The 57671-nt window shown below is 73.4% G+C and carries 45 protein-coding genes (2 of these 45 cut by a window edge); 18 read left to right on the plus strand and 27 right to left on the minus strand.

What is annotated here, in order from left to right; all coding sequences use genetic code 11:
* Both AC067A_RS01445 and AC067A_RS01450 read right to left on the minus strand, forming a co-directional pair.
* Positions 1-830 carry the 5' portion of an amino acid ABC transporter permease gene (locus AC067A_RS01445; protein WP_478612912.1) on the minus strand. The gene continues 127 nt to the left of window position 1, outside the view, so only the first 830 of its 957 coding nucleotides appear in the window; the start codon lies at positions 828-830; its stop codon lies off the left edge, out of view.
* Positions 831-859: 29 nt separating this feature from the next.
* Entirely contained in the window at positions 860-1837 is a 978-nt protein-coding gene (locus tag AC067A_RS01450; protein WP_478612915.1) for an ABC transporter substrate-binding protein, read from the minus strand.
* A gap of 536 nt (positions 1838-2373) precedes the next feature.
* Between AC067A_RS01450 and AC067A_RS01455 the strand changes: the two genes are divergently transcribed.
* The 3 genes from AC067A_RS01455 (at position 2374) to AC067A_RS01465 (ending at position 6227) form a co-directional block, all read left to right on the plus strand.
* Positions 2374-3582, plus strand: a complete 1209-nt coding sequence (locus AC067A_RS01455; protein ID WP_478612918.1) for an NAD(P)-dependent malic enzyme — start codon at positions 2374-2376, stop codon at positions 3580-3582.
* Between the two features lie 131 nt (positions 3583-3713).
* Positions 3714-4679, plus strand: coding sequence for a zinc-binding dehydrogenase (locus tag AC067A_RS01460; RefSeq protein WP_478612920.1), 966 nt, complete (start codon positions 3714-3716; stop codon positions 4677-4679).
* A gap of 78 nt (positions 4680-4757) precedes the next feature.
* Complete coding sequence (locus AC067A_RS01465; protein ID WP_478612922.1) at positions 4758-6227, plus strand: cellulase family glycosylhydrolase; 1470 nt, start codon at positions 4758-4760, stop codon at positions 6225-6227.
* Between the two features lie 27 nt (positions 6228-6254).
* Here the strand turns inward: AC067A_RS01465 and AC067A_RS01470 are convergent, their stop codons facing one another.
* Both AC067A_RS01470 and AC067A_RS01475 read right to left on the minus strand, forming a co-directional pair.
* Positions 6255-7154 (minus strand): PadR family transcriptional regulator, encoded by a 900-nt coding sequence (locus tag AC067A_RS01470; protein ID WP_478612924.1) that lies wholly within the window; start codon positions 7152-7154, stop codon positions 6255-6257.
* A 1-nt stretch (position 7155) separates the two neighbouring features.
* The gene (locus AC067A_RS01475) at positions 7156-8022 is read right to left on the minus strand and encodes a DUF4097 family beta strand repeat-containing protein (protein ID WP_478612927.1); all 867 of its coding nucleotides are present in this window, start codon (positions 8020-8022) and stop codon (positions 7156-7158) included.
* A 149-nt stretch (positions 8023-8171) separates the two neighbouring features.
* Between AC067A_RS01475 and AC067A_RS01480 the strand changes: the two genes are divergently transcribed.
* Positions 8172-9026, plus strand: a complete 855-nt coding sequence (locus tag AC067A_RS01480) for a hypothetical protein (protein ID WP_478612930.1) — start codon at positions 8172-8174, stop codon at positions 9024-9026.
* A 204-nt stretch (positions 9027-9230) separates the two neighbouring features.
* Here the strand turns inward: AC067A_RS01480 and AC067A_RS01485 are convergent, their stop codons facing one another.
* From AC067A_RS01485 to AC067A_RS01515, 7 genes are all read right to left on the minus strand, one after another.
* Positions 9231-9416, minus strand: coding sequence for a DUF6104 family protein (locus tag AC067A_RS01485; RefSeq protein ID WP_024761804.1), 186 nt, complete (start codon positions 9414-9416; stop codon positions 9231-9233).
* An 87-nt stretch (positions 9417-9503) separates the two neighbouring features.
* Positions 9504-13286, minus strand: coding sequence for a multifunctional oxoglutarate decarboxylase/oxoglutarate dehydrogenase thiamine pyrophosphate-binding subunit/dihydrolipoyllysine-residue succinyltransferase subunit (locus AC067A_RS01490; RefSeq protein ID WP_478612933.1), 3783 nt, complete (start codon positions 13284-13286; stop codon positions 9504-9506).
* Positions 13287-13617: 331 nt separating this feature from the next.
* Positions 13618-14670 carry a HAMP domain-containing sensor histidine kinase gene (locus AC067A_RS01495; protein ID WP_478613497.1) on the minus strand — a complete coding sequence of 351 codons (1053 nt, stop codon included), beginning with the start codon at positions 14668-14670 and terminating at the stop codon, positions 13618-13620.
* A 65-nt stretch (positions 14671-14735) separates the two neighbouring features.
* Positions 14736-15473, minus strand: a complete 738-nt coding sequence (locus AC067A_RS01500; protein ID WP_017236227.1) for a response regulator transcription factor — start codon at positions 15471-15473, stop codon at positions 14736-14738.
* An 85-nt stretch (positions 15474-15558) separates the two neighbouring features.
* On the minus strand, positions 15559-16227 hold the full coding sequence (locus tag AC067A_RS01505) for a spermidine synthase family protein (RefSeq protein WP_478612937.1): 669 nt from the start codon (positions 16225-16227) through the stop codon (positions 15559-15561).
* A 138-nt stretch (positions 16228-16365) separates the two neighbouring features.
* Complete coding sequence (gene surE / locus AC067A_RS01510; protein WP_478612940.1) at positions 16366-17436, minus strand: 5'/3'-nucleotidase SurE; 1071 nt, start codon at positions 17434-17436, stop codon at positions 16366-16368.
* Between the two features lie 327 nt (positions 17437-17763).
* A complete protein-coding gene (locus AC067A_RS01515; RefSeq protein WP_478612942.1) occupies positions 17764-19545 on the minus strand; it encodes a glycoside hydrolase family 3 protein in 1782 nt (593 codons plus the stop codon).
* A gap of 149 nt (positions 19546-19694) precedes the next feature.
* On the opposite strand from AC067A_RS01515, the gene AC067A_RS01520 reads away from it, so the two are divergent.
* On the plus strand, positions 19695-20336 hold the full coding sequence (locus AC067A_RS01520) for a TetR/AcrR family transcriptional regulator (RefSeq protein WP_478612944.1): 642 nt from the start codon (positions 19695-19697) through the stop codon (positions 20334-20336).
* Between the two features lie 33 nt (positions 20337-20369).
* On the opposite strand, the gene AC067A_RS01525 is transcribed toward AC067A_RS01520, so the two are convergent.
* Together AC067A_RS01525 and AC067A_RS01530 are read right to left on the minus strand one after the other, a co-directional pair.
* Positions 20370-20951: a hypothetical protein gene (locus AC067A_RS01525; protein ID WP_478612946.1), complete on the minus strand. Its 582-nt coding sequence runs from the start codon at positions 20949-20951 to the stop codon at positions 20370-20372.
* Positions 20952-21254: 303 nt separating this feature from the next.
* Positions 21255-21893 carry a GNAT family N-acetyltransferase gene (locus AC067A_RS01530; protein ID WP_478612949.1) on the minus strand — a complete coding sequence of 213 codons (639 nt, stop codon included), beginning with the start codon at positions 21891-21893 and terminating at the stop codon, positions 21255-21257.
* A gap of 130 nt (positions 21894-22023) precedes the next feature.
* Here AC067A_RS01530 and lon point away from each other — a divergent pair, with 130 nt between their 5' ends.
* Entirely contained in the window at positions 22024-24435 is a 2412-nt protein-coding gene (gene lon / locus AC067A_RS01535) for an endopeptidase La (RefSeq protein ID WP_478612952.1), read from the plus strand.
* A gap of 81 nt (positions 24436-24516) precedes the next feature.
* The gene (locus AC067A_RS01540) at positions 24517-25098 is read left to right on the plus strand and encodes a DUF4240 domain-containing protein (protein WP_478612954.1); all 582 of its coding nucleotides are present in this window, start codon (positions 24517-24519) and stop codon (positions 25096-25098) included.
* Between the two features lie 106 nt (positions 25099-25204).
* Here the strand turns inward: AC067A_RS01540 and AC067A_RS01545 are convergent, their stop codons facing one another.
* The gene (locus AC067A_RS01545) at positions 25205-26092 is read right to left on the minus strand and encodes a lytic polysaccharide monooxygenase auxiliary activity family 9 protein (RefSeq protein WP_478612957.1); all 888 of its coding nucleotides are present in this window, start codon (positions 26090-26092) and stop codon (positions 25205-25207) included.
* A 205-nt stretch (positions 26093-26297) separates the two neighbouring features.
* Positions 26298-27128 (minus strand): lysozyme, encoded by an 831-nt coding sequence (locus AC067A_RS01550; RefSeq protein WP_478612960.1) that lies wholly within the window; start codon positions 27126-27128, stop codon positions 26298-26300.
* Positions 27129-27405: 277 nt separating this feature from the next.
* On the opposite strand from AC067A_RS01550, the gene AC067A_RS01555 reads away from it, so the two are divergent.
* Positions 27406-27915 carry a MarR family winged helix-turn-helix transcriptional regulator gene (locus AC067A_RS01555; protein WP_478612963.1) on the plus strand — a complete coding sequence of 170 codons (510 nt, stop codon included), beginning with the start codon at positions 27406-27408 and terminating at the stop codon, positions 27913-27915.
* A gap of 227 nt (positions 27916-28142) precedes the next feature.
* Here the strand turns inward: AC067A_RS01555 and AC067A_RS01560 are convergent, their stop codons facing one another.
* A complete protein-coding gene (locus tag AC067A_RS01560; protein WP_478612966.1) occupies positions 28143-28952 on the minus strand; it encodes a hypothetical protein in 810 nt (269 codons plus the stop codon).
* Between the two features lie 371 nt (positions 28953-29323).
* Between AC067A_RS01560 and AC067A_RS01565 the strand changes: the two genes are divergently transcribed.
* The 6 genes from AC067A_RS01565 to AC067A_RS01590 all read left to right on the plus strand — a co-directional run bounded on the left by AC067A_RS01565 (position 29324) and on the right by AC067A_RS01590 (position 35781).
* Complete coding sequence (locus tag AC067A_RS01565; RefSeq protein WP_478612968.1) at positions 29324-32281, plus strand: sensor histidine kinase; 2958 nt, start codon at positions 29324-29326, stop codon at positions 32279-32281.
* Complete coding sequence (locus tag AC067A_RS01570; RefSeq protein ID WP_478612971.1) at positions 32278-32769, plus strand: roadblock/LC7 domain-containing protein; 492 nt, start codon at positions 32278-32280, stop codon at positions 32767-32769. Before AC067A_RS01565 ends, AC067A_RS01570 begins: the two co-directional genes overlap by 4 nt.
* Before the next feature lie 5 nt (positions 32770-32774).
* Entirely contained in the window at positions 32775-33188 is a 414-nt protein-coding gene (locus AC067A_RS01575) for a DUF742 domain-containing protein (protein WP_478613500.1), read from the plus strand.
* Positions 33169-33882: a GTP-binding protein gene (locus AC067A_RS01580; RefSeq protein ID WP_478612974.1), complete on the plus strand. Its 714-nt coding sequence runs from the start codon at positions 33169-33171 to the stop codon at positions 33880-33882. Before AC067A_RS01575 ends, AC067A_RS01580 begins: the two co-directional genes overlap by 20 nt.
* 37 nt (positions 33883-33919) lie before the next feature.
* A complete protein-coding gene (locus AC067A_RS01585; protein ID WP_478612976.1) occupies positions 33920-35152 on the plus strand; it encodes a styrene monooxygenase/indole monooxygenase family protein in 1233 nt (410 codons plus the stop codon).
* A 101-nt stretch (positions 35153-35253) separates the two neighbouring features.
* Positions 35254-35781, plus strand: coding sequence for a DUF6584 family protein (locus AC067A_RS01590; protein WP_478612979.1), 528 nt, complete (start codon positions 35254-35256; stop codon positions 35779-35781).
* A 190-nt stretch (positions 35782-35971) separates the two neighbouring features.
* Here the strand turns inward: AC067A_RS01590 and AC067A_RS01595 are convergent, their stop codons facing one another.
* The 4 genes from AC067A_RS01595 to AC067A_RS01610 form a co-directional block, all read right to left on the minus strand.
* A complete protein-coding gene (locus AC067A_RS01595; protein ID WP_478612982.1) occupies positions 35972-37435 on the minus strand; it encodes a C40 family peptidase in 1464 nt (487 codons plus the stop codon).
* A gap of 74 nt (positions 37436-37509) precedes the next feature.
* The gene (locus AC067A_RS01600; RefSeq protein WP_478612984.1) at positions 37510-37818 is read right to left on the minus strand and encodes a hypothetical protein; all 309 of its coding nucleotides are present in this window, start codon (positions 37816-37818) and stop codon (positions 37510-37512) included.
* A 34-nt stretch (positions 37819-37852) separates the two neighbouring features.
* Entirely contained in the window at positions 37853-38575 is a 723-nt protein-coding gene (locus AC067A_RS01605) for a TetR/AcrR family transcriptional regulator (protein ID WP_478612987.1), read from the minus strand.
* A gap of 221 nt (positions 38576-38796) precedes the next feature.
* Positions 38797-39732, minus strand: coding sequence for an AurF N-oxygenase family protein (locus AC067A_RS01610; RefSeq protein ID WP_478612990.1), 936 nt, complete (start codon positions 39730-39732; stop codon positions 38797-38799).
* A gap of 154 nt (positions 39733-39886) precedes the next feature.
* Here AC067A_RS01610 and AC067A_RS01615 point away from each other — a divergent pair, with 154 nt between their 5' ends.
* Positions 39887-40996 (plus strand): ferritin-like domain-containing protein, encoded by a 1110-nt coding sequence (locus tag AC067A_RS01615; RefSeq protein WP_478612993.1) that lies wholly within the window; start codon positions 39887-39889, stop codon positions 40994-40996.
* Positions 40997-41048: 52 nt separating this feature from the next.
* Here AC067A_RS01615 and AC067A_RS01620 read toward each other — a convergent pair whose 3' ends face one another.
* From AC067A_RS01620 to AC067A_RS01645, 6 genes are all read right to left on the minus strand, one after another.
* Entirely contained in the window at positions 41049-42524 is a 1476-nt protein-coding gene (locus AC067A_RS01620; RefSeq protein WP_478612995.1) for a penicillin-binding transpeptidase domain-containing protein, read from the minus strand.
* Positions 42521-43900: an FtsW/RodA/SpoVE family cell cycle protein gene (locus AC067A_RS01625; protein ID WP_478612998.1), complete on the minus strand. Its 1380-nt coding sequence runs from the start codon at positions 43898-43900 to the stop codon at positions 42521-42523. Before AC067A_RS01625 ends, AC067A_RS01620 begins: the two co-directional genes overlap by 4 nt.
* Positions 43901-43966: 66 nt before the next feature.
* Positions 43967-45241: an ATP-binding protein gene (locus AC067A_RS01630; protein ID WP_478613001.1), complete on the minus strand. Its 1275-nt coding sequence runs from the start codon at positions 45239-45241 to the stop codon at positions 43967-43969.
* Complete coding sequence (locus tag AC067A_RS01635; protein WP_478613004.1) at positions 45238-46047, minus strand: hypothetical protein; 810 nt, start codon at positions 46045-46047, stop codon at positions 45238-45240. The genes AC067A_RS01630 and AC067A_RS01635 overlap by 4 nt, the downstream gene beginning before the upstream one ends.
* A 146-nt stretch (positions 46048-46193) precedes the next feature.
* Entirely contained in the window at positions 46194-48389 is a 2196-nt protein-coding gene (locus AC067A_RS01640) for a PBS lyase (RefSeq protein WP_478613007.1), read from the minus strand.
* 193 nt (positions 48390-48582) lie between these two features.
* The gene (locus AC067A_RS01645; RefSeq protein WP_478613010.1) at positions 48583-49494 is read right to left on the minus strand and encodes a DNA ligase-like domain-containing protein; all 912 of its coding nucleotides are present in this window, start codon (positions 49492-49494) and stop codon (positions 48583-48585) included.
* 647 nt (positions 49495-50141) lie between these two features.
* Here AC067A_RS01645 and AC067A_RS01650 point away from each other — a divergent pair.
* Positions 50142-51752, plus strand: coding sequence for a M4 family metallopeptidase (locus AC067A_RS01650; RefSeq protein WP_478613012.1), 1611 nt, complete (start codon positions 50142-50144; stop codon positions 51750-51752).
* Positions 51753-51842: 90 nt separating this feature from the next.
* Here the strand turns inward: AC067A_RS01650 and AC067A_RS01655 are convergent, their stop codons facing one another.
* Positions 51843-53087: an ATP-binding protein gene (locus AC067A_RS01655; RefSeq protein WP_478613015.1), complete on the minus strand. Its 1245-nt coding sequence runs from the start codon at positions 53085-53087 to the stop codon at positions 51843-51845.
* Between the two features lie 385 nt (positions 53088-53472).
* Between AC067A_RS01655 and AC067A_RS01660 the strand changes: the two genes are divergently transcribed.
* Positions 53473-56661, plus strand: a complete 3189-nt coding sequence (locus AC067A_RS01660) for an amino acid adenylation domain-containing protein (RefSeq protein WP_478613018.1) — start codon at positions 53473-53475, stop codon at positions 56659-56661.
* Positions 56662-56768: 107 nt separating this feature from the next.
* On the plus strand, positions 56769-57671 hold the start of the coding sequence (locus AC067A_RS01665; protein ID WP_478613021.1) for a non-ribosomal peptide synthetase. 927 nt of this gene lie beyond the right edge of the window; 903 of the gene's 1830 nt are visible here — the first part of the coding sequence; its start codon is at positions 56769-56771; its stop codon lies beyond the right edge, outside the window.

Genomic DNA, 57671 nt, shown 5'->3' on the forward strand with positions numbered 1-57671 from the left:
CTGAACACCGAGGTGAGGATCAGGTACCAGATCGAGGCGACGAAGAACATCTCCATCACCGCGAACGAGGTCGAGGCGATGTCCTGCGCGGCCCGCAGGAGGTCGGGGTACTGCACGGCCACGACCAGGGACGAGGTCTTCAGCATGTTGATGAACTCGTTGCCCGTCGGCGGGATGATCACCCGCATCGACTGGGGGAGCACCACGCGGCGCATCGTCTTCGCCTGGCTCATGCCCAGCGCGTGCGACGCCTCCGTCTGGCCCTCGTCGACCGACTGGATGCCGGCCCGGACGATCTCCGCCATGTACGCGCCCTCGTTGAGGCCGAGACCCAGCAGGGCGGCCAGGAAGGGGGTCATGACATCGGTCATCTCGTCCTTGTAGAACCCGATGTTGAAGATCGGGAAGATCAGGGCGAGGTTGAACCAGATCAGCAGCTGCACGTAGACCGGGGTGCCGCGGAAGATCCAGATGTAGAGCCAGGCGACGGTGCTCGTCACCGGGTTCTTGGACAGGCGCATGACGGCGAACAGCACGCCGAGCACCAGACCCAGCGCCATCGAGGCGACGCTGATCAGGACCGTGTTGCCCAGGCCCTCGAGGATGCTGGGGTCGAACAGCTTCTCGGGGACGGTCGCCCAGCGGACGTCGCCCTGGGAGAACGCCACGGCCAGCAGCACCAGCAGTGCCGCCACGACGACACCGGCGACCCAGCGGCCGTAGTGGCGGACCGGAATGGCCTTGATGGCCTCCGGCGGGATCGCCGTCGGGGCGGGGGACGCCCCGGCGGGAACCTTGTCGACCTTGTCTTTGTCGAACTTGTCAGTCACAACGACTGCCCTTCAGTGGTGCCGGGAAGTCAGGAGCCGCCGTTGATCTTGGCCGCGGGGATGGCACCGTCGCCGGCGTTCCACTTGTCGAGGGCGGCCTTGTAGGAGCCGTCCTTGATGGCCGCGTCCAGGGCTTCCTTGAGCGCGTCGCGGAGCTGGGTGTTCTTCTTGTCGACGGCGATGCCGAAGAGACCGGCGTCCGTCTTGTTGGCGATGGCCTCGAAGTCGTTGCCGCCGCCCGCGGTCTGCGCGATGTACGCGGCGACCGGGGAGTCGTTCAGGTCGGCGACGGCGCCGCCCGCCTTGACGCGGGTCTGGGCCTCGGCGTCGGTCGGGAAGGACTCGAAGGTGAGGGCCGGCTTGCCGTCCTTCTTGCACTTCTCGGCCTGGTCCTTGGCGGCCTGCTCGTACGTGGTGCCGCGCTGGACCGCGAGCTTCTTGCCGCACAGGTCGTCGAGCGACTTGATGTTCTGGGGGTTGCCCTTCTTCACCAGGATGCCGGTGGAGGCGGTGAAGTAGTCGACGAAGTCGACACCGGTGCCGGTCTTCTGGCCCTTGTCGTCCAGACCCTCCTGGCGGGCCTTGGTGTCGGTCATCGAGGACATGACGACGTCGGTGCGCCCGGTCGGCAGGGCGGTGAGCAGCGTGTCGAACGTGCCGCTCTCGAACTGGAACTTCACGCCGAGCTGCTTGGAGAGCGCCGCGGCGATGTCGGGGTCGACGCCCACGATCGTCGCGCCCTGCTTGAACTCCATCGGGGCGTAGGTGGCGTCCGTGCCGACCTTGATGACGCCGGCCTTCTGGATGTCCGCGGGCAGCTTGGAGAAGAGCGGCGCCGTGGAGACCGCGCCGGACTTCGTGCCGCCCTCGGGCGTCGAGCCGCCCTCGGTCTGGTCGCCGCAGGCGGTCAGCAGCATGGAGCCGGCGACCGCGATGGCGGCGACCGCGGCAAGACGGGAGGTGCGGGTCTTGGCGACGGTCGTACAGCGCGTGGAGCGTGCGGTCATGGTCGGGTTCCTCCGGCGTTGAGGGAGCTGCCAGTAGGTCGCGTACGCGTCTTCGAGTGCCGCGACCTCGTGTGATTACGGCATCTTGCCATTCGGACCGCCTCAAACCGACGGCCAGTGATGTCAAAATCGGGTAACGGGTGACCCCCGAATCGATACAGGCCGGTACATCAAGGCCGGACCTTCTGCGGGATCCCTTCCCGTTCTCCGGAAAATCTGCGGTTGATCTCGCCATTCGGACGAGCCGAAGTCGGCCATTCGGGTGCGGTGGACATCTATCGGGACATCGGGTGACGTGTCGTTCTCCGTCCGTGTCCGGACGCACTCGGTATGAGTCGTGTCACCGAGAGGTTATGGACTCGTCTGCGGTGCCGTCTGTCCGGTAAGAAGGATCCTTACACCCCTCATCCGGGGCTCAGGGCGCGTTGTGCGGCGCGCCCGAGCGGCTGCCCGACAAGGCGGCCGCGGTGCCTCCCCACCCCTCCTCAACCAGGAGCGGCCACCCTCAAATGAAACAGACTTAAGGGGTCAACCCAATGGCAGCGGAGATCGTCAATCCTCGCAATGACAGCGGTACCGAAGCTCCCGAGGAGCCTTTCGACCCTGTCTTCGCGCTCCACCGGGGCGGCAAGATGGCCGTGCAGGCCACCGTGCCGCTCCGGGACAAGGACGACCTGTCCCTCGCTTACACGCCCGGCGTCGCGAAGGTGTGCACCGCGATCGCCGAGCACCCCGAGCTGGTCAACGACTACACCTGGAAGTCCCAGGTCGTCGCGGTCGTGACCGACGGCACGGCCGTGCTCGGCCTCGGCGACATCGGCCCGGAGGCCTCCCTCCCGGTCATGGAGGGGAAGGCCATCCTCTTCAAGCAGTTCGGCGGCGTGGACGCGGTCCCGATCGCCCTCGCCACCACCGACACCGACGAGATCGTCGAGACCGTCGTCCGGCTCGCCCCGTCCTTCGGCGGCGTCAACCTGGAGGACATCTCGGCGCCGCGGTGCTTCGAGATCGAGCGCAAGCTCCAGGAGCGCCTCGACATCCCGGTCTTCCACGACGACCAGCACGGCACCGCGATCGTCACCCTCGCGGCCCTGCGCAACGCGGCCAAGCTGACCGGCCGCACCCTCGGCGACCTCCGCGGCGTCATCTCCGGCGCGGGCGCGGCCGGCGTGGCCATCGCCAAGTTCCTCCTGGAGGCCGGCCTCGGCGACGTGGCCGTCGCCGACCGCAAGGGCATCGTCAGCCGGGACCGCGAGGACCTGACCGACGTCAAGCGCGAGATCGCCGAGCTCACCAACAAGGCGGGCCTGAGCGGCTCCCTGGAGACCGCCCTCGCCGGCGCCGACGTCTTCATCGGCGTGTCCGGCGGTACGGTCCCCGAGGCGGCCGTCGCGGCCATGGCTCCGAACGCGTTCGTGTTCGCCATGGCCAACCCGAACCCCGAGGTCCACCCCGACGTCGCGCACAAGTACGCGGCCGTCGTGGCGACCGGCCGTTCGGACTACCCGAACCAGATCAACAACGTCCTCGCGTTCCCCGGCATCTTCGCCGGCGCGCTCCAGGTCCGGGCCTCCCGGATCACCGAGGGCATGAAGATCGCCGCGGCCAACGCCATCGCGGACGTCGTCGGCGACCAGCTCGCCGCCGACTGCGTCATCCCGTCGCCGTTCGACGAGCGGGTCGCCCCGGCCGTCGCGGCCGCGGTCGCCGCAGCTGCCCGCGCCGAGGGCGTCGCGCGCCGCTGAGCTCGCTCCTGAGCCCTGAAGGGGCCCCGTTCCGCACCGCGCGGGACGGGGCCCCTTCATGTGCGACTGGGGGGTGTGTCACACGGGTGTGTGGTTCCGCCGCGTACCCGTCGGACCCTAGGGTCGGGGCCATGTTCGCTGCCTACGCTGCCCGAATCGACCGTGACCAGCCGCTGAACGGCCTTGAGTTGGGTGAACGCCCGGAACCCGAGGTGCGGCCCGGATGGACCACCGTGACCGTGAAGGCGGCCTCGCTCAACCACCACGACCTGTGGTCGCTGCGTGGGGTGGGGCTGCCCGAGGGAAGGCTTCCGATGATCCTCGGCTGTGACGCCGCGGGCATCGACGAGGACGGCAACGAGGTCGTCCTGCACTCCGTGATCGGCCAGACGGGTCACGGTGTCGGACCGGACGAGCCGCGGTCCATCCTCACCGAGCGGTACCAGGGGACGTTCGCCGAGCGGGTCACCGTGCCCCGCTGGAACGTGCTGCCCAAGCCGAAGGACCTGTCCTTCGAGGAGGCCGCCTGCCTGCCCACGGCCTGGCTGACCGCGTACCGGATGCTCTTCACCAACGCCGGGGTCCGGCCCGGCGACTCGGTCCTCGTGCAGGGCGCGGGCGGCGGCGTGGCCACCGCGGCCATCGCCCTGGGCAAGGCGGCGGGTCTGCGCGTCTTCGCCACCAGCCGCGACGAGGAGAAGCGGAAGCGGGCCGTCGAGCTCGGGGCCGTCGAGGCGTACGAGCCGGGGGCCCGGCTTCCGCAGCGGGTCGACGCGGTCATCGAGACCGTCGGCGCCGCCACCTGGTCGCACTCGGTGAAGTCGCTCCGGCCGGGCGGCACGCTGGTCATCTCGGGCGCCACGAGCGGCGACCGTCCCGCCCACGCCGAGCTGACCCGGATCTTCTTCCTGGAGCTGAAGGTCGTCGGCTCGACGATGGGCTCCAAGGACGAGCTGGAGGACCTGCTGTCGTTCTGCGCGGCGACGGGCGTGCGGCCGCTCGTCGACGACGTGCTGCCGCTGGACCGGGCGCGGGAGGGCTTCGAGCGGATGGCCTCCGGTGAACTCTTCGGAAAGATCGTGCTGACGACCTCTTGATGACTCGTCAGTACTCCTGATGGGATCTCCGGCACGCGAAACGTGAACATCACTCACCTTGTCGTGCCGGAGGTCCCCTTGTCGCGAACCACCCTTGCCGCGACCCTCGTCGTCGCCGCGCTGCTCGCCCCGACCGCCGCCCACGCCGGTCCGGCCGCCCACGCCGCCCATGCCGGTCCGGCCGTCCACGCCGGTCCGGCCGATCGATCCGACCGGGCCGATCGATCCGACCGGGCCGGGGCGTCGGACCCGGTGGGGGCGGGCATCCCCGCCCTGACCGACGAGCACGGCCGCACCCTCACCCTGCGTGGCTGGAACGTCGAGGACAAGGCCAACAGCGGCGACGCCGCCCTCTCGGCCGTCACCGAGAAGCACTTCCGGGACATGCGGGCCAAGGGCTTCGGCTTCGCGCGCCTGCTCGTCTTCTGGGACGACCTGGAGCCGCGGCCCGGCCGGTACAGCCAGAGCTATCTGCGGAAGATCGAACGGATCCTCGACTGGGCCGAGAAGTACGACGTCAGGGTCCTCGTCGACGCCCACCAGGACGTCTTCGGTCCCGCCTTCGGCCACCGGGGCGTGCCGGCCTGGGCGACCAGGACCGACGGACTGCCCTTCACCCCGCACCCGGACGACTGGTTCTCCGAGTACTTCGAACCCGCCGTCCAGCGGGCCTTCACCCACCTCTACGAGGACGAGGACCTGCGGCGCGCCCAGGCCCGCATGTGGCGGGTGCTCGCCGACCGCCTCGGCGACCACCCGGCCGTCCTCGGCTACGACCTCATCAACGAGCCGATGGGCGAGATGCGCGAGGGCGAGGACCTGCCGACGGCGGCCCGCCGCATCGAACGCGACCAGATCACCCCGATGTACAACCGCCTCGCGGACGCGGTCCGGTCGGTGGACCGGGACGCCTGGGTGTTCGTCGAACCCACCCCGATCGTGGGCGAGGGCGTGCCCACGGGGCTCGGCCGGATCGACGACCCGAAGGTCGTCTACGCCCCGCACTTCTACAACACCGGCATGGAGGCCGGCGCCGACTACGATCCCGACGCCGGCTGGATCGAGAGCTACGAGCAGGCCGTCACCCTGTACCCCGAGGAGTACAAGGTGCCCGTGGTGGTGGGGGAGTGGGGGCCGCTCAACAACTCCCTCCCGCGGATGAACCGCTTCTACCGCGACGCGATGGCCTCCCTCGGCCGTTACGGCTCCGGCTGGGCGGGCTACGTGTGGTGCTACGGCGGCGGCTACTGCGCCGTGGACGGCTCCGGGGCCTTCCGCACCAACAAGGAGCTCACCGCGGAGCCCTACGCCGAGGCCGTCGCCGGCACGGTCCGCTCCAGCGCCTACGACTCGGCGACCGGCGTCTACCGGCTGTCGTACGACTCCGCCGGCCGGCGCGGCCCCCGCGTCACCGAGCTCTCCCTTCCGCCCGGCACCTGGCGTCTGGCCGCCCGGGGCGGCGCCGTCGTCCTCCGCAAGGCCCCCGGCCGGGCCTGGGTCCTCGCGGCCCCGGGCGCCCGCGTGACGGTCACGGCCACCCGAGGCTGAGCCCCGCCCGGACCACGGGGCCCCCGGTCAGGTCTCTGAGCGGGGGCGGAGCAGGCCGGTGATGCGGACCGCCGCTGTCGACAGGTGCCGGCGGGTCTCGGTGAGCTGCTCCTGGGTGACTCCGTGGTCGCGGGCCGCGTCGCGGATCTCGTCGCGGAAGCGGTCGAGCAGCCGGTCGAGGTCGCGGGCCGGGTCGTGGGACGGCTCCGTGTCCCGCGCCCACTCCGGGGCGCCGGCGGTGGGGGCCGTCGCGAACGGCGGCTCCTGCGCGGCGGCCTTGGGGTGGGTCGTGCCGGCGACCAGGCCGCCGAGCTGGGCCGTGATGTCCGAGAGCCCCTCCCAGACGCCCTTGGGCCAGTCGCCCCGCGAGAAGCGGTCCTGGACCTCGTCCTGCACCTGCTGGGCGATCCGCTGGAACTCCTTGGCCTGGCGGCGCGCCGACCGGGCCTCCGCGCGGGCCTCGCGGGCCTGCTCCTTCCACTCCTGCCCGACCCGGCGCAGCTCCTCCTTGGCGTCGGCGAACGTGGAGGACTCCGCCGTCCGGGTCCGCCCCGCCTCCGCGCGCATCTCGCTGCGCACCCGGCCGGCCGCGCCGCGCACGTCCTCGCGCATCTCCGCCGCCAGTTCCGACACCGACTCGCGGATCTCCCGCTCCAGGTCGTCCAGCTCGGTGCCCCGCCCGGCCAGCTCGGCGCGGCCCGCGTCGGTGATCGAGTAGACCTTCCGTCCGCCTTCGCTGGCATGGGTGACGAGGCCCTCGGCCTCCAGCTTGGCGAGGCGCGGGTAGACCGTGCCGGCCGACGGGGCGTACAGCCCCTGGAAGCGCTCCTCCAGCAGGCGGATCACCTCGTAGCCGTGGCGCGGGGCCTCGTCGAGCAGCTTGAGCAGGTAGAGGCGGAGGCGGCCGTGGGCGAAGACGGGCGGCATGTCAGAGCACCTTTCCGGTCGCGGAGGGGGAGGGGGCGGGGGTGTCCCCGTCCGCCACGGGGCGGCGGAGCAGGGCGATGGAGCCGGAGACGGTGGTCGCCTTGAGCGTGCCCCGGCCCGCGCCCAGGGTGCCCGTGATGGACTTGGCGCCCCACTGGCCGCCCACACGCAGATCCTCGAAGGCGTTCGACACGGAGCCGCTCGTGGTGCTCGCCTCGACCCGGGCGTCCGCCGGGTGCGGCAGCCGGATGGCGACCTCGCCGGAGACGCTGGTGAGCCGGATGTCCGCGGGCGGTCCGTCGAGCTCGGCCGGGTCGAGGTCGACGACCATGTCGCCGCTGACCGTGTCGGCCTTCACCGAGGCGCCCGCGCCCTCGATCACCGTGACGTCCCCGGTCACCGAGTTGGCCCGCAGGGCGCCCGTCACCGACTGCGCCTCCAGGTTGCCCGAGACGCTCTCGGCGCGGACCGGGCCGGAGAGCCGCAGGAGGGTGGTGTCGCCGGTGACGCCGCGCACCTCCGTACGTCCGCTGATCCCGGAGACGACGGCCTCGGCGCCGACCACCCCCACCTCGACGTCGACGCCCGCCGGCACGGCGACGGAGACGACGGCCCGGCGCCGGTACTCCTTGCGGTCGAGCCACTTCAGGATGCTCTTCCAGTGCAGGTCCTCGTAGCTCACGGTCAGGGTCGGGCCGTCCTGCGACACGATCAGCGGCGGGCCCTCGATCTCGGAGATCTCCACGCGGACGGAGCTCTCGTCGGTCCCCACCACGTTCACCGCGCCGTTGACGATGCGGACCCGCAGGCGCGTCACGGGGTCGGCCGGCGCGAGTTTCGTCGGCTCGGTGACGGACCACTCTGTCATGGTGCTGACCTCCCGTATCGGCAACGCAACATATCGCGTCTCTCGATTGACACGATATATCGCGGCCTGGGGAAGTCAACCCTGACTCTCCCCTGACAGGGTCGGAGCAATTGCCTTCCTATACGGACAAATTGGCCTAGCGTAGGGGCATGAACGCGACATCCGGACCGAACCCCGTCGGGGCGCTGCTGCTCTGCCGCGCCGACCCACCGGCGGTCCGCCCGCCGGCCCGACTGCTCAGGGAACAGCTGCTCCTCGCCCCCGCGGGCACCGACTGGAGCGTGCTCGTCCCCGAGGGGAAACCGTGGCTGCACGGCGGGGAGCCGGTCGAGCAGGTCGTCACCGGCTGGGCCACCGCGCTCGCCGTCTCCGCCGCCACCTGGCCCGTCGTCGCCCTGTGGTGGGACCGCGAACGGGCCGGACTCACGCTCGCCGCCGGCTTCCGCCGCACCGTCGGCTACACCTGGCTCGCGGACGGCACCCCCGTCGGAGAGGACGAGGCCGTGCGCACCTTCGCCGCCCGGCTCGCCCTCGACCCCGTCCTGGACGTGCAGGCCCTGGAACCGCTCACCCGGCCCGACCCGGACGCCGACGCCCACGCCCGGCTGGTCGGCGTCGTCGCCGTCCTCGCCCGCGTCGGCCTCGCCCTGCCGACCGGCCTCACCCCCGGCGAGAACGCCGACCGGCTCCGCTCCGTCGCCCTGGCCCAGGACGCCGAGCAGCTCGAATGGCCCGGCGACAGCGGCTCCCCCGCCCTGACGAAGCTCCGGGCCCGGGGCGGCGACGCCGTGCGCGCCGAACTCGACGCGGTGGCCGAGGGCCCCCTCCGCCCGTACCTGCGCGGCCCGAAGGCACGGGCCCTGAGCGCGGTGCAGCTCGCCGCGGGCGCGCCGCTGCTCGTCTGGGGCGTCGGCCGGCGCTCCGGCGGCTGGGCGACGGCAGGAGCGCTGCTCGTCGCGTACGGCGTGCTCGGGCTCGCCCGCGACCGGTCGGGGAAGTGCTGAGCACACGACCGCCGCGGGGACGTCGAGCCGACGACCGGCTGGGGGTGCTGAGCTGAGCCCACGACCGGCCCGGGGCGTCGAGCCGACGACCGGCCGCGGTGGCGTCGAGCCGACGACCGGCCGCGGTGGCACCGAGCCGACGACCGGCGGCGGTGGGCCTGTGACCGGCCGCGGGAGCGCCGGCTTCGCCGCCCGGTGTGCTTCCTACTCGTCGTCGTCCTCGTCGTCGTCCAGGCGGGCCAGCCAGGTCGCGAGGCGCTCGACCGGCACCTCGAAGTCGGGGTTCAGGTCGACGAAGGTCCGCAGCTGCTCGGCGAGCCACTCGAAGGTGACCTCCTCCTCGCCGCGCCGCTTCTCCAGTTCCTCGATGCCACGGTCGGTGAAGTACATGCGATCAGGATAGGCCGGGGACGCCGGAGGCCCGGCACCCCCCAGGGGATGCCGGGCCTCCGGCCGCACGTGGTGCGGAAAGGTCGGTCAGGCCTCGAAGACCTCGTTGACCAGCTGCTGCTGCTCCGCCTGGTGGCGCTTGGCCGAGCCGACCGCCGGGGAGGAGGAGTGCGGACGCGAGATCCGGCGCAGGCGCTCGCCCGCGGGGATGTCCGCACCGACCGCCAGGTCCAGGTGGTCGATCAGGTTCAGCGCGATGAACGGCCACGCACCCTGGTTCGCCGGCTCCTCCTGCGCCCAGATGTACTTCGCGGCGTTCGGGTACTTGGCGATCTCGGCCTGGAGCTCGGCACCCGGCAGCGGGTACAGGCGCTCCAGACGGATGATCGCGGTCTCCGTGTCACCGCGCTTCTGACGCTCGGCCTCCAGGTCGTAGTAGACCTTGCCGGCGCAGAAGACGACCTTGCGGACGCCGGCCGGGTCGACCGTCGCGTCGCCGATGACCGGGCGGAAGCCGCCGGTGGTGAACTCCTCCACCTTGGACGCCGCGGCCTTCAGACGCAGCATCGACTTCGGGGTGAAGACGATGAGCGGCTTGTGGTGCGGGTTGTGGACCTGCCAGCGCAGCAGGTGGAAGTAGTTCGACGGCAGCGTCGGCATGGCGACCGTCATGTTGTCCTGGGCGCACATCTGGAGGAAGCGCTCCGGGCGCGCGGACGAGTGGTCCGGGCCCTGGCCCTCGTAGCCGTGCGGCAGGAGCAGCGTGACGCCGGAGGTCTGGCCCCACTTCTGCTCGGCCGAGGAGATGAACTCGTCGACGACGGTCTGCGCGCCGTTGACGAAGTCACCGAACTGGGCCTCCCAGATGACCAGGGCGTCCGGGCGCTCCAGGGAGTAGCCGTACTCGAAGCCCATCGCCGCGTACTCGCTGAGCAGCGAGTCGTAGACGTTGTAGTGGGCCTGCTCCTCGGTCAGGTAGAGCAGCGGGGTGTAGTCCTCGCCGGTCTCCTGGTCCACCAGGACCGCGTGGCGCTGACCGAAGGTGCCGCGGCGGGAGTCCTGGCCGGAGAGCCGGACCGGGGTGCCCTCCATCAGCAGGGAGCCGATGGCGAGGGTCTCGCCGAAGCCCCAGTCGATGGTGCCGTCGTCGATGGAGGCGGCACGGCGCTGCATCTGCGGCAGCAGACGCGGGTGGACCGTGATCCGCTCCGGGACGCTGACCTGCGACTCGGCGATCCGCTTCACGACCTCCTGGGAGACCGCGGTGGTGACGGAGACCGGGAACTCGGCCTTGGCGTCCGGCACGGTCGCCGACGCCGGGGCGTTGGTGGCCTCGCGGACCTCCGCGAACACCTTCTCCAGCTGGCCCTGGAAGTCCTGGAGCGCCTGCTCCGCCTCTTCGAGGGTGATGTCGCCGCGACCGATGAGCGACTCGGTGTACAGCTTGCGCACCGAACGCTTCTTGTCGATCAGGTTGTACATCTGCGGGTTGGTGAACTGCGGGTTGTCGCCCTCGTTGTGACCGCGGCGGCGGTAGCAGATGAGGTCGATCACGACGTCCTTGTTGAACGTCTGGCGGAACTCGAAGGCGAGCCGCGCGACGCGGACCACGGCCTCCGGGTCGTCGCCGTTCACGTGGAAGATCGGCGCCTCGATCATGCGGGCCACGTCGGTCGCGTACATCGAGGAACGCGAGGACTCCGGGGCGGCGGTGAAGCCGACCTGGTTGTTGATGACGATGTGGACCGTGCCGCCGGTGCGGTAGCCGCGCAGCTGAGACATGTTCAGCGTCTCGGCGACGACGCCCTGGCCGGCGAAGGCCGCGTCACCGTGCAGGGCGACGGGCAGGACGGTGAAGTCCGTGCCGCCCTTGTTGATGACGTCCTGCTTGGCGCGGACGATGCCTTCCAGGACCGGGTCGACCGCCTCCAGGTGGGAGGGGTTGGCGGCCAGGGAGACCTTGATCTCCTCGCCGTCGAGACCGACGAAGGTGCCCTCGGCGCCCAGGTGGTACTTGACGTCGCCGGAGCCGTGCATCGACTTCGGGTCGAGGTTGCCCTCGAACTCGCGGAAGATCTGCGCGTACGACTTGCCGACGATGTTCGCGAGGACGTTCAGGCGGCCGCGGTGGGCCATGCCGATGACGACCTCGTCGAGGCGCGACTCGGCGGCCGAGTCGATGACCGCGTCGAGCAGCGGGATGACGGACTCGCCGCCCTCCAGGGAGAAGCGCTTCTGGCCGACGTACTTGGTCTGCAGGAAGGTCTCGAAGGCCTCCGCCGCGTTCAGCCGGCGCAGGATCCGCAGCTGCTCCTCGCGCTCCACGCGGGAGTGCGGGCGCTCGACGCGGTCCTGGATCCACTTGCGCTGCTTCGGGTCCTGGATGTGCATGAACTCGACGCCGGTGGTGCGGCAGTACGAGTCGCGCAGCACGCCGAGGATGTCGCGGAGCTTCATCATCGACTTGCCGGCGAAGCCGCCGACCGCGAACTCGCGCTCCAGGTCCCACAGGGTGAGGCCGTGCTCGGTGATGTCCAGGTCGGGGTGCTTGCGCTGCTTGTACTCCAGCGGGTCGGTGTCGGCCATGACGTGGCCGCGGACCCGGTAGGAGTGGATCAGCTCGAAGACCCGCGCGGCCTTGGTGACGTCGTCGTCGTGCGACGCGTCGATGTCCTTGAGCCAGCGGACCGGCTCGTAGGGGATGCGCAGGGCCTTGAAGATGTCGTCGTAGAACCCCTCCTCGCCGAGGAGGTAGTTGGCGACGACGCGCAGGAACTCGCCGGAGGCGGCACCCTGGATGACCCGGTGGTCGTACGTCGAGGTCAGGGTCATGACCTTGGAGATGCCCAGCTTGTTCAGGGTGTCCTGGGAGGTGCCCTGGAACTCGGCCGGGTAGTCCATCGAGCCGACGCCCATGATGACCGACTGTCCGGGCATCAGACGCGGCACGGAGTGGACGGTGCCGAGGCCGCCGGGGTTGGTCAGCGAGACCGTGACGCCGGTGAAGTCCTCCATCGTCAGCTTGCCCACGCGGGCCCGCTTGACGATGTCCTCGTACGCCTGCCAGAACTCGAAGAAGTTGAGCGTCTCGGCCTTCTTGATGCCCGCGACGACGAGCTGGCGGTCGCCGTTCGGCTTCACCAGGTCGATCGCGAGACCGAAGTTCACGTGCTCCGGCTTGACCAGGGTCGGCTTGCCGTCCTTCTCCGCGAAGGAGTAGTTCATCGACGGCATGGCCTTGATCGCCTGCACCATCGCGTAGCCGATCAGGTGCGTGAAGGAGATCTTCCCGCCCCGGGCGCGCTTCAGGTGGTTGTTGATCACGATCCGGTTGTCGAAGAGCAGCTTCACCGGGACGGCGCGGACGGAGGTGGCCGTCGGCACATCGAGGGAGGCGTTCATGTTCTTCGCGACCGCGGCGGCGGGGCCGCGCAGCGTGATCAGCTCGGGACCGGCGGGGGCCTCCGCGGCGGGAGCGGCCTTGACCGGCGCCGGAGCGGCGGCGGCGGGCTTCGCGACGGCCGGCGCGGGGGCCGCGGCCGGCTTGGCCGGGGCCGGGGCGGGAGCCGGGGCGGGAACGACCGCGGGGGCCGAAGGCGCGGCCTGTGCGGGGCCCGCCTGCGACGCGGCGGGGACGCCCTGGGTGGACTGCGTGGTGGTGGCCGGGGCGGCCGGGGTCTCCGATGCTCCGGGCTTGTAGTCGGCGAAGAAGTCCCACCAGGCACGATCGACCGAATTCGGGTCCTGGAGGTACTGCTGGTAGATCTCGTCGACGAGCCACTCGTTGGCACCGAAGGCGGCGGCGGGGCTCACGCCCGTCCCGTCTTGGTCGGCCGGGGAGCTCGGGGTACTGGGGGACTGAGACGACACGGCGGCAACCGCCCTCTTCCGCTTCGCAAGGTGATGGACAGCGGAAATAAAGGCTACGCCTGTCCGGCCGAGAGGTGCAGGCCGGGCACTCCAACGTCGCGCAAGTCACACTTGACGGGGTGTTTCGGGGCCGTGAATGGCGGGAAACAACCGTGGTTCCGTCGGTGTGAGGGTACGGGAAAGCGCGGGCACGGCCCCCTTGGGCCGCATCCCTGATCGTGTCCCGCTCAGGTGCACGCAGGTGCCGATCACGGAGGCGCAGTTCCGCTCACGTCATCGCAGGTCCTGCTCACGTACACGCAGAACGTGCGCTTCCGGTTCGAACCCTACGTCAATCTCTCGAGCGAAGGCTGCCCGGAAGAGTGACTCTGATGCGGCAGCCGCGTGACGATTCGGCCACGCCGATCCCGCCGCCGTGCAGATCCACCGCCCAGCGGGCGATCGCCAGGCCGAGCCCCGTGCCGCCGTCGCTGCCCGGACCGGGCCGGTGCGGCGCCGAGCCGCGGTTGAACCGCTCGAAGACCTTGTGCCGCTCCGACTCGGGGATGCCGGGGCCCTCGTCCTCGACCTCCAGCTCCAGCGAGTCCGGATACGGCCCGCGCCGGGCCCGCACCGTGACGCGGCCGTGCGGCGGCGAGTGCTTCACCGCGTTGTCGATCAGGTTCGCCATCACCTGGTGCAGCCGCTCCGCGTCCGCGTGCGCGACCAGCTCGGGCGGCGACACGTCCAGGTGCAGGTGTACGTCCGTCCGGTTGTGCAGGCCCGAGGTGGAGGACAGGCCGCGCTGGGAGGCGGCGAGGTTCGCCTCGCGCAGCACCCCCGACAGATACGGCCAGACCTCGAAGCGGCTCGCCCGCAGCGCCACGACACCGTTGTCGAGGCGTGACAGGTCGAGCAGCGTCTCCACGAGCCGGCCGAGCCGCTCGGTCTGCTTCAGGGCCGACCGCATGGTCTCCGGATCGGCCTCGGAGACCCCGTCCACGACGTTCTCCAGGACCGCCCGGAGCGCGGCGATCGGGGTGCGGAGCTCGTGCGAGACGTTGGCCACCAGCTCCTTGCGGTGCCGGTCGACCGCCTCCAGGTCGTCCGCCATGCGGTTGATGGTCGACGCCAGGTCGCCCAGCTCGTCCCGCCGGTCCGCGCCCCGCACCCGACGGCTGAAGTCGCCGCGCGAGATCGCCCCCGCGACCGTCGTCATCTCGTCGAGCGGGGCCGTCAGGGACTGTGCCACGAACTGGGTGATCAGCAGGGTCGCGATCATCGCGAAGACCGTGATGTACCGGAACTCCGTGGACGTCCGGATCGCCACCAGGGCGAGGGCGGAGGTCAGCAGGACCGCCCCGACGACCAGGGCGCCCAGCTTCGTCTTGATCGAGATCACGATCCGGCGGGGACGTCGCGGCCGGTGGGGTCCCTGCCCCCCGTACGGCCTCCCCGGCACCGGCCGGCTCACGGCGCCGGGGTCTCCAGCGCGTACCCCACGCCGTGGACCGTGCGGATCCGCTCGGCCCCGATCTTCCGGCGCAGCGCCTTGATGTGGCTGTCCACGGTCCGGGTGCCCGACGCGTCCGCCCAGTCCCACACCTCGGCGAGGAGCTGCTCGCGGGAGAGCACCGCACGCGGGGTGCCCGCCAGGCAGACGAGCAGGTCGAACTCGGTCGGGGTCAGGTGCACGTCCTCCGCGCGCACCCGGACCCGGCGCTGCGCGTGGTCGATCTCCAGCTCGCCCAGGCGCAGGATCCCGCTGCGCGGGGTGACCGCCGCCAGCGCGGCCCGCTCCACCCGGCGCAGCAGCACGTGCACCCGGGCGGCCAGCTCGCGCATCGAGAACGGCTTGGTCATGTAGTCGTCCGCGCCGACGCCGAGCCCGACCAGCATGTCGGTCTCGTCGTCGCGGGCGGTCAGCATGAGGACCGGGACGGGGCGCTGGGCCTGGACCCGGCGGCACACCTCCAGGCCGTCGAAGCCGGGCAGCATCACGTCGAGGACCATCAGGTCCGGCTGCCAGGCCTCGGCCGCGTCGACGGCCGCCGGGCCGTCCGTCGCGGTCTGCACGAGGAAGCCCTCGGCGCGCAGCCGCGCGGAGATGGCCTCGACGATCGTGGCGTCGTCCTCGACCACCAGGACGCGCCGCTGGGCCCCCGGAGTGGCCGCCGCACCGTGGTGAGTGGTGTGTGTCTGCTCCATTGCCCCGCCTCGCGTCGCCGATGTCGGTGCAGCAGCCTAGAGGTACCGGCGGCGTCCCGGCTATCCAGGAGCGGTCCTGGCGCGATCAGGGGCGTACGGCGAGGTGGACCGCGTCGGGGACGCCCCGGGCAACGGGGACCTCTTCGGTCCGTACCCCGCTGAATCCGGCATTCCGCAACGACTCCTCGAAATCCGCGGAGGGTCGTGCGGACCATACGGCGAGGACACCGCCCGGGTTCAGGCGGGCCGCGCAGGCGGCCAACCCCTCGGCCGCGTACAGCGATTCGTTGTCCTCGGTGACGGTCCAGTCGGGGCCGTTGTCGATGTCGAGGCAGAGGGCGTCGTAGGTGTCGGGGGAAGTGCGGAGATAGTCCATCAAGTCCGTGTGCAGGATCACCGTCCGCGGATCGGCGAGCGCGGCCCCGGAGATGGCGGCGAGCGGGCCGTGGCGGTGCCAGTCGATGATCGCGTCCTCACGCTCGGCGACGACGATCCGGGCCCAGCGGGGGTCGGCGGCGGCGTGGGCGAGCGAGAAGCCGACGCCGAGACCGCCGACGAGGACGGCGGCGCCGGTGCGCGACTCGGCGGGGAGGGCGGCCTGGGCCGCGTCGATCAGGAGGCGCTCGGAACGCCCGTCGGAGGTGTCCATGAGGAAGGTGCCGTTGGCGATGATCTCGAAGTGCTCGGCGCGGCGGCGCAGCACGACCTCTCCGTACGGTCCTTCGCGGCGGTCGAGGGTCAAGGGGGAGGACATCGTCGTTCTATCCGCTCTCGTCTCGGCAGTCGGTCCCGGCCATCCTCGCGGGGCGGGACGGCCGGGACAAACACGTTTCGCGGTCGGGACGTCACGGAGCGGACACGCGCCCGCGTGGAGGGCGGCGCACCGCCGGTGTCAGGGGCGCGGGGCGTCGTGCTTCACGAAGTGCTCGATCCGGTCCAGCTCGCGGCGGGCGTCGACCGGGGTGCCGTACGTGCGGTCCCAGGTGATCGGGGCGATGGTGACGTGGCCCTTGTCGAGCAGCCAGGTGGAGTCGGCGTCGGCACGGCCCTCGGCGCACTCGCCCTCGCCGCCGCCGTCCACCGGGCAGAGACCGAGGGCGATGTCGAAGGAGTCGCCGTCCCCGCGCTGCTCGAAGGCGTGGTAGACGACCGCGCCGTCGCCGACGCGCGTCCACACCGGGGCCTGGGCCGGCACTCCGGCGCTGACGTCGGGGTAGTCGACCTTCAGGGCGAACTTCGGGGTCAGCAGGCCGCGCTGCCTCAGTCCGGCGACGAGCCGGGCGCCGAACTCGGCGTGCGCCCGGTAGTTGACGCGGGGGAAGTTCAGCCGGCTCTCGTCGCCGGAGGAGGAGAAGGCCAGGGCCGGGACGCCCTGGTCGACGGCGGCGACGGCCGCGCCGACCGTGCCGGAGTCGTTGACGCTTGCGGAGACGTTGGGGCCGGAGTTGATGCCGGTGAGGACGAGGTCGGGGGCCTCGGTCCAGCCGGCCCTGGCTCTGAGTCCGGCGCGGAGGGCGAGCTTGACGGTGTCGGCGGGAGTGGCGGACGGGGAGTCCTTGGTGCAGGGGCCGGCGGACAGGCAGACGCCGTAGACGGCGCCGGCGGAGGGCGCCTGGGAGCAGTCGTTCTCGTATCCGGCGGGCAGGGTGGTGCGGCGCTGGGCGGTGAGGACCCCGCCGTTGGTGACGGCGGTGCCCTTGCCGGACTGGACCTGCCAGGGGGCCATGACGACGACGTCCGCTCCGGCGGCGCACATCGCGCGGCGGAGCTCGTACAGGCCGAGGCCGTCGGAGTTGCTCGCCTTGGCGGCCTGCATCGAGTCGTCGTTGGAGATCAGGATCCGCATCCCGGCGAGCGGGCGGGCGGGTCCGGACCCGGCGGTGTCCGCGGTCGTGGCGTAGGCGGTGGCGCCGGCTCCGGCGAGTACGGCAACGGCCGCGGACAGGGCGAGGTGGGTGCGCATGGAGAACCCTTCAGGTGCATGACATGCGGGCGGGGGAAAGGGATCCGGGGCCCGGCCCCCCACGGGAGGGCCCCGGATCGTGCGCGGGGTCGTTCAGGTACCCCGCGGTCTGGGGGTGCGTGGACCGGAGGCGCTCGGGCACGCCGGCCGGGAGCCGGGTGCCTGCCGCTCGGCCGTGCGGCGGGGCTCTGGCCGTGCGGCGGGGCTCTGGCCGGGGGAGCCGGGGCACGCCGGGCACCCGGGGTCAGGCCCGAGGGGCAGCCCCAGGGTCAGGCCCGAGCGGTGGGGCGGTGGCTACGGGGCCGGGCCTTAAGGGGTGGGCGCCGCCTACCGGGTCGGGCCCGGGCGGTGGGGCGGCGGGAGTTGCAGGGTCAGGCCGTGGCCGTGCGGGAAGACCGGATCCGCCGTGTCGTTGGGGACGTCGGGCCGGGAGGCCTCCACGGCGGCCATCGAGCGCGGCAGCTCGAAGGGGAGCCGTCCCTCGGCCGTGGCGCGGCCGAAGGCGACGTCGAGCAGGGCGTCGTCGCTCGCCCCGTAGTCGGCGATCAGCGCCGCCGCCCGCTCGGCGATCTCCGGCAGGACGGCCGGCCGCTCCAGGTTGACGCAGACCACCGTGGGCACGGCGGCCAGCAGCCCGAGGATCCGGGCCAGCTCCCCGTCCGGGAAGGCGAGGGATCCGGAGTGGAAGAAGGACTCGAAGAGGGTGGGCCGCTCCTCGTACGGCGTGCGCAGCCGCAGCACCGCCAGGTCGGCCGCGGCCGGGTCGGCGACGACCTCGCCGTACGCCGCCGCGACCGCCGGGTCGACGTTCTCCACGTACAGCCTCGGCCGCCCCGTCAGGGGGAGCGGGCCGTCGGTGAGGACGGTGAGGGACCGGCGCTGGGCGGCGGCGCCCGCTGCCGTGAAGTCGGCGCGGCCCACCGTCTCGGCGGCCTCGTCGGGGTCGACGTACCGCCGCTCGTCGAAGAGCCCGAGCAGGAACTTCTCGCGCAGCAGGCGGCGTACGGAGTCGTCGACCCGCGCCTCGGGGACGCGGCCCGTCGCCATCAGCTCCACGATCACCTCGGGGCACTGCTCGCCGCCGAACTGGTCGACGCCCGCGTCGATGGCCTTGGCCGCCCGCTCCGCGACGCTCAGGTGCTCGACGCCCCAGGCCCGCGCCTCGTGCGTCTCGCCGAGGACGGCGGCATCGGTGAGCAGCCCCCAGTCGGTGCAGACGACGCCGGTGAAGCCGAGCTCCTCGCGGAGCAGACCGGTGACGACGCCCTTGTTGAAGCCGAAGCCGACCTCCTCCCAGTCGGTGCCGACGGGCTGCCCGTAGTACGGCATCATCTGCGAGCAGCCGGCGGTGATCGCGGCCCTGAACGGCTCCAGGTGCAGCTCGCGCAGGCCGCCCGGGTAGACCTGCTCCTTGCCGTGCGGGAAGTGCGGGTCCTCGCCGTCCTTCTGCGGGCCGCCGCCGGGGAAGTGCTTGACCATCGCGGCCACCGACTCGGTGCCCAGGAGGTCGCCCTGGAGGCCGCGGACGTACGCCTCCACCAGTTCGGCACTCAGCTGCGCGTCCGATCCGAAGGTGCCGGACTGGCGGGACCAGCGCGGTTCGGTCGCGAGGTCGATCTGCGGGTGGAGGGCGGTGCGGAAGCCGACGGAGAGGTACTCGCGGCGGACGGTGTCGGCGAAGCGGAAGACCAGCTCCGGGTCGCCGACGGCGGCGAGGCCCAGCGCCTCGGGCCAGGCGGAGAAGGCGCCGGAGCCGAAAGAGGCGCCGACGTGGTCGGTGAAGGCGTGCCGCGGGTCCGTCGAGAGCGAGACGGGGATGCCGAGCCGGGTGTCCGCGGCCATCTCCTGGATCGCGTTGTGCCAGCGGGCCGTCTCGCGGGCGCCGTGGGTGCCGAGCAGGTTGAAGTGGGTGAGCCCCCGGCCCGCGATGAGCTCGGGCGTGGTGAAGGGCGCCGTCCGGCCGTCCGTGGCGGTCACCGGGGTGCCGTCGGGATTCATCGTGAGCATCGAGTGGAAGAGCTGCCCGGCCTTCTCCTCCGGCGTCATGCGGGAGAGGAGGTCCTCCACGCGTTCGTCGACGGGGCGGGCGGGGTCCTGGTACGGGTGCATGTCAGGGCTCCGGGGTGTGGCCGGGAAGAGCGGTGCCTCCCCTGGACGCCCTCAGGCTAGGCGCGAAAACCGAGTGACCACTAGGTTTCTGGAATGTGTCCTGGATCACGCGACAAAAGCCCTGTTCCGGGCCGGTCTAAGGTGGGCGCATGCCGGAGAACACGGGCCGAGCGCCCCGCAAGAGCGCAGGCCGGGGCAGTTACGCGGTCGGCGACGCGCGCCGCCGGAAGATCCTCGACACCGCGGTCGACCACTTCGGCCGGTGGGGCTTCCACGCCTCCTCCCTCGCCCGGATCGCCCACGACTGCGGCATCACCCAGGGCGGGCTGCTGCACCATTTCCGCAGCAAGGAGGACCTGCTCCTCTCGGTCCTCGCGCAGAGCGAACAGCACGACGTGGAGCGGCTGTTCGGTGACGAGCCCGTGTCGTACGCGGCCTACCTCGACACCCTCGTCGCCCTGATCGAGGAGAACACCCGGCGTCCCGGCATCGTCCGCATGTTCAACGTCCTGGTGGGCGAGTCCGGCAACGTCGGCCACCCCGCCCACCAGTACTTCAAGGAGCGCTACGCGCGCGTGCTCCGGCACACCGTCGACCTCCTGGAGGCCGCCGTCCGCCGCGGTGAACTCCGCTCCGGCCTCGACTGCCTCGCCGTCGCCCAGGAGCACCTCGCCGTCATGGACGGCCTCCAGATCCAGTGGGCCCTCGACCCGTCCTCGATGGACATGCCCGCCCGCGTCGACGCCTACCTCCGCCGCCGGTACGCGGAGATCGCCGCGCCCACGGGCTGACGGGGCCCCGGGCCCGCACGCCGAGGCCGGTGGTCACGGGCTCGTCGGGGGGCCGCCTTCCGGGAGTGCGGCGAAGACGCGCCGGAGGGCGGGCGGGCGTTCCCCGTCGTCCGCGACCACGAGGTGGTGGCGGTGGGTGACGTAGTACTGGAAGCCGTCGGGGATCGGGTCACCGGTGGGGCGGTTCGGGACCCGCGCGTAGGCCGGGTCCTCCAGGGCGGCGCGGAGCTCGGCGGCTTCCGCGGGCGTCTGGCGGCCGGTGCGGGGCGGCTTGCTGCCGGAGTCGACGGTCCAGGTGCCGTCGTAGTGGACGACGAGCCGGTTGCGGACCCCGGCGAGGCCGCCGTTGACGACGACCTCGACGAGGACCTCGCCGGGGCGCGGCTCCGCGGACGGTGTCACCGGCGCCGTGGTCGCGGTGGTGGCCGGGGAGTCCGTCGGCGGGGTGGTGGGCGCGGTCGTGGTGGTGGCCGGCGTCGTGGGTGCGGTCGTGCCGGAGGCCGGGCCGCCGGGGGCCGGTGGGGCCTCGGCCCCGCAGCCGCTCGCTCCGCCGGCGGTCAGGGCCGCCGCGAGCAGCAGGGTCCCGCACCATTTTCTCCGTACGCCTCGCGCCATGGATCGAGCATGCCTCGTGTGGGGTGCCCCGCGCAGCCGGACGGGCGGGTTGGTGGGATGCGGTCCCGTTCGTGCGGGGTCGCGTCGGGCGCGGGGCCGGGCGGTCGGGCGGGGTCCGTGGGCGCGGGGCGGGTGCGGGGCGGAGGCGCCGCCTGGGGGGCCGTCCCGTGTGTCCACCCGTCCCGCCCCGGCGGAACGATTTGCCCGCACGGGGGCGGGAGCCCATGCGGGGGCGGGAGCGCGGTCGGGCGCGGTTCCGGGCGCGCCGGGTCGGGGGCCGGGGTCGGGCCGACCGGGGTGGGATCAGGGTTCGTCCCGGACGATGCCGGTGAGGGGGCCCCGGTAGCGCCAGTCGAGGGAGTCGTAGAGGGCGAGGCCGTCGGTGGTGGCGGCGAGGATGCCGGTCCCGGCGCCGGCCTGGGCGGCGGCGGCCTCCAGGGTGCGCATGACGTTGGAGCCGAGGCCGCGGCGGCGGTGGGCGGGGTCGGTCTCGATCTGGTCGGCGACGGCGGTGGAGCCGGTCGGGGCGATCTGGCCGCGGGCGGCGAGGGTGCCGTCCTGGGCGAGGATCCGGACCCGGATGACGCCGTCGCGGGTCTCGGTGGTCCGGGCGTACCCCTCCGGGGGCGCGGGCCGGGCGGCCGGGTCCAGCGGCTTGACCATCATGAAGCCGGGATCGTCGGGGACCGTCCACCCCTCGGTGATCCACGGGGCCACCTCCTCGGGGGCGGCCATCACCTTGAGCCAGCTGTACGGGGCGGTGAGCCGGGCGCAGAGCGCGCCGACGGAGGCGGCGTCGGGGGCGGGCAGGACGTGCCGTACGACGTGGCGGGGCAGGCCGACCTCGATGCGGTGGCCCCAGGGCTCGGGGACGGCGGCGGGGGTGCCGCGGGAGACGGTCCAGCCCGCCACCCAGGCCGATGTAATGGCTGCTATATCCATGGAGGCATTACATCCCGCGCCACGCGCTCGCGGGAGGGTGATCGCTCAGAGCGAACGAACGTCCGGGAACATTCCTGGGCTCAGGTGCATTGAGTCGGTACAGCTCAACTTGACTGCCGAAGGGGAGATCATGGCTTCTGAGTCCATGGCGTCCGTGCCGCTCACTCTGCCCGTGCTGCCGCTCGACGACGAGGTCGTGCTGCCCGGCATGGTGGTGCCGCTCGACCTGTCCGACAACGACGTACGGGCCGCCGTCGAGGCCGCCCAGGCCGCCGTGCGACCCGGAGCCGGAAAGCCGCGGGTGCTGCTCGTGCCCCGCGTCGACGGGACCTACGCCGCGACCGGCGTCCTCGGCGTCGTCGAGCAGGTGGGGCGCCTCTCCGACGGCGACCCCGGCGCCCTCATCCGCGGCATCGGCCGCGTCCGCATCGGCGCCGGCACCACCGGCCCCGGCGCGGCCCTGTGGGTGGAGGGCAGCACGGTCGAGGAGACCCTGCCCGACCCGCTGCCCGGCTCGGTGACCGAACTGGTCAAGGAGTACAAGGCGCTCGCCACCAGCTGGCTCAAGAAGCGCGGGGCCTGGCAGGTCGTCGACCGCGTCCAGCAGATCGACGGCGTCGGCGCGCTCGCCGACAACTCCGGTTACTCGCCCTTCCTCACCGTCGAGCAGAAGGTCGCGCTCCTGGAGGCCGCCGACCCGGTCGCCCGCCTCAAGCTCGCCACCGCCCAGCTCCGCGAGCACCTCGCCGAGCAGGACGTCGCCGAGACCATCGCCAAGGACGTCCAGGAGGGCGTCGACAAGCAGCAGCGCGAGTTCCTGCTCCGCCGCCAGCTCGAAGCCGTGCGCAAGGAGCTCCGTGACCTCAACGGCGAGGCCGAGGGCGACGAGTCCGACGACTACCGCGCCCGCGTGGAGGCCGCCGACCTGCCCGAGAAGGTCCGCGAGGCCGCCCTCAAGGAGGTCGAGAAGCTGGAGCGGTCCAGCGACCAGTCCCCCGAGGGCTCCTGGATCCGCACCTGGCTCGACACCGTCCTCGAACTGCCGTGGAACGAGCGGACCGAGGACCGCTACGACATCCGGGGCGCCCGCGCCGTCCTCGACGCCGAGCACGCCGGCCTCGACGACGTGAAGGAACGCATCACCGAGTACCTCGCCGTGCGCAAGCGGCGCTCCGACCGCGGCCTCGGCGTCGTCGGCGGCCGCCGCGGCGGAGCCGTGCTGGCCCTGGTCGGCCCGCCCGGCGTGGGAAAGACGAGCCTGGGACAGAGCGTCGCCCACGCCATGGGCCGCGAGTTCGTCCGGGTCGCCCTCGGCGGCGTACGGGACGAGGCCGAGATCCGCGGCCACCGGCGGACCTACGTCGGCGCGCTGCCCGGCCGGATCGTCCGCGCCATCAAGGAGGCCGGGTCCATGAACCCGGTGGTCCTGCTCGACGAGATCGACAAGGTCGGCTCCGACTTCCGGGGCGACCCGGCGGCGGCGCTGCTCGAAGTCCTCGACCCGGCGCAGAACCACACCTTCCGCGACCACTACCTGGAGGTCGAGCTCGACCTCTCCGACGTCGTCTTCCTCGCCACGGCCAACGTCCTCGAGGCCATCCCCGAGGCGCTCCTCGACCGCATGGAGCTGGTCAGGCTCGACGGCTACACGGAGGACGAGAAGGTCGTCATCGCCCGCGACCACCTGCTCCCGCGCCAGCTGGAGCGGGCCGGCCTGGAGTCCGGCGAGGTCGTCCTGGAGGAGGCCGCGCTGCGGAAGCTGGCCGGCGAGTACACCCGGGAGGCGGGCGTCCGCACCCTGGAGCGGTCGATCGCCCGGCTGCTGCGGAAGGTCACGGCCCAGCACGAACTCGGCGACCGCGAGCTGCCGTTCACGGTCACCCCGGAGGACCTGCGGGAACTCATCGGCCGGCCGCACCACGTGCCCGAGTCCGCCCAGGACCCGGCCGAGCGGCGCACGGCCGTGCCGGGCGTGGCCACCGGCCTCGCGGTCACCGGGGCGGGCGGTGACGTGCTCTTCGTCGAGGCGTCCCTCGCCGACCCGGAGACCGGCGCCGCCGGGCTGACCCTCACCGGCCAGCTGGGCGACGTGATGAAGGAGTCCGCGCAGATCGCGCTCTCCTTCCTCCGCTCGCACGGTGCGGAGCTCGAGCTGCCCGTCACCGGTCTCAAGGACCGCGGCGTGCACATCCACTTCCCGGCGGGTGCCGTCCCCAAGGACGGCCCGAGCGCGGGCGTCACCATGACGACCGCACTCGCGTCCCTGCTGAGCGGGCGCCTGGTCCGCACGGACGTGGCCATGACCGGAGAGGTCTCCCTCACCGGCCGGGTGCTGCCGATCGGCGGCGTGAAGCAGAAGCTCCTCGCCGCGCACCGGGCGGGCATCACCACGGTCGTGATCCCCAAGCGGAACGAGGCCGACCTGGACGACGTCCCGGCCGAGATCCTGGAGAAGCTGGAGGTCCACCCGGTGACGGACGTCCGGCAGGTGCTGGAGATCGCGCTGGCCCCGGCGGAGGTGCCGGTGGGCGTGGCCGCGTAACCCCCTCGTGAGCGGGGTGTCCCTCGGGGCACCCCGCTCCGGCGTGCACGGATGTCAGTCGGGGCTGGCATCCTCGTACACATGAACGACGACGCCTTCTGGGCTCTCATCGACGAGTTGAGCCGCCGTCCCGGTGACCGGGACGAGCGGCTGGAGTGGCTGCGGGCGGAGCTGACACGGCGTCCGGCGGTCGAGAGCGTGGCGTTCCAGGTGTTCCTTGAGGAGGCCTGCGAGGCCGCCGACACCCGCGCGCTGTGGACGGCGGCGAACCGGGTCGAGGGCGGCTGCTCGGACGACGGCTTCCACTACTTCACGCTCTGGCTGGTGGGGCAGGGGCGCGAGGTGTACGAGTCGGTCCTCGCCGACCCGGACGCGCTGGCCGACCTGCCCGCGGTGCGGGCGCTCGCCGGCCGCCACCGGGACACCTGGCAGGACGACGAGTGGCCCGAGTGGGAGGAGCTCGACTACGTCGCGCAGGACGCGTTCGACGAGCTGACCGGGCAGGAGGACGACGAGGGGGACGAGTTCCTCGACGCGGTCGAGGAACTCGCGGAGGAGCGGGGAGAGCGGGAAGAGGGCGAGGCGCCGTGGGCGTCCGCGCCGGAGGGGATGGCGACACCCCGGCTCACCGCCCTCTTCCCGCTCGGTTCGTCCGTCTCCTAGGGGACGCCGGGACACCCGGTGACCGGATGCCCCGGGGTGCCCGGGGCACCTGGTGGGGGCCGGAGGCGGCCGGTGACGGCCGGGGCCTCCGGTGTCACCGGGGGCGTCAGGAGGCGGACGAGTCTCGGCGGCGGCCCAGGAGGAGGCTGCCGGCGGCGAAGACGGCGAGGGCGCCCGCGCCCGCCAGGGCCAGGGGGAGCGGGCTGGAGGGGGATCCGGCCGCATCCGCGGAGAGGACCGGGGCCTGCTCGTCGCCGCCGTGGCCCGCGTGGCTCACGGTGGAGAGCTCGGCGCCCGCCGCGATCTTCGCCTCGGTCGGGGCGGTGGCCCGCGTGCCGGTGGCCGTGCCCGCCGCCGTGCCGCCGAAGGTGACGTCCGAGCAGCTGTAGAACGCCTCGGGACTGTCGCTGCGCTGCCACACCTTGTAGACGATGTGGCGGCCGGTGCGGGCCGGCAGGTTGCCGGTGAAGTCGTAGTAGCCGTCGGTCGAGGTCCGGGTGGTGGGGTGGACGGCGACGGGGGTGGCGTCCAGGTCGGACCACTTGAGCGGCTGCGTCGGGTCGAAGCCGGGCTTGGTGATGTAGACCGTCATGGTGCCCGAGTGGGGCGCGGTGACCCGGACCCTGAAGTCGAAGGAGCCGGCGGCGACGGCCGTCGCGGGCCAGTCGGTGCGCGCCCAGTCCAGGGCGCGGTACTTGGCGCGGTTCGCCGAGCAGAGCTTGCCGTCCGGGATGAGCGCCTGGTGCTGCCCGTCGGCGTTGGCGATGTTGACCTCGTTCCAGTCGTACAGCGGCTGGGTGCCGGAGTCGGCGACGAGGTCCTTGCACACCTGGGACTTGGGCGTCTCGGGGCCCTCGGCGTAGCAGGCGGCCACCCGGCTGACGGGGTTGAAGACGGCTCCGTGGGCGACGGCCGTCGTCGGGGTGAGGGTGACGAGCGCGGCGGCGGACAGGGTGGCCGCGGTGACGGCGGAGGTGCGGCGGTAGGAGGCCATGCGGGGGCTCTCTCTCGTGCGTGGGGAGTACGGGACGAGCAACACGCGTCGGCCGCAGGGGAGTTGTCTTCCCGGCGACCGGCGTAGAGCCTCGCATTGGTCCATACCAATGAGCAAGGGGGTGGTGCGAAAAAGCCGCGGCGGCCCCCGGGGTGCCGTACCCCCGGGGAGCCGCCGCGGACCGGTGGACGCGCGGAGGGGCTGGTCAGCCGTTCGCGAGCGCCTGTACGCGCGAGTAGTCGCCGTTGAAGTGGTTGTGGTCGCCGACCGTCGGGCCGGAGGAGGTGTACTGCCAGATCGTGTAGTACGGCCAGCCGGCCGGGAGTTCGCCGACCTCGGAGGCGTACCGCGCGATCCAGAGCGGATTGGTGCCGGCGAAGGCCGCCGAGTTGCCGGTGCACTGCTTCCACCAGCTCGTCGCCGTGTAGATCACCGGGTCGCGGCCGGTCCGGTACCGGTAGCGGTTCACGAAGTCCTGGATCCAGGCGACCATCCCGGACGCCGTCTTGCCGTAGCAGGTCGCGCCGTACGGGTTCCACTCGATGTCGAGCACCCCCGGCAGGGTCTTCCCGTCCTTCGACCAGCCGCCGCCGTTGTTCACGAAGTAGTCGGCCTGGGCGGCGCCGCTCGCGGTGTCCGGGGTGGCGAAGTGGTACGTGCCGCGGATCATGCCCACGTTGTAGGAGCCGTTGTACTGCTGGGTGAAGTACGTGTTCTTGTAGTACGTGCCTTCCGTCGCCTTGACGTAGGCCCACCTGACCCCGCTGTTCCACAGCGTGGACCAGGCCACGTTGCCGTTGTGGCTGGAGACGTCCACGCCCTCCGTCTGGGTGGCCAGGGTGGTGGCGCCGCCGGGCTTCACGCCCTTGCCGTCGTGCGCGATCACGCCCATGCCCATGTACGCGGAACCGCGTTCGGGGACGGCCCGGGCGCCCGGGTCCTGGGCGGCGCCGGCGGATCCGGCGAGGGGCAGGAGCAGGGCCAGCGTCGCGAGGGCCGCGCCGGCGAGGGTCGTTCCGGATCTGTGCACACGCATTGCGTGCCTCCGAAAGGCTCGGTGGGGGGAGCTCTGTTGGGGGAGCGGGCGCAGGGTGCCGACGGGTCATGGAATGGACATGTCATCCCGGCGCCGGGCACGACGCTACGCACGTAGACCACCCGGCGGAAGGGGGCCCGATCGCCGCCGTTGGTCTACGCCTGCGAAATACTGGAGGAGCTGCGGCGATGGCCGCGGCGGGAAGAAACTTTCAGCCGCCGGAAACCGGCGGCCCGGCCACCGGACAGCCGCCGGAGGACACGTGGGAGGTGCTGACGTGCACGGAAGCGGTACGGGAAGCGACGGCCGGGCCGCCGGGGGCGCGGCCGGGCGCGGACGGAGCGAGGCGCCCGGCGTGGACCCCGAGTTCCTGGCGCTCGAACGCGAGCTGGCGGTGTTCCTGCGCCGGGCACGGGCACAGTCGGGGGAGATGGCGCGGGAGGTGCACCCCGAACTGGAGCCCGCGGCCTACGGCCTCTTCGTCCGGCTCGACGAGGCCGGGCCGCAGCGCGCCACCGAACTCGCCGGCTACTTCGGGGTCGGGAAGGCGACGATGAGCCGTCAGCTGAGGGCCCTGGAGGTCCTCGGGCTCGTCGTCCGGGACCCGGACCCCGCCGACGGGCGCGCCTCCCTGGTGCGCCTCACGGAGGAGGGCCGGGACCGCTTCCGGCACGTGCGTGACGCGCGGCGCGAGCGGTACGTGCGCAAGCTGGTCGACTGGGACCGCGGGGAGGTCGCGGAACTGGCGCGACTGCTGCACCACTTCAACGTACGGGCGGAAGGCTGAGCCGGGCCCGCCCGGCGGCCTCACCGCCCTCCCGCACGACGGGCCCCGCCGCCGGCCGCCCTCCGCACGACGGGCCCGCCACCCGGCCTCGGCCGAATCGGCGTCCTCCCGCACGACGGGTCCCGCCGCCGGCCGTCCTCTGCCCGGCGGCCTCACCGCCCTCCCGCACGACGGGCCCCGCCGCCGGCCGCCATCCGGCCGCGGCCTGGCCGGTCGTCCGGTCCCGGTCAGCCGGACCGGCGCCGGCCGGGGGCGCCGAGTTCCACGTACGCCGCCGTGGCGTCGTCGTGCCGCTTCCAGCGGTGCGTGCCGCCCGCCCGCGCGTCGGCCGCCTCCAGGTCCCGCACTCGGCCCAGGAGACCGACCGCGCCCTCCTCGCGCAGGACGCCGAGGCAGGCCGTCCAGTCGCCCGCGCCGAACAGCTCCACCCAGCGGCTCGCCCCGTCCGTGAGCGCCGCCAGGGCGCGTACCCGCGCGCGGGGGGTCGTACCGGTGATCGCCCGCTCCGCGACCGCGGGGTCGGCCGCGGCGGTGAAGAATCCGCCCTCCCGATTGCGAAGCCGGTCCGTCGCCTCCAGCGAACGCCGGACCGCGTCGGGGACCCGGTCGAGCCGGTCGTCGAGGACCGCCCGGACCGTGCCGTCCGGCTCCTCCAGGAGGAGGGCGGAGTCGGACAGGACGAGATGCTCGACCGAGGCCTCGTCCCAGCGGGCGAGGACGACGGTCGCCTGAGGCGTTCGCACGTGAGAAAGGTCACAGGAGTGCCGGTGGGCTTCCGCGGTGCGCCGGATGGCGTGCGACAGGATCTCGGACAGGGGCATGTCCGGTCGAGAAGCGGACAGTTCGGTCAAAGCCCCGCCGAGCCGCGCGGTGAACCACGGCACGCCGTGCACACAACCGCCATCACCGGCGGGTGGTGTGACGCCGTCGAGCAGGACCACGGTTCCCCCGCCCCCCGAACCGGGCAGAGCGGCTGCCACCCAGTCCTCGTTGGGGCGTTCGGGGCTGCCGGGGAGTGAGGCGACGTCGCTGCGCATGCGTCCCAGTGTGCCCGCCCCCCGTCCGGCGGCCGCGTCCTCCTTCACGGGACCTGCAAATGACCGGAAATGGCCTGTACCAAGCATGCGGCCGCGGCGCGTGAGGCGGAACGGGCACCTCCGGAGAGCTGCGGGCGGGCATCCTGCCAAAGCCCGCCCGGAAGATCCAACCGGCGCCCCGCCGGGACCCGCGAAACGGGCCCGGAGAAGTTGTTCGCCAACTACTGAGTGTTGTTCACTCGTTCGGGTGGCGGAGCGGCCGATGCGCGCCTCCTTCCCAGAAGCGCTGGAATGGTCGGAAGCCGTACCAGGGGTGGGGGCGCTCCATGTGACCGGTCGTCACCTCTGCTTTGTGGGCGGACGAGTCAAGAATGCGAGCACCGGTGCAGAAGAAGCGGCCTCGGAGCAACAACGGCACGCGGAGCCAGGCCCCCGGTGCGGAGCCGGTCCCGGACGCCGCGGCGACGCCACCGGCGCAGCAGACCCCCGCAGGCCGCACCAAGCGCGTCCGCAACCGCCTGGTCGCCGGTGTCGCCCTCGTCGGCGTCACCGTACTCGCCGCCGGGGCCCCCGCGGTCCTCGCCGCCTCAGCCGAGCTGACCGACTCCCAGCGTCTGGTCACCCTCGCCGAACTCGACCGGCAGGCCGTCACCCTGGCGCACTCCCTCGCCGACGAGCGCGACGAGGTCGTCGCGTACATCGCCGCGGGCCGCGACGCGCAGACCGGCGACGCCAAGCACCGGCGGCAGATCACCGACACCCGGTCCACCCGCGTCGACCGGCAGATCGACGAGATCCGGCCCGCCGCACCCACCGAACTCCGCCGGGACCTCGCCGGAGTGCCCTCCATCCGCCGCACCGCCCTCACCGGCAAGGGCACGGCCCTGGAGGCCCACAAGGCGTACTCGGACGTCATCGGCAAGCTCCAGGTCCTCGCCGACGAGCTCGCCGACAAGACCCCGGCCCGCGCCGCCGACGCCTCGCTCACCGAGGCCACCCGCGCCCCGGCCGCCCTCGGCCGCGCCGTCGAACAGGCCTCCGCCACCCGCGGCCTGCTCCTCGCCGCACTCTCCGTGCCGCAGCCGGAGCCCACCGGCGACGTCCACTACGACTCCGAGTCCGGCACCTACGTCCCCGACGTGCCCGAAGGCGCCGAGGAGGCCGAGCGCGCCCGCGACCTCCTCAGCGCCGCCGCCCAGCAGGCCCGCGTCCGCGAACTCGCCGCCCTCGGCGACTTCGACCAGGCCGCCGGGGCCGCCGCCCGCGACTCGCTCGCCGCCACCGTCACCGGCCCCGACGTCAAGAGCGCCCAGCGCTTCCTCGCCTCCCTCACCGACCAGCCCCGGCTCACCGAGGCCGAGCGCGCGACCGACCCGGCCGGCCTGGAGTCGGCCCTCTCCGCCCGCATCGAGCAGATGCGCGGCGTCGAGTCCGCCCTCGCCGCCGGGCGCGTCGAGCGGATCGGCGTGCTCCGCGACGACGACGTCACCGCCCTCGAACTGCGCCTCGCCTTCCTCGGCGGCTGCTTCCTGGTCGCGATCGGCATCTCCACCTACGTCGCCCGCACCCTCACCCGGCCCCTCGCCGTCCTCCGCATCGGCGCCGCCCGGCTGGCCGCGGCGCCCGCGCCGCACACCGAGGAGCAGGTCCGCTTCACCGGCCGCAACGACGAGTTCGCGCAGGTCGTCCGCTCCCTCAACACCTTGCACGGCAAGCTCGCGGGCCTCGCCGGGCAGGCCGAACGGCTCACCGACGAGCGGACCGACCTCGTCGCGGCCAAGGAGGCCGTCGGCGCCGAACTCGCCGCCCAGCGCGCGGACCTCCAGGGCCGCGTCGCCCTGCTCACCGCCGACCTCGAACGGCTCCGGAACACCGTCCACCACACCTTCGTCAACCTCTCGCTGCGCAGCCTCGGGCTCGTCGAGCGCCAGCTCGGCGTCATCGAGAAGCTGGAGGAGCGCGAGCAGGACCCGGACCGCCTCGGCACCCTCTTCAAGCTCGACCACCTGGCGACCGTCATGCGCCGCCACAGCGAGAACCTGCTCGTCCTCGCCGGCCACGAGCACGTCCACGGGCACGCCGGGCCCGTCCCGCTGGTCGACGTGCTGCGCGCCGCCGTCAGCGAGATCGAGCGGTACGAGCGGGTCACCATCCAGTCCCTGCCGCCGCACGCCCAGGTCGCCGGCTTCGCCGCGGACGACCTGAGCCACCTCGTCGCGGAGCTCCTGGAGAACGCCACCTCCTTCTCGCCGCCCGACGCCGAGGTCCAGCTCTCCGGCTGGCTCCTGGAGAGCGGCGAGGTGATGCTCTCCGTCCAGGACGCCGGCATCGGCATGACCTCCTCGCGGTTCGCCGAGCTGAACGCCCGGCTGGCCGACGCGGACCCGGACGCCTTCGACGGCGAGGGGCTCGGCATGCGGGTCATCGCCCTGCTCGCCGCCCGCCACGGTGTCCGCGTCGAGCTCCGCGAGCAGCAGCAGGGCGGCACGGCGGCCGTCGTCGTCCTCCCGCTGCCCCTGCTGCCCACCGCCCCGCCGGCCGCCGTGTCCCCTCCCGTACGGGTGGCGGGCACGGCCCCCACGATCCACCTTCCCGGCTCGGTCGCGGAGGCGAACTCCAACACCCTGCCGTCCCGCACCCGCGACCCCCTCGTGGAGGCCGCCGAGCGGGCCGTCCTCGCCGCGGAGGCGGCCGGCGAGATGACCGAGCGCACCCCGGAACCGGAACCCGAGCCGGTGTACGAGCCCGAGCCGGCCTACGAGCCCGAGCCCGAGGCGCGGTACGAGCCGGCCCCGGAACCGGCGTACACCCCGGAACCGGCACCCGAGCCGGCCTGCGAGCCCGAGCCCGAGGCCCGGTACGAGCCCGCGCCCCTCGGGGAGTCCGTCTCCGAGACCACGCTCCAGGTGCGGCTGCCCGACCCGCCGCCCGAGCCGGACGCGCACGAGCGCGCGGTGGAGCACGGCGAGGCGACCCACCGGGCGGAGGACCCGGCCGCCACGGCTCCGGCACCGGAGCCGGCCGTCGACCCGGGGGTTCCCGGGCCGCGCCCGGCCCAGTGGGAGCGGGTCACGGACAAGGGGCTGCCGAAGCGCACCCCGCAGGTGGTCCGTCAGCCCGACGCCGCCGCCACCACCCGTAAGGGCAGCGTGGACGCGGAGGCCCTGCGCCGGCGTCTCGGTGGCTTCCACCAGGGAGCCAAGGCCGGACGGCGCGACGTGGAGGCCGAGTTGGAGGCGGAGCCGATGGACACGGCCCGGACCGAGGCCATAAGGACTGCACGTACAGAGGAGACGACGGGGGACACAGTCGAGGAGGCACGCAGTTGACCGCGACGGGAACGTTCGGACTGAGCACGGAGGCCCGCAACCTGCAATGGCTGCTGGGCAATCTGGTCGAGGAGGTGCCCGGCGTCCGCTCGGTGGCCGTCGTCTCCTCCGACGGTCTGCTCCTGCTGTCGTCCGACCCGGCTGCCCAGCAGACCACGACGACCGCCGCCGACCCCGCCCGCCCGGGCGGGCCGCGCGGCTCCAGCGCCGACCTGGCCACCATCGTCTCCGGGATCGGCAGCCTCACCATCGGCGCCGCCCGGCTGATGGACGGCGGCGGGGTCAAGCAGACCATGGTGGCGATGGAGGAGGGCAGCGTCTTCGTGATGTCGATCAGCGACGGATCGCTGCTCGGCGTGCACGCCACGCCCGACTGCGACATGAGCGTCGTGGCGTACCACATGGCGCTCTTCGTGGGCCGCGCCGGACACGTCCTCACGCCCGAGGTCCGCAGCGAGCTGCGCAAGTCGATGGAGGGCCCCCGGTGACGGCGATGTCCTCGGCCTCACAGGTCCACCGGCTGCCGGTCCGGGGCGAGGGACGGCGCCCCGCGCGCGTGCGCCCGTACTCGCTGACCGGCGGCCGCACCCGCTTCGGGCACGTCCTGCTCGTCGAGACCTTCGTGGCGGCGCTCGAAGCGCCGGCCGTCCGCAAGGTCCTGACGGACGGCGGGCCCGCGGCCCGCGGGCTGATGCCGGAGATGCGCGCCATCGTCGAGATCTGCCGCCGGATGCGGACGGTCGCGGAGATCTCGGCGCTCCTCAAGATGCCGTTGGGGGTCGTCCGGGTGCTGCTCAGCGACCTGGCCGACCAGGGAAAGATCCGTGTGTACGGGACCGGTCACGGCACCGGCCAGCCCGACCGCGCGCTCCTCGAAAGGGTGCTGAGTGGACTCCGTCGTCTCTGACGCCTCCGCCGTCTCCGAATCACCGGCGGTCGCGGGCATTCCCGCGCAGCCCCGGACCGGTCCTTCCGCACCGGGCGCGTCCGGACCGGACCCGGCCGGACCGGACGCCGAGGACGGCGCCCAGGACTGGCAGCTCGACCACACCCGCGCCCCGATCGCGACGAAGATAGTCGTCGCGGGCGGCTTCGGCGTCGGCAAGACCACCTTCGTCCGCGCGGTCTCGGAGATCACCCCGCTCCAGACCGAGGCGCTGATGACCCAGGCGAGCGAGGAGACCGACGACCTCACCGCCACCCCGGACAAGCTCACCACCACGGTCGCGATGGACTTCGGCCGGATCACGCTCGACAACGACCTGGTGCTGTACGTCTTCGGCACGCCGGGGCAGCAGCGCTTCTGGTTCATGTGGGACGACCTGGTGCGCGGTGCGATCGGCGCGATCGTGCTGGCCGACACCCGGCGGCTCACGGACTGCTTCCCGGCCCTGGACTACTTCGAGAGCTGCGGGCTGCCGTACATCGTGGCCGTCAACCACTTCGAGGGCACCGAGGTGTTCGAGGCGGAGGACGTCAGGGAGGCCCTGACCGTCCCTCCGCACGTACCCGTGGTGATCATGGACGCGCGCAAGCGCTACAGCGTCGTCGAGAGCCTGCTCGCGATGGTCGCGCACGCGCTCGAAGCCACCCCCGAATAGCACTCCCCCTCGCTCACAGTCGCCAGGAGCACCACCCATGCGGAAGATACTCATAGTCGGCGCCGGACAGTCCGGCCTCCAGCTCGCCCTCGGCCTCCAGTCCCAGGGGTACGAGGTCACGCTCATGTCGAACCGGACGGCGGACGAGATCCGGTCCGGCCGGGTCATGTCCACCCAGTGCATGTTCGACACCGCGCTCCAGCACGAGCGGGACCTCGGCCTCGACTTCTGGGAGTCCCAGGCGCCCCGGATCGAGGGCCTCGGCGTCTCGGTCGCGGGCCCCGACTCCGCCCGCGTGATCGACTGGGTGGGCCGGCTCGACGGGTTCGCCCAGTCCGTCGACCAGCGCGTGAAGATGGCCGGCTGGATGGAGACCTTCGCCCAGCGCGGCGGCCAGCTGGTGATACACGGCGTGGCCGTCGGCGACCTGGACTACTTCTCCCGCAGCTACGACCTGGTGCTCGTCGCCGCCGGCAAGGGCGAGCTGGTCTCCATGTTCGGCCGGGACGCGTCCCGCTCGCCGTACGCCGAGCCGCAGCGCGCCCTCGCCGTCGCGTACGTCCACGGCCTCGGCCCGCGCCCCGAGCACCCCGACTTCGACGCGGTCCGCTGCAACGTGGTGCCGGGCGTCGGCGAGCTGTTCGTCATGCCGACGCTCACCACCGGCGGCCGTGCCGACATCCTCTTCTGGGAGGGCGTCCCCGGCGGTCCGCTCGACGTCTTCCAGGGCGTCAAGGACCCCTCCGAGCACCTGGCGCTGACGCTGGAGCTGATGGAGCGGTTCACGCCCTGGGAGTACGCCCGGGCCACCAAGGTCGAACTGACCGACGCGGGCGGCACCCTCGCCGGCCGGTACGCGCCGACCGTCCGCAACCCGATCGGCCGGCTGCCCGGCGGCGGCCTGGTCCTCGGCGTCGCCGACGTCGTCGTCGCCAACGACCCGATCACCGGCCAGGGCTCCAACTCGGCGGCCAAGTGCGCCGCCGCGTACCTCGCCGCCATCGTCGAGCACGGCGACCGGCCCTTCGACGAGGAGTGGATGCAGGGTGCCTTCGAGCGCTACTGGCAGACGGCCCGGCACGTCACCAAGTGGACGAACGCCATGCTGGCCCCGCCGCCGGAGCACGTCCTCAACCTCCTCGGCGCCGCCGGCGGGCTCCAGCCCGTCGCCGACCGCTTCGCCAACGGCTTCAACGACCCCGCCGACTTCGAGAACTTCTTCTTCGACCCGGAGAAGACGAACGCGTACCTGGCGTCGGTCTCCGGCTGACGCACCGACGGCACGCCGACGGCCGGTCCCGTTCACGGGGCCGGCCGTCGGCGTCGTAAAACGGGTCGAGGCGTTCCGGTCGGATGGCCGATCATGTGTTCATGTCACTGGAGAACACCTTGGCCCGTGTGGACGCCGACCTCGCCGCGGGGCGTGTGCCCATGGCCCGGCAGCGGCTGCGCGGGCTGGTCTCGTCGTTTCCGCAGGATCCGGTGGTGCGGCGCAGGCTGGCCGAGGTGTACCGGTTGTACGGGGACGCGGCCGAGGCGGGGCGCTGGATGTACCTCGAAGAGGACCGGGACACGGACGAGACGGCGGCGTTCGAGGAGCGGTACGGGTCCCCCGGGTGGCGGATGAAGGCCCTGGCGTGGCGGGGGACCGAGGCGCTGGCGCCGACCGTGTTCGCCCAGGAGCAGCTGGTGGCCGTGCGTACCGCCCACGCCGAGGAGTCGGGGCGGGCGGTCGACTGGGACGATCCGGCGTCCTACGAGGACGACGGGTTCGGCGAGGCCGCGCCGGAGAGCGGTGGGTGGAGCGTCGGCGGGGTGCTCGCGGGACTCGGCTGCCTGGTGGGGGGTACCGCGTTCGCGGCGGTCTGGGTGATCGGCGTGATCGCGCTCTTCGAGTAGGACCCGGCCACGCCGCACGCCGCACGCCGCACGCCGCACGGCGAACGGGGTGAGGTTGCCGGCGATGCCGAGCCCGAGGCGATGACTTGGGCATGACGGGGCTCCGTGGCCGTGACGAGAGGTCGGTAAGGACCCGGCAGGCTTGTCGTGTATTGCTTTCACGGGCAAGTCCCTTGGGCGGAGGGGGACTTCATGGGCGGTCGAAGCCCTCGTCCGCGCCGTCCGAGGCGCCGTGCGGAAGGGCGGGCGGGGTGTACGAGGCCAGGGCGCGGCCGCCCGGATCGGGGCGTACGGCCCCGAGCAGCGGGTTCGCCGCGATGGGGGAGACCTTCACCTTCCCGCCGGGGCGCGGCGCCTGCACCACCAGGCCCCCGCCGAGGTAGAGCGCGACATGGGTGGCGCCGGGGAAGTACACCACCAGATCGCCGGGGCGCAGCTCGCCGAGCGGCACGCGGGGAAGGGCCGCCCACTGCTCCTGGCTGGTCCGCGGGATCTCCCGCCCCGCCGCCGCCCACGCCCGCTGGGTCAGCCCCGAGCAGTCGTACGCGTCCGGGCCCTCCGCCCCCCACTCGTACGGCTTGCCGATCTCGCCCACCGCGAATTCCAGCGCCTCCCCGCCCGCCCGCGACGGGGTGCGGGTGCCGTCCAGGACACCGGAGTCGAGCAGCTCGCGCTGCGCGCCCGCGGTCTGGGCGCGCTCGAGCTCGGTCAGCCGGGTGAGCTGCTCGGCCGAGAGGCCGGCGAGCAGCTTCTCCACCTCCCGCAACCTGCCCGTCACCTCGTCGCGCCGGGTGCGCTGCGCCGCCGCGAGGCCCTGCTGCCGGTCCAGGGCCTTGCGCGAGGCGCTCGCGAGGGCGTCGGCCCGGCGCTCGGCCCCTTCGAGCCGCCCGACGGCCGTGGCCCGGCCGCGGGCCGCGCGGGCCATCAGATGCCCCTGGTCGAGCGCCGACTGCGGGTCCGACGAGAACAGCAGCCCCAGGTACGAGGAGAACTCGGACCTGCCCTGGTACTGCTCCCGCGCGATCCGTCCCGCCTCGGCGCGCCCCCGGGCCAGGGCGGTCCGGGCGGCGGTGAGCCGGGCCGTGACCTTCCTGGTGTCGGCCGTCTGCGCCTTCAGCGCCTCCTCGGCGGCGTTGAACCGTTCCGTGGCCTCCTCCGCCTGCCGGTACAGCGTCCGCAGCCGGGTCAGGAGCCCGGCCACGGAATCGCCACCGGGGGGCGGCAGGGCGGCGGCGTCGTCGGCCGCGGCGGCCTCCGGATCACCGGCTTCCGGCGCGAGGGGGGCGCCGGGCCTCGTGGAGGGGGGCTTCGGGCCGGCCGGGTCCGCCGGATCCGTCGGGTCCGTCGTCGGGTCGAGTGGATCGAGGGGGGCGAGTGGGTCGAGCGGGTCCGTCGGTTCCGCGCTCGGGTCCGCCGGGTCGGCGGTCGGGTCCGCCGGGTCGCTCGGGTCCGCCGTCGGGGCGGCCGGACGCGCGGCCGGGTCCACCGGGCCGACCGGCTCCGCCGCCGGGTCGGCCCAGGCGATCGGGGCCCGGGCCGGGGGGTCCGCGGGCGGGTCGGGTGCGGCGGCGCCCGCCGCCGGGAGTGCCCCGGTGAGCGCGGTCACCGCGGCGAGCGCCCCCGTGCAGACCGTGCGCAGCAGTCTTCGTGACACGTCACCACCTCCAGGAGGATGATGGCGTGTCACTTCATCCGATTACCGTACGAATCGGGGCGCGTCCGGCGTCCTCACCCGTTCGGCTCAGCGTCCTTCGGGTCCCTCGCGGCGCCGCCGGCCGGCTTGGACCACGGCCACCTCGGTTCGCGCCGCTCGCGGCCCTCGGGGGCGTACTCGTAGACCCAGCCGCGCTGCAGACCGAGCCGCTTCGTGTACCCCGCGGGCTCGCGCCGGTAGGCGTACAGGGTCGGCGGGCGGCCGTCGTGGGCCGGGACCGGGACCTCGTACCACTTCGGCGGATGGCCGGTCGGGCCGACCAGGATCGGCAGCACCCGGCCGTCGAGGGGGCCGCCGCGGAAGGGGGTGTTCTCGCTTCTCACCCCTCCAGTCTCTCCCGCCGCCTCCGGCACCGGCTCACAGCAGGTGCGCCGCCTCGCCGAGCACCGGGACGACCCTGCGGGCGAGCGTCGCCACCGGTCCCGCGGCGGTCTCCTGCGCGAGGAGCCGCCGGACGACGTCCGCGGTCTCCGCGTCGCTCGCCGTGGTCGCCGCGAGCAGGGCGACCAGGTGGTCGACGAGCCAGTCCCGCAGCTCCCGTGCCGGGGGCTGCTTCTCCTCGTCGAGCCAGATGAGCGAGGCCGCCTCCACGGCCGCGATCCACGTCCGGACCAGCATGGAGAGCCGGGAGCCGGGCCGCTCCGCCCCCAGGTGGAAGAGGATCTGCTCGGCGGCGGCCCGCCGGACCTCGTCCACGATCGCGGTCGTCCGGGAGGTCTCGGCGACGCTGCCGCCCCGCAGCAGGGCGCTGAACCCGGCGTCGTGCTCGTCGACGAAGGCCAGGTACCGGTCGAGCACCCGGCCGAGCCGCTCCGTGGGCGGCCCCTCCGGCGGCTCGGTGAAGCAGCGGTTCAGGGCGTCGGCCGAGGACCGCAGGGCCGCCTCGTACAGCTGCTGCTTGCCGCCGGGGAAGTACCGGTAGACGAGGGGCCGTGAGACACCGGCCGCCTCGGCGACGTCGTCGAGCGAGACGTCCTCGGGCGCCTGATGGGCGAAGAGCCCCAGGGCGGCGTCGAGCAGCTGCCCGCGCCGCTCCTCGACGGTGAGCCTGCGGTACGCGGGAGTGGCGGCGCTGGTCATGCTCCGCAGCGTAGTCGTGGAGCGTTCCCCTCAGGCGGCCGGCCGGATGCCCGGCGCGGACGGGCGGGGCTCCCGGGCGGGCGGCCGACGCCGGACGCCGAGCCGCGGTCCCGGACGGGCGGCCGAGCCGGACGGCGGGGTGGACGGCGGGGTGGACGGCGGTCCGGACGCCGAGCCGGACGCCGGGGCGGGACGCCGGGGTCCGGCTCGGCGGCGGCCTCTCAGGCCAGCAGGCCGGAGGACCGCCAGAGGCGGCGGCCCGGGCCGCGCAGGAGGCCGATGTCGTCGAGGAAGTCCGTCAGGCGCTTGGCGCCGGACCGCATGACCTCGCGGCGGTGCCCGCTCGCCTTCACCTGGGCGACGGCCTCCCGGCGGTCCAGGCCCACCGCCTCGTACACCCCGGGGTTGACGAAGCAGGTGGAGAAGACCCGGGCGGCCTCGCCGCAGCTCAGCCGGGTGAACTCCTGCTCCCAGCGCGGAGCGGTCGCCATCTGGCGGCGCAGCTCCTCGCGGGCGTACCGCACGTGGCGGGCCTCCTCGACGACGTGGATCCGGGTGACCCCGCGCACCAGGGTCTGCACCCGCTCGTCCGGGAAGGTCAGGCGCTGCATCCAGTCGAGGATCTCCTCGCCGAGCAGGGTGGCCGCGAAGGAGCCGGGGGTGGTGGAGACGGTCTTCAGGACCCGCGCGAGGTTGTGGTAGATCCGCGGCACCGGGTAGGCGGGGGTGCCGCCGCGGGTGATCAGCCGGGCGAACATCATCGAGTGCCGGCACTCGTCGGCGATCTCGGTGAGCGCGTACCGCACGTGATGGCTGGTCAGCGACTTGTCGTAGATGTGCCGGACGAGCAGCTGCATCAGGATGATCTCGAACCAGATGCCGAGCGAGGCGAGCGAGGCGGCCTCGTGGCGCGAGAGGGCGATCCGCTGCTCCTCGGACATCCGGCGCCACAGCGGGGTGTCGTAGAGCGAGACGAGCTCGGGTGGCCAGAACCACTTGCCGTCCTCGAAGGGCGCGTCCCAGTCGAGTTCGGTGTCCGGGTCGAAGGAGTGCTTGCGGGAGGACTCCAGGAGGCGCTCGGCGACCTGCTCACGGTCGCGCAGCGGCCCCAGGGCGTCCCGGAGGAGGCTGAAGTCGGGCTCGGTGAAGGGGGTCATGGTTCGGCACCTCACTGTGCTCGCCGTCGCGTTACCGGGGGTCGCTCTCGATGAGACAACCCGTCAGCAAGCCCGTCAATCCCTTGCGCGCGACTTGTTGACGACCTGTCTATCACCGTGTGAGCCTGCTGGAAACGGACGGAAGGAGTCGTCGGTGTCGACGCACGACCTCTACGTGAACGCCCCCGCCGGACCCGTGTGGCAGGTGCCGGCCACCGGCGCCGCCCGCTTCTCGTGGGACTACGACGACGGCCGCGAGCGCCTCCTCGCCCTCTACCGGAAGGGCAAGGACAAACAGTGGGACGGCGCCACCCGCATCGACTGGGACCTGGAGGTCGACCCGTACGACCCGCTCGGCACCCCCGACGAGGTCCTCAACCTCTACGGCACCCGCCACTGGGCGAAGATGACCGAGAAGGACAAGGGCGACCTGCGGCGCCACTACTCCTCCTGGCAGTTCAGCCAGTTCCTCCACGGCGAGCAGGGCGCGATGATCTGCGCCGCCCGGATCGTCGAGTCCGTCCCCGACCTCGACGCCAAGTTCTACTCGGCCACCCAGACCATGGACGAGGCCCGGCACGCCGAGATCTACGGCCGCTTCCTCCACGAGAAGATCGGGATGCTCTACCCGATCAACGACGACCTCCAGGGCCTGCTCGACGACACCCTGCGCGACTCCCGCTGGGACGTGCCCTACCTCGGCATGCAGGTCCTCATCGAGGGCCTGGCCCTCGCCGCCTTCGGCATGATCCGCGACACCACCGACAAGCCGCTCCCCAAGCAGATCCTCGCCTACGTGATGCAGGACGAGGCCCGGCACGTGGCCTTCGGCCGGATGGCGCTGCGCGACTACTACCGGCAGCTCTCCGACGCCGAACTCCGCGAGCGCGAGGAGTTCGTCATCGAGGGCTGCCACCTGATGCGCGACCGGCTGCGCGGGGTCGAGGTCCTGGAGAACTTCGGCATCCCGAAGAAGGAGGCGGAGGAGCTGAGCGAGCAGAGCGAGTTCCTGCACCTCTTCCGCAAGCTGCTGTTCAGCCGGATCGTGCCCTGCGTCAAGGACATCGGCCTCTGGGGCGAACGCCTCCAGAAGGCCTACCTCGACATGGGCGTCTTCGACCTCGGCGACTCCGACCTGGACCTCCTCATGACCCAGGACGAGGAGATCGCCGAACGCCTCGACGCGCAGCGCTTCGCGGCGGAGGAACAGGCCCGCGTGACGGAGGTCGCGGACGCGATCGCGGAGGGCGCGGCCGGCGAGTGACCCTCGCGACGGGGGACTCCTCCCGCTCCCGGGCGCTGGGCCCGCGGGGGGCCTACCTCCGGGACTCGGCCTCCAGGCGCAGGGCCTCCTGCATCACGGCCTTGGCGATGGGGGCCGCGCTGCCGCCGCCGCTGATGTCGGTGCGGGAGGCCTCCGCGTCCTCGACGACGACGGCCACCGCGACCGCGGGCTGGGCCGAGTGCTCCGCCTGCGCCCAGGCGATGAACCAGGCGTAGGGGGTGCCGGTGTTGCCGAAGCCGTGCTGGGCGGTGCCCGTCTTGCCGCCGACGCGGGCCCCGGGGATCGCCGCGTTCGTGCCGGTGCCCTCCTCCACGGCCTTGACCATCAGGCGCTGGAGCTGGATCGCGGTGGAGGGGTTCATCGCCTGGCGGTAGCTGCGGCGGCCGGTGCGGTCGACCGTCGTGCCGCCGGAGGTCGTGGTGCGGTCGACGAGGTGGGGGTGGGCGATCTCCCCGTTGTTGGCGACGGCCGCCGCGACCATCGCCATCTGGAGCGGGGTCGCCGTCGTGTCGAACTGCCCGATCGACGAGAGCGCCAGCTGGTCCGGGCTCATCTCCCGGTCGAAGTTGGACTTCGCGACCCAGGACGGGACCCGCAGGGCGGTGTCGTTGAAGCCGAACCGCTCCACCGCGTCGACCATGCCGGTCAGTCCGACCTCCACCGCGAGGCCGGCCATCACCGTGTTGCACGACCACTGGATCGCGTAGGCGAGGGTGGCGTCGGCGCAGCCCTTCGCCTCGTTCGGCAGCACCTGCCGGGTGCCCGGCAGCACGAACGGGTCCGGGGTGTCGGTGGGCGCGTCGACGTCCCGGACGGCCCCGGCGTCCAGGGCCGCCGCCGCCGTCACGATCTTGAAGGTGGAGCCGGGCGGGTACGTCTGCCGCAGGGCCCGGTTCAGCATCGGCTGGTTCGGGGAGGTGTTCAGCCGCCTCCACGCGTCCTTGACCCCCCGCCCCGTCCCGGAGAGGACTCCGGGGTCGTACGACGGCGAGCTGACGAGGGCCAGGACGCGACCGCTGGACGGCTCGACGGCCACGACCGCGCCGCGCTTCCCGTCGAGTCCCCGGAAGGCGGCCTCCTGCAGGGAGGCGCGGATCGTGGTCACCACGTCGCCGCCCGGCTGGTGGTTGCGGGTGAGGTCGTTCCAGAGGGGGAGCGGCGCCAGCATCGGGTCGGTCCCCGACAGGACCTCGTCCTCGGCGTGCTCGATGAGCGTGGTGCCGTACGTCTGGGAGGCGAAGCCGGTCAGGGGGGCGTACAACGGCCCCTGCCGGTAGGTGCGTTCCCAGCGCAGCTGCTGCCGGCTGTCCCGCGAGCCGGTGACCGGCTTCCCGTCGACGACGATCTCGCCGCGCGGTTCGGCGTACCGCTCGATCGCGATCCGCCGGTTCGCCGGGTTGCCGTCGAGCTCCCCGGCCTCGAGGACCATCACCCGGGCGGCGTTGACGAGCAGGGCGACGAGGAGGACGAGGCAGAGGGCGGCCGCCCGGCGGATGTAGCGGATCACCGGACCTCCTGGGTCACGCGCGCGAGCGTCCCGGTGTCGGCGTCGTCCGGCCGGGGGGCGCGGGCCGAGTCGCTGACCCGGATGAGGAGGGCCACGATGACCCAGTTGGTGACGACCGACGAGCCGCCCTGGGCCAGGAACGGCATCGCCATGCCGGTCAGCGGGATGAGGCCCATCACCCCGCCGGCGATGACGAACACCTGGAGGGCCACGATCGAGGCGAGCCCGATGGCGAGCAGCCGCCCGAAGGGGTCGCGCAGCGAGAGGCCGGCGCGGTAGCCGCGGGCGACGAGCAGCGCGTAGAGCAGGAAGAGCGCGGTGAGGCCGACGAGCCCCAGCTCCTCGCCGGCCGTCGCCAGGATGAAGTCGGACTTCACGGCGAAGCCGATGAGGACCGAGTGGCCGAGCCCGAGGCCGGTGCCGAGGATTCCCCCGGCGGCGAAGGCGAACAGCGACTGGGCCAGCTGTCCCGGCCCCTCGCCCGCCCGGATGGAGGCGTAGGGGTCGAGCCAGTCCTGCACCCTGCTGTGCACGTGCGGTTCGAGCGACCCGACGAGGAACGCGCCGGCGGAGGCGAGCACGAGGCCGACCGCGATCCAGCCGGTCCGCCCGGTCGCCACGTACAGCATGATCACGAAGAGGCCGAAGAAGAGCAGCGAGGTGCCGAGGTCCCGTTCCAGGACGAGCACGCCGACGCTGAGGAGCCAGATCGCCACGATGGGTCCGAGCACCCGACCGGTGGGGAACTGGAACTTCCAGATCCGGCGGCCGGTGTACGCCAGGGCGTTGCGGTTGGCGGCGAGGTACGCGGCGAAGAACACCGCGAGCAGGATCTTGGCGAACTCACCCGGCTGGAACGAGAGCCCGCCGATCCTGATCCAGATCTTCGCCCCGTTCACCGCCGGGAAGAAGATCGGCAGGATCATCAGGCCGAGCGCGGCGGCCACCGACACGTACGCGTACCCCTGGAGCGTGCGGTGGTCGCGCAGCAGCAGGACGACCACGATGAAGAGCGCCACCCCGAGCGTGGACCAGACGAGCTGCGTCGCCGCCGCCTGGTCGTGCGGCGTCTCCAGGTCGAGGCGGTAGATCAGCACCAGGCCCAGGCCGTTGAGCAGGACCGCGATCGGCAGCAGCAGCGGATCGGCGTACGGGGCGCGGAACCGGACCGCGAGATGGGCCGTGAGCGCGAGCAGCCCGAGTCCGGCGCCGTAGCGGGCGGCGTCCGGCGGCACGGCGCCGCTCCGGGCGAGGCCGACCGCGGCGTAGCCGGAGACGGAGATGAGGACGGCGCAGACGAGGAGGGAGAGTTCCACGCCGCGGCGCTTCGGGATGCGTACCCCGGGCGGGGGAGCGTCCGTGCGCGGTGCGGTCATGGTCGGCAACGTAGCAAGCGGTATGCCCTATGTCCCTTTTGTGTGACGGTGTGCCGTGGCGCGCCGTCAGTCCTCCGGACCGGTGTCCGTGAGGCGTACGTACTCCGGGAGCCGCAGCAGGGCCTCGGCGCCCCCGCCCTCCCCGGGCCGGGCGAAGACCAGCTCGGCGCCGATCACCCGCGCCTGCCCGACGGCGATCGTCAGCCCGAGCCCGTGCCCCTTGCCGCCGCTCTCGGTACGGAACCGCTGCGGACCCGACTCCAGGAGGTACGCGGGATAGCCGGGGCCGTGGTCCCGCACCGACACCACGGGCCCGTCCACCGTCACCACCACCGGCGGCGCCCCGTGCTTGTGCGCGTTGGCGACCAGGTTGCCGAGGACCCGCTCCAGGCGCCGCCGGTCCGTCTCCACCGTGGCGTCCCGGACGACCCGCACCCCGGTGTCCGTGCCCGAGGCGCGCACCACCCGCTCGGCCAGCGGCCCCAGCTCGTGCACCGCCAGGTCCACGGTCTCGTTGCGGGCGTCGAGCCGCGAGATCTCCAGGAGGTCCTCGGTGAGGCCGCGCATCGCCCGCACCCGGTCCTGTACGAGCTCCGACGGCCGTCCCTCCGGCAGCAGCTCGGCCGCCGCCGACAGTCCGGTCAGCGGGGTGCGCAGCTCGTGCGCCACGTCGGCGGTGAACCGCTGCTCGCTCTGCAGCTTGCGCTGGAGCGACGAGGCCATCGTGTCCAGCGCCCCGGAGACGGTGGCCACCTCGTCCTGCGGGCGCGAGGGGTCCTTCGTGCGGGGGTCGTCGACGCGCGCGTCCAGGTCGCCGGCGCTGATCCGGCGGGCCACCTGCGCGGTCAGGTGCAGCCGGCGGGTGACCCGGGTGACGGCGAACGCGCCCACGAGCAGGGTCGCGCCGATCGCGAGCACGGAGGAGCCGAGGATCGACCGGTCGAGCGCGTCGATCGTCTCGGCGCTCTGCGTGTAGTCGACCCGTACGGCGAGGGCGCGGCCGTCCGCGGGGCCGGCCGCCCACATCGTCGGCCGGCCCCGGTCGTCGGCGACCATCGTGCCGCGCTCGCCGCGGGCCGCGAGCGCCCGCAGGGGCGCGGGGAGCCCGGGCGGGTCGACCCCGGCGAACCGGGGCAGCGGTTCGCCCGCCTCGTAGAGCCGGGTGACCTCGGTGAGGCGGGTCAGCGCCTTCTCCCGGGAGTCGTTCACGGTCTGGGAGGCCACCGACACGTGGACGAGGACGCCGAGCAGCGCGGCCAGCGCGCAGCACATCACGGCGATGAAGACCGCGGCCTTCCAGGTGAGGGTCGCGGTCCAGGCCGGCAGCCGGGGCCGCCTCACCGGGTGGGCTCGGCGGGGAGGGGTTCGGCCGGGGCGGGGTCCGCGGGCTCCCCGGACGCGGTCGGGGAGTCCGGGGCCGGGGTGGCGCTGGGGCTGACCAGCCGCGGCACGGGCACGGCGGAGGGCCCGGTGCGGGAGGGCCGCACCCGGACGATCTCGTCCCGGGTCGGCAGCATGCTGTGCTGCTGCTCGTCCCAGGACCAGGCGGTGCGGTACTCGTACCCGGGGATGCCGGCCGAACTGACCCGCATGATCAGGTCGCGGCCGGCCAGCTCCACGCTGACGACCTGGTCGACGGTGGACATGATCCTGGTGAGCCCGCCGTTCTCGGCGAGGTAGACCCGCACCCCGACCTGCTGCTCCGGCATCCGGATCCCCACGATCAGCTCGTCCCGGCCGTTGCCGGTGAGGTCGCGGTAGTACGGCCGCATGACGGGACACGCCTCGGGTGCGGTGGGGCAGGCCTCGATCGCCCGCGCGGTCTCCTCGTAGAGCCCGTCGGCGCCCGTGTACGTGTCGGGGTGGGCGCGGACCTCGGCGCGGACGACCGCCATCGCGTCGACGGCGTGGACGTCGTTGTCGGCGACCTCGATGCCCGAGACGCGCTGCGTGTCGGACTCGCCGTAGTCCATCGGCGGGTTCGTCGCGGGGGCGAGGTCGGGCCACAGCCGGACCGGGCCGACGGCCGCGGGCGTCGCCCCGGCGCTCTGCGGCCCGCCCTCCCGGCCGCCGCATCCGGTGAGCGCCAGCACGAGGCCGAGGGCGCACAGGGCGCCGACGGCGCTGTGCGGTCCGCGCGCTCTCACGGTGCTCCTCGGTCGTCGGGGTCGGTGCTGCCCTTCTCCCGTAGACCTTATTCGGAGGGAAGTCCTTTTTGTCTACTCGTCCGGTTGTCGGGACGGGACGGGGCCCCCGGGAGCCGGCTCCCGGGCCGGGCCGGGAGCGTCCGCGCTCACCGGGGGGAATCCCGCTCCATCCGGGCCAGGGCCGCCCGGCACAAGGTGAGGAGCTTCTCGTCGACGTGGATGTCGTGGCTGCCCGAGGCGCCCTCACGGGCGTTGTGACGACGCCTGCGCGTCAGCTCGGTGAGGATCACGAGCTGGGCCTCCGCGGCCGCGGGACCCATCTCCGCCAGACACTCGACGATGTCCACGCGCGCGTGCCGGTTCTCCTCCCAGGCCGCGAGCAGCACCGGCAGGGTCGCGCGGGTCTCGCCGGACACCCGCCACAGGGCCGTCGCGGTCCTGACCCGCACCCACAGGTCCCGGGAGGTCAGGCCGGGCCGGAGGGCGGGGGCCGTGGAGGCCGCCGCGGGGCCGATCTCGGCCAGCGCCAGGGCGGCGGAGCACCAGTCCGCTCCCGGCGTGCCCGGCCGCAGCCACCCCTCCAGGGCCGCCAGCGCCTCCCCGGTGTCACCCTCGGCCGCCCACAGCGCGCGCGCCGCCGCCGTGGCGACCGAGGCCGACTCGGCGGCCAGGAGTCTTCGCAGCTCCGGTACGGCCTGCCGGGCCGCCGGGCCGAACGAGGCCAGGGTCCGCAGGGCGGCCTCCCGCACCCAGTCGCGCCGGTTCTCCGGGGCGCCCCGCAGCACCCGCAGCACCTCGGGCACGGCCTGCCCGCCCCGCACGGCCGCCAGGGCGTACAGCAGCGGCGCCGCCCGGTCGTACAACCGCTCGTCGAGATCGACCTCCGCCAGCCGGCGCCGCAGCAGCGGGGCGAGCATCGCCGCCGAGGGCCCGAGGCCGTCCATGGCGTAGAGCAGCTCCCGCCGCACCTCGCCCTCCTCCAGGGCGCGGGCCAGGAGCGGGACCGCGCGGGTGTCCCCGGCGCGGGCCAGCGCGAGCAGCGCCCCGTCCCGCCCGGAGCGGCCGACGAAGGCGTATCCGCTGCCGTGACCGTGACCGGGACCGGCGGGGCCGTCGAGGCCGTCGAGGGACCCGGCGGCGAACGGCGCCCGGCCGGCCGGGCCGGGGCCGGTCAGCGCCGCCGGACCGCTCGTCAGGCGGGCCACGAGGGCGTCGGCGGCGGGGCCGCCCAGTTCGAAGAGCCGCTCCAGGAACGAGGTGGCGGCCTCCCTCAGCCGGGGCTCGGGGTCGTGGAGCTGGACGCCGACGAGCCGGACGACCTCCTCGTACCGGCCCCGCCACAACCTGATCAACCCGCCGCACAGCCAGATCGCGTCCGAACGCTGACCCCAGTCCGGGCTCCGCAACTGCGCCAGGATGAGCGCGATCCGGTCGTCGACGCGGTCGTCGAGCGCGGTGTGCAGGGTCCGCAGCAGCTCTTCGGTCCAGGGGGCGGGCCGCCCGGCGGCGTGCTCCTCCAGGAGTTCCCTGACCTGGCCGATCAGCGTGGGCGCGGCGGACCGGTGCGCGTCGGCGCCGGTCCCCGGCCGCTGGGCCGCCGTGCGGATCTCCTCCAGGAGCCGGGTCACCCACGGCACGACGTCGTCCGGGATCTCCGCCGGCGCGCAGCGGGCCCGCTGCGCCAGGGCCGCGAGCCGGAGCCCCGGGTCCTGGGCGGCGCGGGCGAGCCAGTCGAGCCAGTCGACGGTCTCGTCGCGCAGCGACGCGTGCCGCAGCGCGATCCGCCCGACGGCGGCCACGAGGGCGAGCCGCACCTCGGTGTCCCGCTCGACGGTGAGCCGCTCCCGCAGCAGGGTCAGCGCCCGCGCGGGCTCGGGGTGCAGCGAGGCGAGCGCGCACGGCGCGGCGAGCCGCACCTCGGGGTCCGGGTCGGCGACGAGCCCCAGGAAGACGTCGGCCCCGGCCGCGATGGCGGCGGCCGCCATCGCGTAGTTGGCGGCGGGGATGAACTCCTCGTCTTCGAGGGCGAGTTGATCCAGTGCGTCGAGCTCGTCGTCGTCGTCGAGCTCGATCCCGCCGATACTGGTGAGCAACTCGACGATGCAGCCGCGGTCCTGGACCGCGGGATCGGCGACCAGTTCGAGGAGGAAGGGGATGCAGGCGAGCGTCGAGTCGTACACGTCGCCCTGGTGGTGCACGGCGCCGTACATGCCGTCGAGGGCGGTCTCGCGCTCCGCGGGATCGGCGGAGGCGAGTCCGCGGAGCAGCTCCGGCACGTCGTCCGCGGGGCCGTACGCGTGCCCCAGTGAGGCCCAGTCGACCTCCTCGATCCCCGTCAGCATTGCCAGGCCGCCTTCCCCGTGAGCGCTGTACCAGGCAGCAAGTGTGCACCACAGGGCCGCTCCCGACGCCGAACCGGCGACACCGGCCGCGCGCGGGGCCCCGGTTGCGGCCTCTTTGCGCCATATACAGTGCGGAGCAGGGCAGTTGCTCTCGGTGGCGGCATGATCCGAGGGGCGGACCCGGGCCCTGCGCTCACCCTTTCGAGCGGACCCGGACGAACGCCGCGGCCCCGTGCCGCCCCACGGCCCGGCGCGGCTCGACGGGGAGCGGCGGGTCCACCGGGCGCACGGGCCGGTGTTCCGGACCGTCGGCGAGCGCTCCGGCGCGGTCGCCCGCCGACGCGCCGACCTCGCGCACCTGTACCGGGGTGAGCCGCGGCGAGGTGGTCGCCGTACCGCCGTCGGGGAGCCGTACGAGCAGGGCCGGGGGCCGGTCCGCCGGGTCGACCGGGCCCACGACCGGGCCCACGAGCAGGCCGTCGCTGGTGTCGGTGTGCCGGATCTTCCGCCGGGCCCAGGTGGAGCCGGCCTGGCAGGGCGAGGCGAGACGCCTGGCGACGAGCCCCTCGATGTCCTTGATCCCCTCGATGCCCGCTTCCCGCAGGTCACGGAACCATCCGCGCGCGGTCTCCCCGTCCCGGGTGGCCGGCACCCGCCGGAGGGGCGGGCCGACCTCCGCGAGGGCCGCGCCCGGCAGCTCCCACCTGCCACGGAGCGGCAGGCTCCGCACGTCCCGGCCGGGGACGGCGAGCAGGTCGAGGGCGACGCACGAGACCGGCACGCCCGCCCGTACCCGCTCCGTGTGAGAGCGGAGCAGGTCGGTGAAGCCCAGCCGTCCCTCGCGGTACGCGCACGGCTCCCCGTCGCACACGACCCCGGCCGGCGGCCGCTCGCCCAGGTCCGCGGCGATCCCGGGGAACTCGGGCGCGAGGTCCCGGCGGGACCGGGGCCGGAGCGCGGCCCTCCCGCCGTCGAGCACGAACGCGAGGGCCCGGAACCCGTCCGGTTCGAGGGAGTACCGCAGCTCCCGGGGCGGTTCGCCCTGCCCGGGGATCTCGTCGGCGGACCGGGGCCGCATGGCGTCGACGGGTGGCAGGAGCACCACGGCCCCGCCCGCCCCACCACCTCCCGCTCCACGGCCCGCGCCGCCCGTTCCACCGCCGCCCGCCCTGCCGTCGCCCGTGCCACCGCCCGCGCCGGCCGCCCCGCCGTGGCCTGCCCCGCCGCCCGCACCGCCTGCTCCACCGCCGGACCGTGTCGCCGCGCGCGCCCCGTTCACGGCACGTCCCCCGCCCGTTCAGGCGTGAAAAGCGGCTCCAGGAGCTTCCGTACCGCTCAAGACGTGGCGCGATGTCGTCCATGAGGAGGGCGAGCGACCCGGGGTCCCCGAGGGCGTGGCCCCCGAGTCCCTCCGTCACCGTCCGGGACGCCGAACTCGGCCCGGCGGACGCGCTGACGGACACCCTCGGCGAGGTCGACATGAGCCGGCCCGAGAGCCCCGAAGCCGCCCGATCCGCCGCCGACCGGCACCAAAGCCCCCCGGTGCGCATCCCTCCTCCGGGGGCTTCTCGTTGCCCGAAGGCGGGCACGCGGGTACCTAACTCGCCGCATAACGAACAGAGTTATCTGACCTTCGGACAACAGCTGGTCAAATCCTTGTTGCAGACCTGTCAAACAGGCGGCTTCGCTGGCACGCTCACACCCGCATCACCCACCCCCACAACCCCCACGCTTTTCAGCGAAGGAGCCCGCGTGACCCGCCAGCAGTCCTCGCACCGCCGTACCACCGCCCGCGCCGCCGCCCTGCTCGCCTCGGCCGCCATGGTCGTCGTCGGAGTCCAGACCGGATCCGCCAACGCCGACGCCCAGCGCGAGGCCGGAGCCACCGCGCTCGCCCTCTCCGGCGGCCAGCGCGCCGCGGCCGTCCAGGAGGCCCAGGCCGGTGCCGCGGCCACCGGCAAGGCCATCGGCCTGTCCGGCAAGGAGGCGCTCGTCGTCCGCGACGTGGTCAAGGACGCCGACGGCACCGTCCACACGCGCTACGAGCGCACCTACGAGGGCCTCCCGGTCCTCGGCGGCGACCTGGTCGTCCACCAGAAGAAGTCGGGTGCCCGCTCCACCACCAAGGCGACCGGGGCCCTGATATCCGTGGCGACCACGACCGCCGCGGTCCCGTCCGCCGCCGCGAAGCAGGCCGCCCTCGCCTCCGGCGCCAACGCCTCCGAGGCCGCCTCCACCGCCCGCAAGGTCATCTGGGCCGCCACCGGCAAGCCCGTCCTCGCCTGGGAGACCATCGTCACCGGCGTCCAGCAGGACGGCACCCCCAGCCGCCGCCAGGTCGTCACCGACGCCACCACCGGCAAGGAGCTGTACGCCTACGAGATGATCGAGACCGGCACCGGCAACACCATGTACGCCGGCCAGGTCACCCTCGGCACCTCGGGCTCGTACACCCTCACCGACGCCCTGCGCGGCGGCCACAAGACGTACGACCTCAACGGCGGCACGTCCGGCACCGGCACCCTCTTCACCAACTCCACCGACACCTGGGGCAACGGCCTCGCGTCCAACCGCGCGACCGCCGCCGCCGACGCCCACTACGGCGCGGCCCTCACCTGGGACTTCTACAAGAACGAGCTCGGTCGCAACGGCATCCGCGGCGACGGCGTCGCCGCCTACTCCCGCGTCCACTACGGCAACGCCTACGTGAACGCCTTCTGGGACGACAGCTGCTTCTGCATGACCTACGGCGACGGCATCAACAACACCCACCCGCTCACGTCCATCGACGTGGCCGGCCACGAGATGTCCCACGGCCTGACCTCCTCCACCGCCAACCTCCGCTACAGCGGCGAGTCCGGCGGCCTGAACGAGGCCACCTCCGACATCCTCGGCACCTCGGTCGAGTTCTACGCGGGCAACGCCACCGACGCCGGCGACTACCTCATCGGCGAGAAGATCGACATCAACGGCAACGGCACGCCGCTCCGTTACATGGACAAGCCCAGCAAGGACGGCAAGTCCGCCGACTACTGGTCGAAGTCGGTCGGCCGCCTCAACGTGCACTACTCCTCGGGCCCGGCCAACCACTTCTTCTACCTGCTCTCCGAGGGCAGCGGCTCGAAGACGATCAACGGCGTCACCTACGACTCGCCGACCTACGACGGCTCCACCGTCACCGGCATCGGCCGCACCGCCGCGTACAAGATCTGGTACAAGGCCCTGTCCACCTACATGACCTCCACCACCGGCTACTCGGGTGCCCGCACGGCCACCCTGAACGCCGCGCGTGACCTGTACGGCGCCGGCAGCACCCAGTACAACGCCGTCGCCTCCGCCTGGACCGCGATCAACGTCAAGTAACCCCGGCGACACGGCGTGAACGAAGGGGTCGCCCGGCGGTACCGACCGCCGGGCGACCCCTGTCCCCGTCCCTCCGGGCGACAGTCCGGATCAGACGGCGTCGGTGACGACGGCCGTCCTCTCGAACCAGGCGTGCACCTCGCCGAGCACGTCCTCGACCTCCTTGCGCGACCCGCCGGTCGCCAGCGCCGAGGCGATCTTGTCCGTGCTGAACTGCGCGCCCGACATGACCGTTCCGGGCTTGGCGTAGCTCTTGTAGGCCGCGACGTCCGGGACCGGGCAGCTGTCCGGGATCTCGACGAGCGTCCCCGGCCGCGGCGGGAAGAGCGTCACGCCGGCGATCCGCAGCGGACGCTCCGGGACCTCGGGCGGGTTGTTGCCGCCGAGGGACCGGAAGTACACCTCGTGCGGCTTGACGCCGAAGCCGAGTTCGAGCATGTCCTCGATCATCCCGCCGCCCATCCGGACGGCGATCTCGTTGAAGACGAGACCCGCCCCGCCCCGGCGGTCACGGAAGATCTCCGCGTGGAAGACGCAGCTGCCCGGCGTGGGAAGGGCCTTCAGCGCCGCGAGCGTCATCTCGCGGAGCGGCTCGGTCAGCGGGTCCTCGGGATCCATGAGGGAGCTGCGCAGCGACAGGCCGTTGACGATGTCCAGGCACGTGGTGTCACCCTGGCTGGACGGCCAGACCATCCTGACCTCGCCGTCGACGAGGACGCCGTCGATGTGGAAGAGCTCGTGGTCGAGGTACGTCTCGGCCAGCAGGTGGGCGCCGTCGTCGGTGCCCAACTCCGGGTTGCGCTCGAAGAGTCCCGTCAGGTCGTCGGGGCCGCGCAGGACCTCCACGTCCATCGACCCGCCACCGCGGCGCGGCTTGACCACGATCGGATAGCCGTGCTCCGCGACGAAGCCGAGGACGTCGGTCGCGTAGGTGACGGCGGCGAAGGGGAGCAGCGGCACGTCCGACTCCGCCAGCCGCTCCTTCATGGCGAACTTGTCGCGGAACGCCATGACGTCCTCCGGCGCGTGGCCGGATATCCCCATGGAGACCCGGAGCCGCGCGGCCCGCATCAGGTCGAACTCCGCGAAGGCCAGTACGTCGTCGAACTGCCACTTCTCGTGCAGTTCGAGGGCCAGCCGGTCGACGGCCGGGTCGAAGTGGAAGCTCTCGACACACTCGACGTGGGCGTATCCGGCCAGTACGGCGGCCCGTTCGGCCGGATCCTTGGGCACCGCGGCGGCTGCGGTGACGAGGACCACTTCGTGCTCGGGCCCCAGCCACACGTCGTAGCGGCGCATGGTGAGGGCGGTCCGATTGAGAATGAGGTATCGCATCTTCGCTCCGTGAAGTGGTGGTGCGGCGACGCCGAAACGGCGTGATGCGACTCTCACGTGAAGGGGCTCAGCGAGCGGCCGGCCGCTCCGGTGCAGCGCAGGACGTCGCCATCCGCGTCGACGAGGACAGCGTCCGGGTGATGGGGACCCCATGGGAGAACGGTCATGGCACTGTCCTGTGCGTTCCGCATCAAAGCACGCGCCCGAAGAGGCGGTCAACGAACTCAGGAGCGCGTTCGGCGAGATACGAATCCATGGCCAGTGGGCGACTCAGCGTGCTCCAATCCGGGCACCGACCGGTCCGCCCACACGGCGGCCGGCCGGCGAGCAGACAGTCGAGTCGAGGGGGAAGTGTGCTCACACCACGACCCGAGAAGGTCTCCCCGTGACCCACCGGAACCTGTGGCAGGCGTTCGTCGAGACCGCCGCGGCCCACCCCGGCCAGGAGGCGTTCGCCGGCCCGGACGGGGCGGTCGACTACCGCCGGACGGCCGCCGCCGCGGCCGCCCTCGCGGACCGGCTGGCCGCCCGGAACGTCGGCGCCGGCGACCTCGTCGCCGTCGAGATGCCGGTGGGCGCGCCGTTCGTCGTCGGCGTGCTGGCGGCGACCGCCGTGGGCGCCGCGTACGTCCCGCTCGACGTGACCGGTCCCGCCAAGCGGCGCGAGCAGATCCTGACGGACGCCCGGCCCTCGGTGGTCCTCCGTGCCGGCGACGACGACGTGCGTGCCGTCGCGCCCCTGCTGACGGCTCCGCCCGCGGCCGGCTCACCGGGCCCCGAGCGGCACGCCCCCGCCACGGACGGCGACGACCCGGCCTACGTCATCTACACCTCCGGGTCCACCGGCAGGCCCAAGGGCGTCGTGGTCCCGGCCCGCGGTGTCCACACCCTGCTCGCCGCGTTCCAGCGCCGGGCGCCGCTCGGCCCCGGGGCCCGGCACAGCTGGTGGACGTCGCCCGGCTTCGACGTGTCCGTGTACGAGATGTGGAGCGCGCTCACCAGCGGCGGGACCGTGGTCCCGGTCCCCGACGCGTACCGCCGCGACATCGACGCCACGCTCGACCACCTGGCCGAGCAGCGCGTCGACTCCGCCTACCTGCCGCCCCAGTTCCTCACCGCGCTGCGCGACCGGACCACCCGCGACCGGACGGACGCCGACCGGCCCGTCCCCCGCCTCCGGCGGCTGCTGACCGGCGTCGAGCCCATTCCGCTGGGACTCCTCGTCGAACTGCGGCAGCGCACCCCGGGGCTGGTCGTCGTCAACGGCTACGGGCCGACCGAGACGACGGTCTGCGCCACCCTCTACACCGTCCCCGACCACTGCGCCGAGCCGCAGCGGCGCACCCCGATCGGCGAGGTCGTCGAGGGCAACCGCGGCTTCGTGCTCGACGACCGGCTCGCGCCGGTGGAGCAGGGACAGCCCGGCGAGCTCTGCGTCGCGGGCCCGGGCGTCGCCCTCGGCTACCTCCACGACCCGGAGCGCACCGCGGAACGCTTCGTGCCGGCCGCCGACGGCGACGGCGTCATGTACCGGACGGGCGACATCGTCGTCGCCGACGCCACGGGCGAACTGACCTTCCTCGGGCGGATCGACGACCAGCTCAAGATCGACGGCGTCAGGATCGAACCGGCCGAGACGGAGGCCGCGCTCCGGCGATGTCCCGAGGTCGCGGACGTCGCCGTCCTCGCCCGGCCCGCGAGCCCCGGCGGCCCGTCCGTCCTCACCGCCTTCGTGGTGCTCGCAGCCGGGACCGACTCCGTTGCCGGGACCGACGCCGACGCCGAGCCCCGGACCGGGACCGACTCCGACGCCGAGCCCCGGACCGAGACCGAGACCGAGACCGACGGCGACAGTGCGAACGGCGGCGCGAACGACAGCGCGAACGGCGGCGCGAACGACGCCGACGCCCGAACCCGCGCCGACCTGTGGGCCGGCCTCAAGGCGCGGCTCGCCGAGGAGCTCCCCCCGCAGGCCGTGCCCCGGCGCTTCTTCGCGCTGGCACGGATCCCGATGACCAGCGACGGCAAGCTCGACCGCGCCGCCCTCCCCACCTCGGCCGAGTCGCCGGCGCGGACGGCCGTGGACGGGCACGAGCGCGCCGTCGAGGACGCCTGCCGCACCGTGCTCACCCACGCCCCCGCGTCGGCGCTCGACCTCGGGTTCGCCGAGGCGGGCGGCGACTCCCTGCAGGCCACGCGCCTCGCGGCACTGTTGCGGGAGGCCACCGGCCGGGCCGTCACCGCCGCCGACGTGCTCGCGGCGCCGACCCTGGCCGCCCTCGCGGCACGCCTCCCCGCGCTGCCCGCCGCGGACGCGTCCGGTGACGAGGGGACGGCCGGCAAGGGGTCTCCGCTGACGCCGGGCCAGGCGGGCATCTGGGCGGCGGAACTCACCGGCGCCGCGCCCCCCGGGACCTTCCACGAGGCCGTGGCCGTCGAGTTCACCGGCCCGCTGTGCCCCGAGCGCACGGCCAAGGAACTGGCCGCGGTCCTCGACCGGCACGTCGTCTTCCGGGGCCGCGTGGACGAGGACGACGCCCGGTTCGTGACCGACGGCGCGCCGGTGTCCGTCACCGTCCGGCCCGTCGCGGCCGGGGAGGGCGTGGACGACGCCTGGGAGCGGCTGGTGGCCGAGTTCCAGCGGCCGCCGTTCGACCTCGGCCGGGGACCCCTCGTCCGGGCCGCGGTCCTCTCCGCGGCGGACACCGTCCGGGTGCTGCTCGTCTGGCACCACCTCGTCGTCGACGCGTGGAGCGCCCGGATCGTCCTGGAGGAGCTCGCCGCCGCGCTGCGCGGTGACGCGCCCGCCCTCCCCGAGGACCACGGCCACGCCGGGTACGCGCGCCGCCAGCGCCGCTACCTCGACTCCCCGGCGGGCCGGGACGCCGTGCGCGCGGCGGCCGACCGGGCACGCGCCTGGCTGCCCGAGCGGGCGGAGCCCGGCCCCGCGCAGGACTCCTGCAGGGTCGAGGCCTTCACCGTCGGGGCACGGGCGTGGTCCCGGGTCCGCGACCGCGCGCGCCGCGACGCCACCACGGCGTTCGCCGTCGTGCTGGCCGCCGCACTCGACCCGCTGTGCGAACTGGCCGGGACGGACGGCAGGTTCGCGCTCGCCGTCGCCGACCGGGACGGGGTGGAGGCGGCCGACACCGCCGGGTACCTCCTCACGACCGTCCCCTTCGGCCCGCGCCCCGGCGACGCCCGCGAGGCCGGTCCCGCCGGGGCCCTGCGCCGGGCGCGGGACGTGGTGGCAGAGGCGCGCGCCTGGTCGCGCGTGCCCTTCCCCGCGCTGACGGCGGCGCTCGGTCTGCGCGCGGCGGGCCCCCTCGCACCACTGGTCATCGCCTGGGACCGCGACCCGGCACCCGCGCTGTCCGTCCCCGGATGCACGGCGCGGTCGCTGCCGGTGACCCCGCTGGGCGTGCGCTGGCCCTGGACCGTCCTGCTGACCGACCACGGGGACGCGGGACTGACCGGGCGGATCGAGTACCCGCCGTGGGTCTCCCGCGACCGGGTCCTCGCGTTCTGCGCGCGGTGGGAATCGCTGCTGGACGCGTTCACCGAGAACGCCTGACCTCCGTCCGGAACGCGCCCCGCCGGGGCGCGGACCGCCGGACGACACCGAGAATTGTTCGTTTCCTGGGGGAAGAGTTGCCCGAAGTTCTCAGCGACGCAGGCACCGTGACCGAGCGTGCGGAAGTCGCCTCCACGCTGCCCGCCTGGTTCGCCCACCAGGCCGCCCTGAGCGACCAGGCCATCGCGCTGACGGCCGACGGCACGTCGCTCTCGTACGCCGAACTCCACCGGGTCGCCGGATGCGTGGCCGGCCGCCTGGCCGCCGCCGGCGTCCGCCCCGGCGACCTGGTGCCCGTGCTCGTGCCGCGCCGCCACATCGTGCCGGCCGTCCTCGGCGTCCTCATGGCGGGCGCGGCGTACGTGCCGCTCGACCCGCGCCACCCCGACACGCGCATCGCCGACATCGTCGGACGCGTCGCCGCCCCGGTGCTCCTGACCACCGGGGACCTCGCCGACCGCGCGGGGCGGTGGCACGGTGGACCCGTCGTGCTCGCCGACGCCGCGCCCGACGCCGAGTGCCCGCCGGTGCACGTCCCGGTCGGTCCGGACGACCTGGCCTACGTGATGTTCACGTCGGGATCGACCGGCACCCCCAAGGGCGTCGAGGTCACGCACCGCAACGTCACCCGGCTGATGGCCGTCGCCTCCGGCCTCTACGAACCCGGCCCGGACGACGTGTGGACCATGCTGCACTCCTTCGCCTTCGACTTCTCGGTCTGGGAGATGTGGGGGGCGCTGCTCTTCGGCGGCCGTCTCGTCGTCGTCGACGACGACAAGGCCCGGGCCCCCGACGAGCTGCTCCGGCTGATCGACGCCGAGGGCGTCACGGTCCTGAGCCAGACGCCCTCGGCGCTGGCCGCCCTGATCAGCGCCGACGAGCAGCAGCAGGCCGGACTCGACCGGCTGCGACTGGTCGTCCTCGGCGGCGAGCGGCTCGACCCGGCCTCGCTCGGCGCGTGGTTCGCGCGCCGGGGCGACGCCCGGCCCCTGGTGGTCAACATGTACGGG

Source organism: Streptomyces sp. NPDC043176 (assembly GCF_056436715.1).

Excerpts from the sequence above, each read along its gene's own strand:
- lon (WP_478612952.1), top strand. The coding sequence starts at position 22,024 with ATGGCTTCTGAGTCCATGGCGTCCGTGCCGCTCACTCTGCCCGTGCTG.
- AC067A_RS01655 (WP_478613015.1), bottom strand. The coding sequence starts at position 53,087 with ATGCGATACCTCATTCTCAATCGGACCGCCCTCACCATGCGCCGCTAC.
- AC067A_RS01475 (WP_478612927.1), bottom strand. The coding sequence starts at position 8,022 with ATGACAGAGTGGTCCGTCACCGAGCCGACGAAACTCGCGCCGGCCGAC.
- AC067A_RS01575 (WP_478613500.1), top strand. The coding sequence starts at position 32,775 with ATGTCCTCGGCCTCACAGGTCCACCGGCTGCCGGTCCGGGGCGAGGGA.
- AC067A_RS01470 (WP_478612924.1), bottom strand. The coding sequence starts at position 7,154 with ATGCCGCCCGTCTTCGCCCACGGCCGCCTCCGCCTCTACCTGCTCAAG.
- AC067A_RS01590 (WP_478612979.1), top strand. The coding sequence starts at position 35,254 with ATGTCACTGGAGAACACCTTGGCCCGTGTGGACGCCGACCTCGCCGCG.
- AC067A_RS01550 (WP_478612960.1), bottom strand. The coding sequence starts at position 27,128 with ATGCGTGTGCACAGATCCGGAACGACCCTCGCCGGCGCGGCCCTCGCG.
- AC067A_RS01455 (WP_478612918.1), top strand. The coding sequence starts at position 2,374 with ATGGCAGCGGAGATCGTCAATCCTCGCAATGACAGCGGTACCGAAGCT.
- AC067A_RS01640 (WP_478613007.1), bottom strand. The coding sequence starts at position 48,389 with ATGCTGACGGGGATCGAGGAGGTCGACTGGGCCTCACTGGGGCACGCG.
- AC067A_RS01485 (WP_024761804.1), bottom strand. The coding sequence starts at position 9,416 with ATGTACTTCACCGACCGTGGCATCGAGGAACTGGAGAAGCGGCGCGGC.
- AC067A_RS01450 (WP_478612915.1), bottom strand. The coding sequence starts at position 1,837 with ATGACCGCACGCTCCACGCGCTGTACGACCGTCGCCAAGACCCGCACC.
- AC067A_RS01625 (WP_478612998.1), bottom strand. The coding sequence starts at position 43,900 with ATGACCGCACCGCGCACGGACGCTCCCCCGCCCGGGGTACGCATCCCG.
- AC067A_RS01460 (WP_478612920.1), top strand. The coding sequence starts at position 3,714 with ATGTTCGCTGCCTACGCTGCCCGAATCGACCGTGACCAGCCGCTGAAC.
- AC067A_RS01505 (WP_478612937.1), bottom strand. The coding sequence starts at position 16,227 with ATGTCCTCCCCCTTGACCCTCGACCGCCGCGAAGGACCGTACGGAGAG.
- AC067A_RS01560 (WP_478612966.1), bottom strand. The coding sequence starts at position 28,952 with ATGCGCAGCGACGTCGCCTCACTCCCCGGCAGCCCCGAACGCCCCAAC.
- surE (WP_478612940.1), bottom strand. The coding sequence starts at position 17,436 with ATGCGCACCCACCTCGCCCTGTCCGCGGCCGTTGCCGTACTCGCCGGA.
- AC067A_RS01500 (WP_017236227.1), bottom strand. The coding sequence starts at position 15,473 with ATGGAGCAGACACACACCACTCACCACGGTGCGGCGGCCACTCCGGGG.
- AC067A_RS01605 (WP_478612987.1), bottom strand. The coding sequence starts at position 38,575 with ATGACCAGCGCCGCCACTCCCGCGTACCGCAGGCTCACCGTCGAGGAG.
- AC067A_RS01545 (WP_478612957.1), bottom strand. The coding sequence starts at position 26,092 with ATGGCCTCCTACCGCCGCACCTCCGCCGTCACCGCGGCCACCCTGTCC.
- AC067A_RS01520 (WP_478612944.1), top strand. The coding sequence starts at position 19,695 with ATGCCGGAGAACACGGGCCGAGCGCCCCGCAAGAGCGCAGGCCGGGGC.
- AC067A_RS01525 (WP_478612946.1), bottom strand. The coding sequence starts at position 20,951 with ATGGCGCGAGGCGTACGGAGAAAATGGTGCGGGACCCTGCTGCTCGCG.
- AC067A_RS01515 (WP_478612942.1), bottom strand. The coding sequence starts at position 19,545 with ATGCACCCGTACCAGGACCCCGCCCGCCCCGTCGACGAACGCGTGGAG.
- AC067A_RS01530 (WP_478612949.1), bottom strand. The coding sequence starts at position 21,893 with ATGGATATAGCAGCCATTACATCGGCCTGGGTGGCGGGCTGGACCGTC.
- AC067A_RS01585 (WP_478612976.1), top strand. The coding sequence starts at position 33,920 with ATGCGGAAGATACTCATAGTCGGCGCCGGACAGTCCGGCCTCCAGCTC.
- AC067A_RS01480 (WP_478612930.1), top strand. The coding sequence starts at position 8,172 with ATGAACGCGACATCCGGACCGAACCCCGTCGGGGCGCTGCTGCTCTGC.
- AC067A_RS01565 (WP_478612968.1), top strand. The coding sequence starts at position 29,324 with ATGCGAGCACCGGTGCAGAAGAAGCGGCCTCGGAGCAACAACGGCACG.
- AC067A_RS01540 (WP_478612954.1), top strand. The coding sequence starts at position 24,517 with ATGAACGACGACGCCTTCTGGGCTCTCATCGACGAGTTGAGCCGCCGT.
- AC067A_RS01610 (WP_478612990.1), bottom strand. The coding sequence starts at position 39,732 with ATGACCCCCTTCACCGAGCCCGACTTCAGCCTCCTCCGGGACGCCCTG.